The following is a 57,671-nucleotide window of genomic DNA, read 5'->3' on the forward strand; positions in this document are numbered from 1 at the left end:
CGCCTCGTCCGCGTCGATGGCGCCGGTGACCAGCACGGCCGCCACCGCGATCACCGCAAGCGCCAGGATCGGCGCCACCCCCAGCCCCGCCAGCACCACCAGCCCGACCAGCGCGCCGATGGCGATGGGCGCATGGCTGCGCCGGAACGCCCGGCCAGAGGGCTTGGCGACATCGACCAGGTTCATGTCGTTGGCCAGCCGCTGGATATCCTCGGGCGCACCTTCCAGAAGCAGCGTGTCGCCCACCCGCACCACCACGTGATCGAGCTGCGGCCCGATGTTCTGGTTGCGTCGGTGCACCGCCAGCGGATAGACGCCGTAGCGCCGGCGCAGCCGCATCTGCCCCAGCGACCGCCCAGCCATCTTGCAGCCCGGCGAAATCAGCGCCTCGACCGTGGTGGTCTCGACCGCCGAGACCTGATCGACCCGCTTGAGGCTCTTGTCGCGTTGCAAGGACAGCAGTTCCGTCATCGGCGTGCGCAGCACCACCCGGTCGCCGACCTCCAGCGTCACGCCCTCGAGGTTGCGCCTGAGCGACGTGTCGCCGCGCACCACGTCGATGAGCCGCACGCCCTCGCGCTGGAACAGCTGCACCCCCAGCACCTCGCGGCCGATCAGGTTGGACTCGGGCGGGATCACCGCCTCGGTAAAGAATTTCTTGCGCGACCGGTCCGTCAGCAGGCTGGCCATCGAGGCGCGTTCGGGCAGCAGCCTGCGTCCGAACAGCGCCAGGTAGATCATGCCCCAGGCCACCACGACGATGCCCACCGGCATGATCTCGAAAATCGTGAACGGCGCCAGCCCGTTGGCCCGCGCCACCCCGTCGACAAGAAGATTGGTCGAGGTGCCGATCAGCGTCAGCGTGCCGCCCAGGATCGCGCTGTAGCTGAGCGGGATCAGAAGTTTTGATGGTGCCAGCCCCATCCGCTTGGCCAGTTGCGTGAACACCGGGATCATCACCACCACCACCGGCGTGTTGGACACCACCGCCGAGGCGACGACGACGAACCCCAGCATCACCGCCAGCGCCACCAGCGGGCGTTTCGCGGCCTGCCCGTCCGCCAGCCCGGTGAACCAGTCCAGCGCCCCGGTGCGCACCAGGGCCCCCATCACGATGAACATCGCCGCGATGGTCCAGGGCGCGGGGTTGGACAACACGTCCAGCGCCGCGTCATAGGGCAGGATGCCGCTGATCAGCATCACCGCGACGCCCGAGATCGCGACAACCTCGGTCGGCATGGTCTCACGCAGGAAGGCGACGAACATCAGCCCGACCACGACCAGCGCCACAAGTGCCTGTTGCGATTGGCTGAATTCAAATAACTGCATGGGTCATGCTCCCGGCGCCAGGGTATCTTGGACAAGCGGATGAGGTGCGGCAAGCGCCGATTTGGTCAGGGGCCGGAGGGCACCAGCCGCCCGCCGTCGCGCACCATCAGCGTGCGCGTGGCCTTGCCGGTGGCATCGTCGGTCTCGACATAGAGCCCCGACAGCGTGACCTCGCCCATCGCCGGGGTAAAGCGGGTCTTGGCCATCCCGGTGACAAAGCGGCCAAGCGGCTCGGCCTTTTCCATGCCGATCACCGAATCGTAATCGCCGCACATCCCCGCATCGGTCAGATAGGCGGTGCCGCGCGGCAGGATCTGGGCATCCGCCGTGGGCACATGGGTATGGGTGCCCACCACCACCGAGGCGCGGCCATCGCAGAAATGACCCATCGCCATCTTCTCGGAGGTCGCCTCGCAATGCACGTCGACGATCACCGCCTGCGCCTGCCCGCCCAGGGGGTAGGGTTTCAGGGCCGCGTCGATGGCCGAGAACGGATCGTCGAAGGCGCGTTTCATGAACACGTTGCCCAGCACCTGCGCCACCAGCACCTTGCGCCCGCGCGCGTCCGAAAACAGCCGCGCGCCCTGCCCCGGCGCACCCTTGGCGTAGTTCAGAGGCCGGATGATGCGCGGCTCGGTCTGGCAAAAGCCCATCATGTCCTTCTGGTCGAAAGCATGATCGCCCAACGTGACCACATCGGCCCCGGCCTCGAACAGCGCCTTGGCGTGATCGCCCGACAGGCCCATGCCGCCGGTCGCGTTCTCGCCGTTGACCACCACGAAATCGAGCTTCCAGGCCGCGCGCAGCCCGGGCAGCCGTTCGGTGATCGCGCGGCGTCCGGCACGGCCGACCACATCCCCAAGGAACAAGAGTTTCATGCGCCACGGATTAGGGGCAAAGACGGCCGGGCGCAAGCGGGGCCGGCGCGCTTTTCAATGCGCCCGGCGTAGCGGTTCGACCGCCCGCCCGGCTCAGAACGTCAGCACGCCCGCCTCGGTCACGATGGCGTCGAGCGGCTCGTCGGTCGGCTCCAGCGGCAACGCCTCGGCCTCCTGTGCGCCATAGGCGAAACCGATCGCCACGGTCGGGCGGGCGGCGCGCAGTTTTGCCAGCGTGCGGTCATAGAAACCGCCGCCATAGCCCAGCCGGTTGCCCGCCCGGTCGAACGCCACCAGCGGCACGATCAGCACCTCCGGCACCAGCTCGTCGCCCGCCTCGGGGATCATCGCGCCGAACGGGCCGGACACCATTTTCGCCCCCGGATGCCAGCGCCGGAACGAAAGCGGCTGCCCCGCCGCCACGATGACCGGCACCGCCACCGGCGCTTTGCGCGCGGCCTCGGCCATCACCGGCAGCGGGTCGATCTCGGTGCGGATCGGCATGTAGCCCGCCAGCGGCCTGCCCGCATGATCCGCCAGCACCTCGCCCAGCCGCGCCTGTGCCGCACGCTCCAGCCCCCGGCCCTGCGCCGCCTTGCGCCGGGCAAACGCCGCCCGCCGCGCCTCGGCCTTGATCGCCTCAAGCGTCACAGCAGCATCGCCCCGGCCAGCCCGAGGAACGCATAAAAGCCCACCACGTCGGTGATCGTGGTCACGAACACCCCCGAGGCCAGCGCCGGGTCGACCCCCAGCTTTTCCAGTGCCACCGGCACCAGCATGCCGCCCGCCGCCGCCACCAGGAGGTTGATCACCAGCGCCGCGCCGATCACCGCCCCCAGCATCGGCGCGCCGAAGATCAGCGCCACCAGCAGCCCCAGCGGCAGGGCCAGCACGATGCCATTGTGCAACCCCACCAGCACCTCGCGCCGGATCACCCGCCACAGGTTGGCCGAGGTCAGGTCCTTGGTGGCAATGGCGCGCACCGTCACGGTCATCGACTGGGTGCCGGCATTGCCGCCCATCGAGGCCACGATCGGCATCAGCACCGCCAGCGCCACCAGGGCCGCGATGGTCTCTTCGAACTGCGAGATCACCAGCGCCGACAGCCCCGCCGTCACCAGGTTCACCGCCAGCCACGGCACCCGGCGCAGCGTGGTCGCAAAGACGCCGTCCGACAGGCTGCCCTCGCCGACCCCGGCCAGGCGCAGGATGTCCTCCTCGTGTTCCTCGTCGAGGATCGCCATGGCGTCGTCGATGGTGATCACCCCGACCAGCCGGTCGTCGGCATCCACCACCGGGGCCGAAATCAGGTGATACTGGTTGAAGGCATAGGCCACCTCGCCCTCGTCCTGCATGACCGGGATGGTGCGGAAACTCTCCTCGGCCAGGTCGGCCAGCCGCGTGGCGCGCGGCGCCGACAACAGCCGCCCCAGCGTGACGTATCCGGTCGGGCGCATCCGCGGATCGACCAGGATCATGTGATAGAACTGCTCGGGCAGGTCTTCCTGGGCGCGCAGGTGGTCGATGGCCTGGCCCACGTCCCAGTGTTCCGGCGCCACCACCAGCTCGCGCTGCATCAGGCGGCCGGCGGAATACTCCGGGTAGGACAGCGATTGCTCGACTGCCACCCGGTCGCTGGCCTCGAGCGCGTCGAGGATGGTGTCCTGCTGGGCCTCGTCGAGGTCCTCGATCAGATCGACGACATCGTCGGTTTCCAGCTCGCGCACCGCATCGGCCAGAACCTGCGGCTCCAGCGCGGCGATCACGTCCTCGCGGATCGAATCCTTGAGTTCCGACAGGATCTCGCCGTCGATCTCGCGCCCGTACAGGCGCACCAGCGCATGCCGGGTCTCGTCGTCGACCTGTTCCAGAAGGTCCGCGATATCGGCGGCGTGCAGCGGCTCGAACGCCGCCGTCAGCGCCGCGGCATCCCCGGCGGCAAGCGCGGCCAGAACCGGGCGCATGACCTCGCGGTCAAGCTCGTAGTCGCCCTCTTCGGGCAGCATCGTGTCTGTGCTCTGATCGTCGGCCATGCCCGGGTTCGCGCCCCCTTTTTCCGCTCGGACATTATGCCAAGGCCCGTCGCAGGAACAGAGGGGAATAGGAATGGACGCGGCAAAAGCGCACGCCTATTCTCGGCCGTTGCAACAGCGAGGAAGCCGATGCGGATACTTCTGGGCCAGACCCTGCACTATGTCGCCAACCCGTTCGAGGGCCCGCCCGAAGAGGCCGTGCGCCACGAGCGGCGCGGCGCGGTGGCGATCGCGGACGGCAAGATCGCGGCGGTCGGCCCGGCCGACGACATCCGCGCCGCCCACCCCGGGGCCGAGGTCACCGATTACGGCGACGCGCTGATCTCGCCCGGCTTCATCGACGCGCATGCGCATTATCCGCAGACCGCGATCATCGCCAGTTGGGGCAAGCGGCTGATCGACTGGCTGAACGCCTTCACCTTCCCCGAGGAAATGCGCTTCGGCGATGCCGCCTATGCCCACGAGATCGCGGCGCGCTATTTCGATCTGACGCTGGCCGCCGGCACCACCACCACGGTCAGCTATTGCACGATCCACCCCGAAAGCGTCGACGCCTATTTCACCGAAGCCCGGCGCCGCGGCCTGCGCGCGCTGGGCGGCAAGACCTGCATGGACCGCAACGCCCCCGACGGGCTGCGCGACACCGCAGAGACGGCGCATGACCAGTCCAGGGCGCTCTTGGAAAAATGGCACGGGGTCGACCGGCTGGGCTATGTCATCACGCCGCGTTTCGCGCCCACCTCGACGCCTGAACAGCTCGAGGCGCTGGGGGCGCTCTGGGCCGACCACCCCGAGGTTCTGATGCAGACGCACCTCTCTGAGCAGACCGAGGAAATCGCCTGGGTGGCCGAGTTGTTTCCCGAGGCGCGCGACTATCTCGATGTCTACGACCGCTTCGGGCTGGTCGGCAAAGGCGCGCTGATGGGCCATTCCATCCACCTCGGCCCACGCGAACGCGCCCGGCTGAAAGAGGCCGGCGCCAGCCTGATCCACTGCCCGACCTCCAACACCTTCATCGGCTCGGGCCTGTTTGACATGGCCGGGCTGATGGCCGAGGGGCAGACCGTGGGGCTGGCCACCGACACCGGCGGCGGCTCGTCCTTCTCGATGCTGCGCACCATGGCGGCGGCCTACGAGGTCGGGCAATTGCGCGGCACGGCGCTGCACCCGGCGCAACTGTGGTGGCTGGCCACCCAGGGCTCGGCGCGCGCCCTGCATCTCGACGACCGCATCGGCACGCTGGCCCCGGGGATGGAGGCCGACCTTGCGGTGGTCGATCTCGCCTCGACCCCCGCCATCGCCCAGCGCGCGGCCCGCGCCGACGACCTGTGGCAGGCGGTGTTCCCCACCATCATGATGGGCGACGACAGAGCCGTCGTAGCAGTTTACGTCGGTGGGGCCCTGGTTAACATCTAAAGGGCTCCAAAGCCATGTTTTGGCGTAATTTTCGCATCCTCGTCGATCCTTGGATGTTAACCTGGCGCAAATCCATGCAAGCCTGGGGTCTAGTGAAAATGGACCTCAGATTAGACTTTGTCTTGCGCACCCACTCCGCTGAGTGTACTTTGTGACCGTATCCAGAGTGCAGCCGGTAGAGAGACCGGCCGCCACCAACCCGCTCCTGAGGGTGGTTCGCCAGACGGCAGATGCGGGGCCACACGGCCCAAGAGGAGAAACCAAATGACTAGCCCAACCTACACCCGCCAGCAGGCCCGCGCCGAGAAGCGGGCGATCTTCAAGGCGCTGCGCGCCCTGCGCAAGGAAAACGAGATGCTCACCCGCAAGCCGGGTGGCGCCGACCCCGCCGGTGTCGCTCGGCATCGTCGACACTGTCCACCGCCCGGTGCCTGGTGGCGGTATCCCTGGCGTCGACGGCTGGGGCGGCCACTACGGCCCCCCGCAGTTCTTCCGCCATCGCGGCGACGGGAACCACATCCCGGTGCGGGGCGACTTTCACGTGAAAAGGGAGGCCTGAGATGGCAAAGGTCAATTTCACCCGCGACAACCTCCCTGCGCTGAAGCCGGGTAAAACCCTCACCGACGCAGGCTTCGGCGGCTACGGCGAAGGCACGCTCCAGGCGAAGGCCTCGAAGAGCGGAGGCGTCACCGTCTCCGTCAAGTTCATGCTCAACGGCAAACAGGTGCGCAGGACAGTGCGCCAGGACGTAGGCTACTGGATAGTGGAAGAGAACGGCACGCCCGCCAAGCTCCGCGGCGAGGCAAGGGAGGTGGTACAGCAGGCCCGCCTCGAGTCAGCACGCCCAGCGCGGGGGCAGGTCCTATCCAGCGAGGCGGGCGCCAAGATGCGCTTTGTCGAGCTCGCGGAGCGGTACCTGGAGTGGCGCGCGACGAACGAGCCCTTCCGTGGCGCCAGCACGGTGCGTGCGGTCAGGAAGGCAGCCGAGCGCGCAGATGCGTTCTTCTACGCGCCGGTGGTCGACCTGGAGCCGTCCGACGGCACCCAGTTCCTGGCGCATGTCGTCGCCGATGCCGTCGCCGCATCGAAGGCGCGCGCCAAGGCGAAGGGTGACGGCGCCGTCGGCGGTCGCGTGTCAGGCGACAACCCGGGCTACCAGGCCGCTATCTCGACGCGGGGGCTCCTGCGCCCGATGCTCCGGGATTTCGCCCTGGGCATCCTGGGTCTGAAGGTGCGCGTCGATCTCTTCGACGGCTGGAAGGCGAAGACGAACGAGCCCAAGAAAGGCGCGATGACCAAAGAGGAGCGCGCCAAATTCTTCAAGGCCCTGGACGAGTGGCAGAAACCCCAGTCGAACCGTACGGGCAGGCGCCACCAGGGCTCGATCGAGACCGCAGACATGTTGCGCCTGGCATACATGGCGGGCGGCCGTGGCGGCGAATGGAAGGAAGCCCGCTGGGGCCAGATCAAAAACCTCGACGGCGCCTGTGAGCCCGGCAAGCCCGGGACCTGGCCCACTTGGACGTTCGAGCCTGGGGAGCGCAAGCAAGGCACGACGCACACCCAAGTCCTCGACCCCTGGGCCGTCGCGATCCTTCGCCAGGTCCGCGAGCGCCGCCTGGCGCGCTGGGGCGCGATCAGGCCCGGCGACTACGTCTTCCCCAGCGCTACCGCCAGGAAGCCGGACGAGCGCCCCCGCTCGTCGTATGGCACCGCCTTCAACGCCGTGATCGAGCTGTCAGGGATTAACGAGGGCAAAGGCTACAGAGACAAGCTCACACCCCACCGCGTCCTGCGGGCAAGCCGGATCACCGAGCTCCTGACCGAGAAAGGCTGGACAGCGAAAGAGGTCGCCGATCACCTGGGTATGACCGTGGACGTCATCGAGCGGGTCTACCTTGTCGAGCATGAGAAGCTCAACCATCTGACGATGAAGGTTGCCGAGCTGACCGACCCCACAGCGGGCTAGCCGCCTTCCCGGCGGCGCAGCACTCCCTGGAACCGCGAAGCTGGGCGCAGCATCCATGAGATCGCGTACGACATCGGATCGAGCCCAGATGTCCTGCCGAAGGTCTACGGGCGCGAGCCTGACACCGCCAAGCAGCGGCGGCGGCGCATGGTCATGGACGGCGACGCCGATCTGATCTAGTCCAAGTGGGAGAGGTACTCCGGTCAATAGCTTGATGCAGCGCAGGAAGGTGGCCAGGTTGTGTGGCAGCGCGTGCAGCTGCAGCCGGACCGCGTTGTCGCGGAGCCGCCCGCACGACAGACGCGTCCAGCGGAAGGGGTGCTTGCCTGCCTTGATGTGCTGCTCGGCGGTGCCGCGCTAGTTGTAGAAGCGCACCACCCATGAGCTTTGCATCGCGGTGGTCGAGTTTATTTGGTGGCGACAGTTCAGCGGAGCCGAAGACCGGGAAGAACTTCTAGACCGCGACGTTTAGAGCCAACGCGATTTCCCACAATCTTGAGCCAGAAATACGGGCTTTGAAATACGGAGTCGGCTAGCCACCGCATTCTGCCAACGTCAGGGCTCGAAAACTGCGAAGCCTAGACTGCGCTATTTGAACTACCAGCCCAAAACTGCCGTCTGACCGACCAGTAGGTTGCCGCGGCGCAGCAGGGCAAGCAGACCCAAATCTTCTGCCCCGCATCGCGTTCTTAGCGGATCAATCCTTTCACCGCTACTTTTAGCTGCTAGAATACGCTGATAGAATCCTAGCTGCGTCTTGAGCAAATGCCGACTTTTGTTCCCAATGGAATATTCGTGCCTGATCGTCTCGTCCAGGAATTAGAAGACGATCGCGTTGTGATATTTTGCGGAGCGGGAATCTCTATGGGTGCGGGCCTGCCAAGCTACACCGGCCTGGTCGAGCACTGCTACAACGAACTTGGGGTGCCGCTCCCCAAAAAGCGAAGCATTGAATGGCAGTGGCCGGATCGCATGCTCGGAGCGCTTGAAAGCAGGTTTCCCGTTGAAATGCGCCGTGTGGTTGCCGAACGGCTTGATCGCGATCCAACAGACCTTGAGATGCACCGCGCGATTTTAGATCTCGCTGGCCTACGGGGTGGCAATGGAATGCGTTTGGTCACTACTAACTACGACACCTTTTTTGAGCATGCCCAGAGCGGGCTGTTACTGGGTCGAGACTATCATTCCGGTCCAGTGCTGCCAATTCCACGCAATGATCGGATAGTCAGTTGGAAGAGCATAGCCTACTTGCATGGCCGACTAGCGCCGGTAAATGAAGCCAACGATCACCTCGTCCTTACCAGCGCTGATTTTGGGCGTGCCTATCTCACGGACGCTTGGGCCGCACGCTTTATCGCGCGCCTATTCTCTGAATTCACAGTGCTCTTCGTCGGATACAGCCTGAACGATCCCGTGCTACGGTATATGACAGACGCGTTTGCGGCTGAGGAAGTCTCCTCGCGGGTACGTGCGCCGCGAGGCCCCGCCTACATTTTCGTCCCCTATCGTGGTCGGGAAGCACAAGACCCCCAACCGTGGAGAGAGCGAAATATCGAGCCAATCTTCTACAACCAAATGCGGAATCACGTGCACTTGAAACGCACGCTGATTGGATGGGCCAAGGCCCGCCATGATTACCTTTCGCGAACCCGAGTGATGATCAGTCGGACTGCGCCTCATCCGCCTGAGAGCCAGCACCCAAGCGATGTTGCGAACCTTGTTTGGGCCATCGCTGGTCGACCGGACGACGAAGGCTACGGTGCTCGCATATTTGCATCGCTCGATCCGCCCCCGCCAATTGAATGGCTCAGTGTGCTGTCTCGGCACGAGGAGCGGCTTTTAAAAAAATACCGCGAGGCCGTTGATGTCGCTCGCCGGGAAGGTGCCGAAAATCCGACTGTGCCCACTTTGCATTTGGACGAGCTATTCCCAATGGCGAACGGAGATTTCGCCCAGATCGGACAGACAGCGCGCGGTTTGGTTCCTTGGATTACAGCCCAACTCAATTCGTTCCAGTTGGCGGAATGGGTAATAGAAAGACTTCGGGACGGACGGCGTGCAAACTGGATTCTGAGGCAGGCTATACGCAGCCGCTTGGCCGGGGAAAGCGCCCTTGGTGCTGGTTTCGTCCAATTTTGGCGGATCGTATCGGCGGAAGGCGAATGGGCGCACATGCGTCCCAACAGCTTTCTGCACTATGGGCTTGAAGCGATGCTTCAAGATGAACCGGACACTCCGTGGGCGACCCAAGAACTGGCCACTGTGTTCCGTCCGGTCCTGACCCTAAAGCGTTCCTTCTACCGCCGTTTGTACGACGATAACGAGGCCGACGGAGAGCAACTTGCGCACATTGCAGATGCTGAGGTCAAGCTGCGTGGAGAAAATTACATAGACTCCTTCACTAGTGTTCTTGCCAAACAACCTCACGCCGATGACTTTCTGGCAGCACGAATTGATGTGCTCACAGAACTGCTTCGGGAGGCATTGACCCTTTATGCAATAGCGGGCGAAGCGAGCTCAGAATATGATCCTACAATCATTCAGCGCCCGTCGATCGAACCGCACTCTCAGAACCGCAATTACGAGCGCTGGACCGTTTTGTTTGACTTGATTTGGCAGGGGTGGCGTCACATTGATTTGGCAGACGGCACGCACAGTCGAGAATGCGTCGCACGCTGGCGCCGTATCCCATACCTCGGATTTAGACGGCTCTCGATTGCGGCGGTCAATGCGAGCGGGCACTTCACGCCAGAAGAAAAATTAGAGGTGCTACTCAATGCCTAAGACCGCCGCCCTTTGGCACTCTGGATCCCGGAAGGAGGCGATGGATCTGCTTCAATCTACTTGGCCGTTGCTTGACGAAGCTGGTCAGGAACATCTCACTAGGACAATTCTGGCAGGCCCACCGGACAAACTACTTGAAAATGTGGATGAAGATGAACGGACACGCTCGCGCGATCGACGGGTATTCGATCGAATAACAGCAATTGAACGTCTCTCGAACCCTCCGTTGACGCAAGGACTGGCCAATGAGCTTGCCCGTATTCGTAGGGAGTATCCGGAGTGGGAAGCGCCGCCAGGCGAGCAAGCCCACTTCGTGAGCTGGTCGGAGACGAGCTTCGGACCCGACACCAAATACGGGGCTGACGATCTCGCCTCGCTTCCCGAAGACGAACTCATCACGGTATTGGAAACCGATGACGACCGACGAGAAGGCCTGCTCGACGCTTGGCGCCAGTTCGCGGCGGCGGACAGTGAACGCGCCATCAAAACCCTAGAACGGATCGCAGCGGTCAAGGAGCCAGTTCGTGTGGACATCTGGCGCTATGCGCTGTGGGGTCTTCGGGACACGGCCGCAAGTGGTTCCCTGGACCGTCTTCTCAGATTGCTCCTTAAAGCACCGGAGACACTGTTCAACCAACCCGATTTCTCGCAAGCAGTTGCTGAAATCCTGGAAGCTACTGGTGGCGCGATCGGGACTGACAATCTTGCGCAAAGCTACTGGAGACTCTTTGACAAGGCCCTTCTGGCCGCATCAGTGGATCCATCCAATACAGCAGAGGAGGATTGTGACGATTGGGTCCACTTCGCAATCAACTGCTCGATGGGCCACTTAGCAAAGGGCTTTTTCGCCGCACTATTTTCGCGCGAATTGAAAGTCGGAGATGGCATCCCGCATGACCTAGTAGAACGACTTGATCACCTCATGGAGCCTACTTTAATCGCACATCGACCAGCACGCGTTATCGCGGCATCTCGTCTGTCTTACCTGTACGCCGTCGACCCCGGCTGGGTGAAGCGCGTGTTGCTTTCAGGGTTCGACTGGTCAGATGAGACAGAATCCTTCGCTCTATGGCAGGGGTATGGTTGGAACGCTCGAATTGATCCGCAACTCTGGGCAGCAATAAAGCCGAGCTTCCTTGACCTGTTCACACCTGAACGGCTTGAAAGGTTTGGTAGTTTCCGGCGCAACATGGCTCAACTCCTAATGTTGGTAGGCATCGAATTCGGAATTCAGGAGCTACCCAGGGATCGAGTACGCGACGCAATCCGGTCAATGTCCGCAGGAATGCGCAGTGACGCTGTAGCTTGGATAGCCGATTATCTGAAACAATCAGGAGAACCTGTCGAGGGGGAGGATCGCATAGGCGCCGGCCCGCGTAGCGACGCTCTGTGGCGCGATCGGGTGGGACCGTGGCTCAAGCGAGTTTGGCCGGCCGATCCAGAGATTTGTAGCGGGGACCTATCGGAACAATTTGCCGTTGCGGCAACTGCCACAGACGCTGAATTTTCCGAGGCAGTAAAACAGATTAGCCCATATCTTGTCCGGTCAAATGCGTTCCTTCTCCTCCATGAATTAGCTGCATCGGATCATCCCGACCAGCACCCCAAGTCTACAATGGTTCTAATAGACAGATTGATGGCCCCAGAGTTTCATTGGGGGGGCGAACCATTCAGAGAAATACTGGAACGCGTCGTCGCAAGCGAACCGGCGCTTGAGGAAGATGTCGTGTACAGGCGCTGGGACGAGCGGCTGCGACTTCAAGGGCAGTAGTGACGGAATAATCCTGTGCCGGTCGAAAAAATGTGGTGACGTTTTTCCGATTCATGTCCGCTATCGGGGCCTCAACCAAAACCTTGGCTTCTGCAGCGAATGCCTGCTTCCCGCCCTTCCGAGGGTGACAACCAGGTAGACAAGGTCGGCCCTAAACCGACCTTGCGCGCTCGACTTGGATGCCGCGCTTGCAGCCCGCTTTCCGGGCATTCGCTGCATCAGCATCACCCTGAATCGCAGAAATTCACGCTCAGTCGACAAAACCATCGATGCAGTGGTTTCCGCTAGGGTGGGCTGATCTTTAGAGACGTGTGGGTATCGCGAAAACTTACAACGTTCAAATTTCTCATTGAGAAAGCTGAAAGCGTCAACACTACCTAAAGGCGTAATCGCCCCTTTCGGTAACAAGGTGTTGATGCTATGTTCTCCTTTGCCACAACAAGTTGAGCCAGAGATTGAATCAGTGCCTAGTTCTAGAACCTTCACAAAGCTGATCTCCCATTTCTTCGGGAGATCAAAAGAACAAGTAGATGTAACGTCACGTTATGTCGACCTTGCACCCACAAGCAACGCTGATCCGAAGGGCATTTATTCGACCGCGCTGGCTTTCGCTACGACCAACGACAATGTCTATAATATCGCCCTCACCGGTCCATACGGATCCGGAAAGAGCAGTATCATCAACACATTTTTGAAGCGGTACAAAGGCAATTACCTTCGAATCTCCTTGGCTTCTTTCCTGCCAGATTCCGAGGGTAAGCAACTAGCAATTGATCCGCAAGAGATCGAGCGCAGCATCCTTCAACAGATGCTCTACGGACAAGATGCCGACAAGCTTCCATTGTCGCGTTTCAAGAGAATTCAGAGACCGAGCAAGTACGTGCCCTTAATGTCGTTGCTCGTCCTTCTAGGGTGTTTTTCGGCTTGGCATCTGTTCCAAAGCCGAAGCGACATTGTATCTGGGGAGTTTTTCACGCCATTCGAGCTAGGTAATTGGCTAAACTATGCGACCTTTGGGATTGGCTTTGCATTCCTGTGGCGCTTGTTGCACCAACTCTACGTCAAGAGCCTTGGTATATCGGTAAAGAGCATCTCACTAAGAGATGTCGAGATGTCAACCGATGCGCTGGATAAGGAATCCATCCTCAATAGGCACTTGGACGAGATCATTTATTTTTTCCAGTCTACCAGCTATGAACTCGTCATCATCGAGGACCTGGACCGATTTGATCGGCCGGAAATCTTTGTCACACTTCGCGAAATCAACGGCTTGATCAACGCCAACAACGGCGTGAACCAGAGAGTGCGGTTTCTGTACGCCCTGCGCGACGACATGTTCGCAAACAAGGACCGCACCAAGTTCTTCGAGTTCATCGTTCCGGTGATACCGATCATCAACTCTTCGAACTCAATCGATAAAGTTCTCGAAGAAGGCCAACGTTTGCAGTTGGAAAAGAGGTTGAATCCGCGGTTCTTGCGTGAGGTTTCTCGGTATCTTGACGATCTCAGGTTGATCAAAAATATCTTCAACGAGTACGCCACTTACATCGACAACCTTGAGCAAGATGAACAGGGCGATCTTGATCCGAGCAAGCTCCTAGCAATCCTCATCTATAAGAACATTATGCCCGATGATTTTGAGCTGCTTCATCAACAGAAGGGCAAGATCGCCACAATCCTTCAGCGCTATGACGAGTGCGTTGCCGTTGTTGAAGCAGACAAACAGGCCGCCATCCAGAAAATCAATGAAGGTGCCGCTGAGGCGGAGGCACAGCACCCGCGCAACCTCAAGGAACTGCGGCGGATTTATGCGATGGCAATTGCGGACCGACTGAACGACCAGTGTTCAGGCGTTCGGATAAGAAACGTCTCTGTCCATGTGAGCCAACTAACTGACCACAAGCTATTTGAGGAAATCCTATCCTCCGAAAATATTCAACAATATGGACCACAAGCTGGGGTCCGCTCCTTGAATCTGTCCGGCGTCCAGTCAGATGTTGACACGAAACTGAGCTATGCAGAGCGAAAAGAACTCATCGAGCGACGTTCATCAGAGAGCAAGGCCGAAGCAGCCAAGAAAGTACAAGACCTAAGAGATCAAATTGTTTCGCTGCGGCGCTTGAGATTCAGCGACGTATTGCAAGCCAATGCGGCAACGCTGGACGGCGATCTCGCGGAGCTAGGCGAGAACAGAAACTTGATGGAGTACCTGCTCTTCGAAGGGTTCCTCGACGATACCTACTATCAGTACATTTCTCTTTTTCATTCTGGGCGACTTTCCCCGGCCGACAATAACTTCCTCAAGAAAATTCGAGGCTTTAAGAACCCTGATCCCGATTTTCAGATCGACAACCCTGCAGAGGTGATCGTTGAGATGCGGGACGAGGACTTTCAAAGAAGCTATGTGCTTAACCGTCACCTGATGGATCACATGCTGGAAAACCCCGCGAAGCATAAGGCGCGTATTGATCATGCCATGAAGTACATCGCAGACAATTTTGCGAATGCTCAGGACTTTTTGGAGAGCTACTACACGAGCGGCAAGCGCGTTCATGAGTTTGTGGAGACCCTGTCTGGTGGGTGGGCTGGTTTCGCGGAAGCTGCTGTGGAAACGAGAAATGCCCCCAACCACGTGGCTGTTATCATGAAGTCCCTCCCTGTAAGTTCGTTCACCGCGAAAAGCGGTCAAAACAGCGCCTTGCGAGACTATTTGAGTGACCATCTAGTCGACGTTCTGAATACAGGCATCGACTTTGAGCTGGGAAGATTGAAAACCCTTGGCATTGTAGTTCTGAGCCTCGCCGAGATTGCTGAACATGCAAGTGCCTCGAAATATGTGGTCGAGAACTCTCTGTACCGCGTCACATATGACAATATCCATCGAGTCATGCAGGCGAATGTGCAGGTACAAGCTCTGAAGGCCCTCCAAACGCAGAATTTCTCAACAATCCTCTCATACGCGCCGGAGTATCTGCGTCAGCATATCCGAGGCAACTTTCAAACCTACCTAGACGACGTGCTGTTGCCGCTTGAAGACAACACAGAAGAAAACCTTGACGCGATTCGAGCCGCCCTTAATTACAGCGACGTTACGGACGAAAGCTTGACCGCCTTCATTACCAAGCAAGATGCAGTGTTCGAAAATCTAGATGACGTGCCCGAAAGGTTCTTTTCATCCCTATTTGAGCACAACTTGGTAAAACCAAAGTGGAGCAACGTAATCCACTATATGGGCGTCGAAGAGTTCAATGGCGAGGTGCTAACTGCGTTCTTACGGGATAATGACAACAGCAAACCGCTCCTTGCTGAGAAATACTTGCACAACGATGAGACTATAGCCGTTAGCCGCTTCATCCTAAAGAACGAAGACCTTTCTGATGCTGAATTGAAAGAGTACCTCGCGATACTACCTACCAGTTTCAAAGACTTCCCAGATGATGCAAACTTGGGACGCCGTCAGATATTGGCAGCGTCGGGCGTGATCGCGCTCAACACCAACAGCTTTAGCACGGCCGCAGAAGATGATAAGATTATAGCGGCCCTGCTCGTTAGGCGGATCACCGACTATCTCAAAGACAAGGTTAACTTCGCAGTCGAAGAGCGCATCCTAAAGCTTCTTCTTAGCGCGAACCTGACCGATGCTCAAAAGCTTTCAATTATACTTGATCTCAGCAGCTCTAGCGTCGCCGCGGACGCTGAATTGGCAGCCTTGGCAGGTCCGATACTGGATCGATCCGATGTTGTTCTCACTGATTTCGACTTTAGCTACCTTAGTGCAATTGTCCGTAACACCAGACCCATTGATCGGCAGATTTCTCTTTTGAACAGATGCCATGAGAAAATGAGTGAAGATCAGGTAAGACAGGTCTTGTCCGAACTACCAAGTCCGTACTCAACAATTGCAGAATATTGGGTGTATCCGAGGATAAAGAACACTGAGCAAAATAGAATCCTTGCTGATTGGCTGCAAAACCGAGGGATCATATCCTCGTGGAGCATTACATTTTTAGGTGAGATTCGCGTCAACACCTTCAGACGCCCGCGCGAAGGTGCTTAACGTCCGGTCTTCAGCCGCTTGCTCTCATAGCTCGCACAAGCAGCAAACGTCCGTTTCCCGCCCTCCTTGTCGGTGACCCAATGCATGCTGCACCCTGCATGGCGGTCCGCTGTGGGCCGAACACGTTGCTGAACCTGCAAACGGATGTAAGCGTTGTCCTGCCCCCACCTTCCTTTTGAGCGACTGGTCTACGTGTCCCTGCGTGATGTAGTTTGGCAGGGATATTCTCCATGGAGCGCTCAACGGAGTTTCTCACGGATATTGACGTAGTCGTTGGCCCTCGGGGTCACCGGCGTTGGCCGGATGCGTTGAAGGCGCGGATCGTGGCGGAGACGCTGGTCGAGGGAGCGACGGTTCGGGGCGTGGCAGCGCGGTATGATCTGCGGCCCAATCATCTGTCGGAATGGCGGCGGCGGGCGCGGGAGGGGAAGCTGGTTTTGCCGGCGCTGCCAGAGCCGGAGCCTACGTTCGCGCCGATGGTTATCGAAGGGTTAACCGACCGTACGGTGGGGGGCGGGGACGCAACGCTTGAGATCATCTGCGGCGAGGTGGTGATCCGGCTGGATGGGGCGACCCCGGCGGAGCGGATTGCCGGGATTGTCCATGCCCTGAGCGAGGCACCATGATCTTCCCGTCGAGCCGGGTGCGGATCGTCGTGGCGACGAAGCCGGTGGACTTCCGCAAGGGCCATGACGGGCTGGCGGCGCTGGTGATGAATGAGCTGCGCAAGGAGCCCTTCACCGGGACGGTGTTCGTGTTCCGCGCCAAGCGGGTGGATCGGCTGAAGATGCTCTATTGGGACGGCACGGGTCTGGTGACGACCTATAAACGTCTGGAGGAGACGACCTTCACCTGGCCCGCGATCCGCGATGGCCTGATGGCGCTGAACCATGCCCAGTTCGAGGCGCTTTTTGCCGGTCTCGACTGGCGGAAAGTGAAGGCGCTGGCGGCGCGTCCGCCGACTGCGGCAGAGTGACTCGGAGGGGCGTTTTGGCGCGTGTTCCCCGCGTGATCTTGATAGATCAGCCGCATGAACGCGGCGGCAAATCTTCCTGATGACATCGAGGCTCTGAAGGCCATCATTCTGGCCCAGCAGGAGCAGAATGCGCGGCTGGAAGCGCTGGTCGCGGCCTTCCGGCAGGCCATGTTCGGACGCAAATCCGAGAAGATCGACCCAGATCAGTTCGAGCTGGCGCTGGAGGATATCGAAACCGCGATTGCCCGGGTCGAGGCCGAAGGCGAAGCCAACCCGCTGGTCACGCCGACGCAGACATCGACGCTCCGCAAGGCCAACCGGGGGGCGCTGCCCAAACAGCTGCCGCGCATTGAGGAGGTGATCGAACCCGAGAGCACGCTTTGCGACTGCGGTTGCGAGCGGCACGTGATCGGCGAGGATACCAGCGAACGGCTGGATATCGTGCCTGCGCAGTTCCGGGTGATCGTCACCCGCCGTCCGAAGTATGCCTGCCGGTCCTGCGAGGGTGGTATTGTCCAGGCTCCGGCCCCGGCGCACTTGATCCCGGGCGGCATGCCGACCGAGGCCACGGTGGCGCATGTGATTGTGAGCAAGTACGCCGACCACCTTCCCCTGTATCGACAGGCGCAGATTTACGCTCGGCAAGGCATCGATCTGGACCGCTCGACGCTGGCCGCCTGGGTGGGTCGGGCGGCGTTCGAGCTCAAACCCGTCTACGATGCGTTGCTGGCCAACCTGAAGCGGTCGGGCAAACTGTTCATGGACGAGACCAGGGCCCCGGTACTCGACCCGGGGCGGCGTAAGACCAGGACGGGATACTTCTGGGCGCTGGCCCGCGACGACCGCCCCTGGGGTGGGGACGACCCGCCCGGCGTGGCCTTCACCTATGCGCCGGGACGCTCCGGTCAATATGCCGAGGACATCCTGAAAGGCTTCTCCGGCACCCTGCAGGTCGACGGCTACGCGGGCTATGACCGGCTGCTCCGGCGGCCCGCGCAAGATGTCCGGCTGGCCTACTGCTGGGCGCATGCCCGGCGCAAACTCCACGAGGTCGCCCGGACCGGCACCACGCCGATTGCCGACGAGGGCCTGAAACAGATCGCCCCCCTCTACCGGATCGAGAAGGATATCCGCGGCCAGAGCCCCGAAGCCCGCCGCTCCGCCAGACAAGCACGTTCAAGGCAGCTCATCGATGACTTCGAGACCTGCTGGCTCACAACCCACCGCGCCCGCGTCTCGGCCAAATCCCCGCTCGGCGAGGCCCTCAGATACATCGCCAAGTACTGGGACGGGTTGACCCTGTTCCTCGACGATGGCCACATCGAAATCGACTCCAACGCTGTCGAACGCACCATCCGCCCCATAGCCCTCAACCGGAAGAACGCCCTCTTCGCAGGTCACGATGCCGGGGCGCAGAATTGGGCGATCCTGGCCTCGCTGGTCGAAACCTGCAAACTCAACGCCATCGACCCCTATGCCTGGCTGTCCCGCACCCTCACCGCCATCGCGGGCGGCCACAAACAAGCCCGCATCGACGACCTCATGCCCTGGAATTACGCCCAGACCGTGTGATCGGCGCACCGCTTACAAACGGATTCGCCTCGCTGTGGGATGCATGAATGTCACTGATGGGCTCGAAGCCGTCATCGGGTATCTTGCGTCAGGTTGCGAACACTAGGTGATGCGACAACGCTGGGATTCATCCCCCCACGGACCGAGGCTCGACACCTACGCCCACGGCGAGGATCCTGTGAACGCTCATTTCAGTATCGACCAGGTCGCGGAGTGAAGTGGCTGCTGACCGCCGCCAAGCACGTCGCGAGGCTTGACCCGGCATGTTCGATTGGATCGCAAGGGAGACCGGCATGTCGACTCGCACCGTGATGAGCCCCTTCATCCGGACTGTGACGAGCTCCGATTTGATCGCCCTCTTTTGTGGATCATTGTAAACCTTCCTTGGCACATTGGTGCCGACGACCAGGAGCGGTCACATCATCAGAGCCACAAATTGACCACAAGTTCCGAATTCTGTTTTATCCCGTGATGCAGTTATTGGCGGCAAAGATCAGAGCTGTTCGACTTTGAATAAGCCGCGTCCGAACGACGATTGGCTCGTAGGGTTCCTTGAGATTAATTGCAAAGATCAGCTCGTCTGCTTCTGTGAGAAAAGGAAGCGTGCTGTCTTGACCTAGAGGCACAGTGACCCGCGTGAGCGGTCCGTTTAGGTCCGTAACATAGAATGGCGCAGATGTTAGCCAGACCGGTCTTGCCCCAATAAATGCTTCGATGATTGCTTCTTTTATAGTTTGGGTGGGGCCATGAATGTCCATAGATGGGAACAATTCACCAGGTTTTGTTTCGTCACAGAAAAGACTGACTTCGAGTTCTCTGAAGTGATCATAAACCGGACGTAGAAATGCTCGATAGCCGTCGTCGAGAAAATCTACCCGCCAGGCGCTTTGAGCCTGCGGGTACTCCCCCGCCAATATCTTTGTAATACATGGCTCACTTTTTTCAAACCCGCTCTCACGTTCAAATGGATAGCGGAGAATACCGTAGCAGTCCAAGTCGATTTGTGAGAACCAAAGGATGTCTTCGGGAGGAACGTATGTGACGAATGCAGCGACGGATCCGTGAGATACCCCATGTTCAACAGCGTGAGTGGCGAGCATTTCATTGCATTCTTGATCCTGAACACCATTGCTTGCGCACGAGTGCTGTCCAACGCGCCCTCCGGGTTCAACCGTTCGATAGTCGCCAGAAATCAATAAAAGCGATGCGCAGGCAGAGGCGCATGTTGCGAAATCAGGAACCACTGTGTGTATAGGAGTCTCTGATCGATCGAACATCTCAGATATGGCCAGACCGCCCAAAACCGAGCCGCCTGGGCTGTCAAGAAGAATAACCTTTGCTCCGTGAGGCAGAGCGTCAATGCGACCTAGAGCTTCCTCGAGTCGGTCTGCATCTTGCATTTGGATCGGTCCAATCGCCCTAACAACTTGGTGACCTCGCCACATATCAACGGTCACCTCCATGGAGGATGATGCAGTCGGGGAAAACAAAGCGAGGCTGACAAGTCCTACTTCAACCAAACGAAGAGTTGGCAAGAAGTAAAGTATCCATCTACGGGCCAGTATCGGAATGGGCGCCATCTATACTTCTTTCTCAGTAGGTGCGCACAACAACTTGCTTAGAGCGGTCATCGGGTTTGTATCTGATGTCATCAGGATCTGTCGCGCGTTTGGCATATTTACTTGGCAACGATTTGAGAGCAAGAAGAGTTACTCACTACCATGTCGAAAGGTCGAAACTGATCGGAGCGTTCGGCTGGGCCAAGGATTGGAAACTGTCATAGTTGTGATTTTTTCAGCTTGAGGCTTTCATCCCAGCCTGAAACGCCAGGGTAGCCCTCGTTCTTCGGCAATGCGATTGGCTTCATCGACCGGCCCTTCCATTTCGGGAGCGTAGTAGGAACTGCCGGGGTGTTCACCCTCAACAACCGAAATCTGCAACGCGTCGAGGATTTCGGGGTCGTAGTTCCAGAACAGCTCGAATGCGAACTGTCGTCCGTCCATCGGGCGCACAATGTCGTTGCTATCACGCTCTTCGAAGTCCGGCTCGCATTCAAACCAACGTTGGAGTTGTCGGCTCAGCTCCGTGCGTTTTTGGTCGGGCAGGGCGTCGATGAGTTCAGCGATCATACCCGTTTCGTAATCCTCAAGCTCGTCGTCCCCGTCGGGCTCCACGGCACGCCAATATATTTCACTTCGCAATTCCTCAATGCGGTCGAGCAGATCGTAGAACCCCTCGCCGAACTGCAGCTCGTCGGGCGATACATCATAGGCGGTGTAGCGATCGGTATTGGGTTCGTAGTCAGAGAGCACGATCTCACCGGAATCTGGCATCACGTCGAAGATCATCAGTTCAGCCGGATGCGCACCATCAGTCTTGGTTGTGGCATTGATCTGGGCCTCTGTACCCAAATCTCCTGCGCCCGAAGATTGGCTCTGCGTCGCTTGGTTTTCGGTGGTTTGTGGGACTGTTTTCTTGGACATTTGGCGGTTTCCTTTCGACATGGTGTTCGAGCTTTCTCGGTATCAGCATCTGTTGCGCCCCCAGCGCGCGTCAGCTTGCGAGCGGCGTATCGATTGCGGATGCAAGGAACGGCGCCTCCCATGCCAAGGTCGGGCGCCCAAAATGCCCCCGTGCCGCCGTATCCCGGAACACCGGGCGTCGCAGATCGAGGCGCGCGATGAGCGCGCTTGGTCGCAAGGCATCTGCGAGATCGACACCAAGTGAGGCATAGCGCTCAGCCGGACTTGCACCGGTCTCGGTTCCGAAGGTCTCGAAGTCAACGGCGACAGGCCGCGCCTGGCCGATCGCATAGGCCAGGCGCAGCTCGCAGACGTCCGCCCATCCACGCGCCACGACCTCACGCGCAATTTGTCGTGCAGCATAGGCCGCGGAGCGATCTACCTTGGTGGCATCCTTGCCCGAGAACGCCCCACCGCCATGGCGCGCCATGCCACCATAGGCATCGACGATAATCTTGCGGCCAGTCAGACCGGCATCGGCCACCGGTCCGCCCATGTGGAAACTGCCAGCCGGGTTGAGATGGATCGCTGTCTCCGAACTCAGGAGATCGCCCAGAACTGGCGCCAATACCTCACCTCGAAGCAACTCGCGCAAATCGCTGAGGGTCAGGGTCGGCGCGTGCTGGCAGGACAGGACAACAGTGCTCAGTCCAACCGGTCGCCCATCGGCGTAACGCACCGTCGTCTGTGCCTTGGCATCCGGCCCCAGAACGCTGCTCAGGCCCTCCGCACGCAAGGTCTGGAGCTTGGCGATGAGAGCCCGCGCGAGAGCCCAGGGCAGCGGGATCAAGCTCTCGGTTTCCCTGGTCGCGTAGCCAAAGCTCAATCCCTGGTCGCCCGCACCCAGATCATCCCCGTCGACGCCGAACGCGATCTCCGGGGCCTGCTGTGTGAGCGCCTCGACAACGCGGACGCGATCCGGTTGGAGCCCCCAGGCGCCATCCTCATGCCCGAGATCGCCAAGAACCTCCCGTGCAATTGCGGCGGGCTCGATCTGAGCCATGGTCGTGATCTCGCCCAGAAGGCAGATCAGCTCGCCCTTGATCGCCGTCTCCACCGCGACCCTCGCATATGGGTCCTGTGCGAGGCAGGCATCAAGAATGGCGTCGCTGACCTGATCACAAATCTTGTCTGGATGTCCTGCGGACACAGCCTCGGAGCTGAAAAGCCCGGTCTTGATCGTCATGGTCGTTCCTTCTCTCTTTAGTGCTTTTGGCAGAACGCCGCGGTGCACAATCTGAGGGTCAAATACCGCTGGGTGGTTGATGCTAATCCGCCGGTGCGAAGAACTTGCCGCGCAGGGAGGCTCGGCGCCGCGCATCCGCAACGACGGGCCTCCGGCACAGCGGCGCACACAACAGCGGTTCGCCGCGATGCAGGGGCAGGGCATCGTGTGCGGCGACAGTCACTGCAGGACTGACCTGACGAGGTGCGCTTGGCGCCGGTGGTCCGGGAGCGGGTTCTGGCACGTGTACCTCCTGTTGTTCAAAGGAGGACTGACGTACCTACGACCCTTTGGTTGCCACCACTGGCCGCATCCCCTTTTCAGGGAACCACCTTGCCGGGTCACGGCAGGTTGGCGAGGGCGTCAGCCCCACTCAAGATGCTGGGGACAACCTCGATCAATCGGTCGGTGCCGTCAAGAGCTCATCTCTTGAAGATGGTGACGCCATGCCACGCAGCTATCCTTGTCGATGGGCATCAGATGCTCCTCTCTCCACCTATGCCTGCAACAATAGGCGCGGTTTGGTGGGAAGGCAGTTCATCCCATTAGGTCAACGGCAATATCTTGATGCATGGGGTAGCTCCTTAGACCTGGCTTAACGGCCATATCATCGCACACTATGCGTTCGCGCGCGGCAGGTAGGGATATATGTCGAGGTCCAACTTCGTCGGCCGCTTCTCGACGTGGCAGAGGACGAGGTGCTTGACGGCATCGCACGCCGTCGGGCCAGCGCACCTGGACCAGACGTACTTCACGGCTTCGGGTATTGGGGAACTCCACTCTCACGCCGCCCGTGGGCAACATGAGAAACGTCTCCATAAACCGAATACGCGCTGACTTATTCCCTCTTTTTTCAGAACCCATTTCGGGTTCGACCTTCTGCTCTGCCCCCTGAAAACTGGATCGTTTGAGGCTGGAGTTTTCCTCTAAGTTTTCCTGGCTGGGAAAGGAGCGGAATCGCATGAAAGCATCGAAGTTCACAGAGGCGCAAAAGGCGTTCATTTTGAAGCAGGGCGAACAAGGAACGCCGGTCGCAGAGATCTGTCGCAAGGCTGGGATTAGCCAGGCGACCTACTTCAATTGGAAGAAGAAGTATGGGGGCCTGCTGCCGGACGAGATGCGCCGGCTGAAGGCGCTCGAAGACGAGAACACCCGGCTGAAGAAGATTGTGGCGGATCTGACGCTGGACCGCGAGATGCTTCAGGACGTTATTCGGCGAAAGCTCTGAAGCCTGGCCGTTTGCGCGAGATTGTCACTGGGATGTGCGTCGATTGGGGCGTGTCAATCCGGAGAGCCTGTGGGGCGATCTGCTTCGACACCTCCACCTACCACTATAAGTCCCGGCGCACGGACCAGGCTGCCGTCGAGCGGCGGATTAAGGAGATTGCGGAGACGCGTGTGCGCTATGGCTATCGCCGTGTTCACGTGCTGCTGAGACGAGAGGGCTGGGTCATCAACATGAAGAAAACCCGCAGGATTTACAACGAATTGGGTCTTCAGCTGAGGAACAAGCATCCAAAGCGCCGGGTGAAGGCAAAGCTTCGCGAAGATCGCCAGGAGGCCGTCGAACCCAACGATATGTGGGCGATGGATTTCGTCCACGACCAGCTCGCCTTGGGTAAGAAGCTGCGTATCCTGACCATCGTGGATACCCATTCCCGGTTCTGCCCGGCGACCGATCCCAGGTTTTCCTACCGGGGCGAAGACGTCGTGCAGACGCTCGAGCGGGTCTGTGGGCAGATCGGCTACCCGAAGACGATACGTGTCGACAACGGCAGCGAGTTCATCTCGCGCGACCTCGACCTTTGGGCCTATGCCAACGAGGTGACACTCGACTTCTCTCGGCCAGGAAAACCGACTGACAACGGGTTCATCGAGGCATTCAACAGCAAGCTCAGGGCGGAATGCCTGAACGCCCACTGGTTCATGAGCCTTGCGGATGCCCGCGAAAAGCTGGAGGATTGGCGTAGACACTACAACGAGGACAGACCCCACAGCGCGATCGGATACAACGTCCCGATTGCCATGCATTATCCCGGTGGCGCGACCAGCCCGTCATCGTGAAAGAGCCGGAAAAATCCAACCTCCGGCGGTCCAAACTTGGGGAGCAGCGCACTTCTGGTCATTTCTGGGGGCTGTCGCCAAACAGACCTGTGGGTGCACCGGACCAGGAAACTCGGAGGGCCTTTTTTGCACGGGTCGCAGCGACGTGAAGCAGGGACCGGTACTGGGTGATGATATCTTCTCGGTCCGCCGCATCAACCGCTGATTTCAGAGCTCCGGGCGGCGGGAAGGCCCCATCCGAGAGGAATGGAATCGCGACAGCGAAGAATTCGAGCCCCTTCGCCCGGTGCATCGTCGCAATCCGGACCCCTGGAACGGATCGGTCGTCGGCACCGGACTGAAGAACCACAGTTTCAAGCTCAGCGGCTCGAAGCGCTTCCCGCACCCGTTCAACATCCTTACGTCGCGCGCATAGGACCCCGATATCTGCGAGTTGGATCTGGTCTGCCGGGAGCGCCCGGACCCAGGCCACCAGCCCCTCAAGCTCGTCCGCCTCCGAGGCGCAAGCGACCAGCTCCGGCGCGGCACCATGCAGCAGGCTCACATAACCACGCAGCGTGTCGGTCCCCTCGTCAAGATCGTCCACGCTCACCCCTTCAAGGATGGAGACGGCCCATGCCCGGATTTCTTGCGTGGTTCGGTAGTTCAGACGCAGACGTCTTGAGCGGCCGCGCACCTCGATCCCGCAGGATGACATGCTCGCCCGACGTCCGTAGATGCGCTGATGCGCGTCGCCGACGATGAAGATAGAATTCTGATCCCCAGCCGGGGTTTCCGGAACAATTGCCCGGATCAGCCGGAACGCCTGCTCCCCCATATCCTGCGCTTCATCGACGATCACAGTGGCGTAAGGAAGGTTGGGCGCCTCTGAGGAAAGGATCTCTGTCGCCTCTCGATAAGCATCATCCGGTTCCGCAAGTCCCTCGCTGATCATTCGAGCACGGTAATCCTCAAACAGGTCCCACAGTGTAGCTCGCTTGCGCCGGTCCAGCGGGGTTCCGCGGCCGGAACGGGATGCCTTAAGGTAGGCCCGTTTGTCGGTGAGCCCCTTCGCCTGCACAATCTGGGACCACTCTGCTTTGACGAAAGGTTCCGACAGTCCATCAGGGAGCTCGTGGTCATCGAAGACCTCCTGCCAGATCTGATCCAGCCGGTCCCGCGCCTCCCCGAAAAACGCCACCTCGCGGGCGAAGTTCTTACGCTTGAGGAACTGCGAGACCCAACGGTCGAGGTTGATCACCTCGATCCGCGGTGGACGCGCGTCCAGATGATCAGGGCACAGGGTCCGTAGGTTCGCCTCGATGTCATAGGCGAGACTGGTGGTGAAGGTGGTCAGCAGGACACGCTGGCCTGCCCGGGCCGGATCTTCCTTGATCGCGTCCGCGAGGTGCTTGGCCCGGTGCATCGCCACCACGGTCTTCCCGGTCCCGGCTCCCCCGCGAACCATGGCGGGACCGTTATAGTCCCGATAGGCCAGCTTGCGTTGGTCAGGGTGCAAGAACACCCGCCATCCCTCCAAACCCTCTTCGAAGACGCGGCGCAGCTCCTCCTGGCTCTCGGGGATGAAGATGGTCTGCCGGCTCTCCTCCGTCTCGATAAGTTGGTCGAAGGTACGATCATCATCGACCGCCATAGGAGCCACTTGCGGCTCTTCCGCAACCCCGGTCAGGGCGTAAACCTCTTCATCCGAATATCCGGCCGCCAGCGCGTAGAGAACCTGGTAGGTGAGCGGATCGAAATCCTCCTCCGCCGCGTCCAGAGCCTCGATCGTCGTTAGGGCCCGGATCGCGGGAAGCTCCTCGTCCGGAACGCCAAGTGCGCGCAAGCGCTTGTCCGCAACCTCCGCGAACAGACGGGGCTCCGATGGGGCGGGCGCTTCTGCTTCGACCTTCGTTGCGTCAAGCTCCTCGATCACCCGTATACGGTTCGTGCTTGGGTCCAGCTTGACCCGCCGCCCTACCGCCCAGCGATAGGCCTTGTCGTGTTCGTTGACGTGCACAAACATAATGTCCCGGCCCACCTCGAAGGCGATGGCGCGGTATCCCTGATCCACCCGGAGGGACTTGATCGAACTGTCCTTGGCTCCCTCGACAGTTTCCAGATTCAACCCGTTCGCGGACGGATCAGACATGTACCGGGTCATCAGGTCCATGAACTTGAGCGAAACCCGGTCCGGGAGTTTCCGAAGGCTCTTCATGCAGCCGATGTCGTAGGAGACCCGTTTGTTGATCGCATCCATCATGATTTCGTCTCCTGAATTGCCTGAAGTATCCTGGTCACCGTTTCACCGATCTGGTCCGTGTCGGGATCGAACGGGACAAGCTTCCAGTCCGATCCTTCGCAGGCCTGCTCAATCACGCCCACCCAAGTTTCCGACCAGCCGAACTCCATCGTGCCGACAACCCGGCCCTCAGCGACAACATCATCTCCGATATGATCCGGACCGGGCAGTTCCGCCGCGACCAGTGCGTCAATCAGCGGGTGGAACACGTCATCACACAAGGCCCGTGCTTCCGTCCAAGCCGCACTGTCTGCGTCAGTTGGGCCGCCCCCCGTGGTCATGTCTGGGGGCGAAAGCGTGTCGAGACCGCTCAGCTCAACATGGAGGCCACGAATGCCCTGGAGCAGGTTGACGAGCCGCCAGAGCCCGCGCCACGCCTCCGTGTAGAGCGCCTTCGCCGCCGGGTCTTCCCCCGGGGAAGGCAACTCGGCGCGCAAAAGAAGCCGGATATCCTCGTCGGATCCAGCCCACTCAGCCGGGGATATTTTCGTACAGGCCATGTAAAGATCTACCGGCCCGGCCCCGACATGCTCAGCGAGACCCGGTGTCAACAGGAACTCGCGACCCTCATCGGTGAGGGACGCCTCACGCGGGAGTTGGTCGAGCGGGCGGCCCATCGCGACGAAAGCGCGGATCAGGATGGAGCGCGTCGTGACGTCGCCTTCCATATCACTGTCAAGCAGGCGCCTCAGGGCCTGGAAAGAGCTTTCAGCCTGAACACCGCGGACACGGTCGGCATGTGCGGCGAAAGCAGGCGCAGCGAGGACCCGACCGAGGGGTCCGATTTTCGCAGGGCTGAGGGCTGGCTCCGCCAATGGGTTGAGGTAGGCCCGGTCCACGGGGTCCAAGTCACGCCAGGAGAGGGTCCAGACCTGAACTAGTCCGGACCGGATCATCAGCATTCGATCGAGGAGGTCCTGAGCGACCGTTTCCGCATGATATTCAATCCCGTCCATTTCCAGCACCACGGGGATGGCGCCGGGCCGGCCGATGGGGGTGAAGAGAAAGTCTACCCGTTTGCGCGGCAGGCCCTTGAAGCGGGCGTCGATCTGAACCTGAGGCTCTATTGTCCAAAGGTGCGGTGATGTCTCCGTGCCCGCCCGCAGAACGAAGCCCCGCCGCCCGCCAGACAGAACTTGAGGGGTCAGAGCATCCTCTCCATATTCCCGGGCAAGGACCTGCAGCAGACGGCGCTCCAGCGCGCTCTCCACGAGCGCACCGCGGATCGATTCATCGATGCCAGTCTCGGTGCGGCTCAGGCTGTCCCACTTCTGGAGGATCGTCTCCATCATCTGGCGTGCCCGGTCACGGTCCGGCTCACCTGGCCCGAATTGCAACCGGTACGGCTTCACGCAGCGGAAACATCCGTTTCGGTCCGGTTCCTGGTTGCACGGGCAGTCGCGGAGCGCCTCAACCGCGCGGCTGATCACCTTTCGCATCGTGTCTGGGTGCTGCCCGATCTGACGAAGATATCCGGAACCACCCGGCACGGAATCATAGAGGTAGAGGCTGCGCACCGTTGTCATGCCGTCGAGCCGAGCGGCGAAGATCGTTGAGCGGAGATGGTCGACCTTACCCGCAAAATGCCGCCGCATCCCAAGGTTGATCGCGGCGACAAAGCTTTTCAGATCATCGTCATCCGCCTCTCCGACCACGGGGATCACGATCCGGATCGCCTCCGTGTCGAACTTGCGCATCAGGAAGACACCGGTCTCCCACCGTTCGCGCGCAAGGTCCGGCTCACGCATCACCTTGCAGGTCGGCGGATGTGTTCCGCGATCATCCTCGCCCCGGGGCGGTTTCTGCAAGGTCCCACAGTGTCGGCAGATCTTGAACGGCTGCGCCGGCCGGTTCTCTCCCGCGATCTTCGGTCCGGGCAGAGCGGACTTGGATCCAAAATTGAAATCCCGGAAGGTGCAGGACGGAAGAAACTCGAAGCCGAACGGGGCACCGCTCTCTCTGCTCGTAAACCAGGACGAAACGATATCCTCCGGCCCGTGGAACGGCATCAGCACACGGTCGAACTGACGCTGATCGCGTTGATCACCGTCCCGGATCGCGGCCTTCTCCTCGTTGTCTACGGAAACCACGGATTTCAGTTGCACCACATCGTGATGCGACCCGGTATCCGACCACATGTCCGTTCCGCAGCTTGGACAGCTGCTCGTATCCGCTCCTTCGACCCGGCTGGCGACATGCGAACAGGCGGGACAGAAGGTCCAAGGCGTCAGGTCCTCCTTCCCGAGCTCGATCCGCTCAATCTCCACTTGTCGGCCGTTGGCATAGAAAAACTGACCCGGTGCGAACTCCGAAAGCGCCGAACTTGCCGGGCGCGAATACTCGACATGGATCAGCCCGTCCTCGTCCCCGGCTGCGTTGGTGCGACCCGTGTCATTCCGACGAGATAGGATCGAGGTCAGCTTCACCCCCTCTTCAGGGAAGGCGTAATTCGGCAGGACCCCTTTGTCCGTGAGGAATTTGATCACGGCCACCTCATCAATCCCATTCCGGATCAGCCGATTGACCTCGGCCCGGTCCCGGGCGATTTCCCCCTCGCGGCGCTCGAATTCCTCTTCTGTCAGCTCAATTCGGCGAGCGCGGAGGCGCTTGAGTTCCCGCGTCGCCTCCTCTCGCTTTTCCACCAAGCGTGCCCGCTCCTCTGCGGCCGCGTCAAACGCGGCTCCGATCCGCCACCCGATGGATTTGGAATCCGTCGACGTCAGGTAGCTGAGGACCCGTTTCGCAAGGTCTGTTCTTGCCTGCACCTCCTGCGGAAGACCGGACAGGAATTCGGTCGCAAGCTCTTCGCCCCGGTCCTTGATCAGCTCCAGCCATTCGATCGGAAACCCAGTCAGCGCGCCAGCCGCCCGGCGTTTCAGGACATCCCTCACCTTGCCGTAGTCCCCCGCCTCGGTCGAGCTGGAGACATAGGCGTCCAGTGTAAAGGCGGTAACCTGGCGGAGAAGCACCTCCTCCGCGGCCAAGAACACGCCCGGCGGGCGCACCTGACCTGCGAGCATGGGGGTCGGGTCCTCCCAGAACTGCAGATCGTGAGCCTTGGAATTCGCGAGCACCATGTTCAGCGCGTTGCCGTCGCGCCGGCCACTGCGGCCCATCCTCTGGACGTAATTCGCCTCTTCAGGCGGGACAGAACCCAGAAGCAGGGTCGACAGGTCCCCGATATCGATCCCCATTTCCAGCGTCGGGGTGGCCGAGATCAGGTTCGGCGCCCATTTCGTCTCCCCCTTGATGAATCCGCTCTCGATACTCAGCCGCTCGTTCGTCTCCAGGATGCCGGTATGCTCTCGTGCGACGACCCGGTGATTTCGATCCGAAAGGAGAGACCGCCGCAGCGCTGGACGGGATGGAGGCATGACCTCCTTCAGATGCCCGTCACACCCGATCCGGGTGCATGAGGACCCAATCGCGATCCCCGAATTTTCCATGGGTGCAGTCTCACGTCGACTACATCGGCTGCAGACAAGCCCAATCGTGTCAGTGGTCACGGTGACCAGCTCCGGCTCGATGAGCCACGCGTGCCGACTTCCGTCTGGCCCGTCGACTCGCCGCACTAGCCCGTCGGCCTCAAGCCGCCGCATAACGATCGGATATATCGTGTCCGGGTCGGTCCCGTACCGGATATCCGCCTGACCCAAAGTTCGGAAGAGCCAGTCCCGGTACCAGCTCGACACATGCGCCTTGGTGATACGCTCGAACCCGATCGGCGGGTTGTGCAGAGTGACAGGGATCGGAGCGAGCCCGCGACGACTGTCCGGCGCCGGGAGCGCCCCGGTTCGTCTCACCCCGACCTGCTGTTGCGCCGCGAACCAGTTCAGCCCGTAGCGACCACTTGCGGTGGCGATTGCGCTGACAAGATACGGGTGAGCGACAGACCCTTGTCGCCGCATCCGCTGGACCACCCCGGACAAGAAGCCCGCAAGCAGGTCCGGGTCCAAATCGGGTGCACCCGGAAGCTCGTTGCGAAGTTCGCTCGCAAGCCGCTCGGCTGAAGAGCGCAAGAGATCTGCGGAAATGTCCGCGACGGCGACCCCATTGACCTCAAGCGTATGGCTGAAATGGGCCCGGTAGCTCAGGTCGACGAAATATTCCCAGCCGAGCCGCTGCTTCATATGGTCCAAGAAAATAGGGTCCGTGATCGTAATCTCGTTCCGGATCAGGTCTTGGTAGAGGCGCCGCCAGGTCTGTTCCTTCGGGATAAACAGTGCGGTGAACGCGTCCCCACCCAGCGTGTCGAGCAGGTCGCTTGGAAGGGTTTCAATCACCTCTTTGAAGGTCATCCCGCCCGTTTTCGTCTCTCGAAGAACCGTATAGAGGGATTTCTGGTAGACCGAGAGGGCATTGCGGGTCTCCGCTACCGCGGCCCGATGCGCAGCGTCCTGAACAGAATCTGAAAACACAAGGAAACGCGGTTTTGCGTCCGGGAACTCCTCGTTCTGGGCGGAGGTGTAAAGCGTGCCGGTTATTCCGGTCGTAAGTCTGGCCGCCCGCATCCCGAAGAGGAGCAGGCCACGCGCCTGACCACACGCGGGGCACGACCGGTCGATCCGACCATTCGTGTCGGACGGATCATACATCCAGACCGGGGTAGCCGGACCGGTTTCCAGGTTGTCGTGATCGCATGGAGTGAAGGCGATCGAATCCGAGTCGAGCACCCCCTTCACGATCTTTCCACCGCCGCCGGTCGCTGGAACCATCCGGTCAATCGACTCATGGTAAAAGAGCCGAATGCGCTCACCGCCGTTCTCGTCGAAGAACTCCTCATACAGCTGCTCGAGTGGTGCCCAGCAGGTGGTTGAGCTGGAGTTCAGGCGACCCACATGGGCGGTCGCACCACACCGGTTACAGTTCACAACCGGAAGCTTTTCACGCAGCGACTGACGGTCGAGGTCGAGAGCGTGGAACAGGTCCATCTCCGAGCGGACCCCACCCGCCTCCAACCTGGGCAGGTTCGTGACCATCCGGGACATTTCACGGATCCAGAGCTGGAGCCGGACGTTGAACAGCGGACGCAGGCTTTCAGCGGAGCCGGACCGGGCCCAGGCCACCAGCGCCACCACCAATTCGGCGAGCGCGCGATGGTCCGCCTCAGCCCAATCCCGAATGATCTTGACCTGCGCCAGTCCCGCGGCAATCGCTTCGAGCGAGGCCGGACCTTTGTGCTCAGCGATGATCTTGAGGGTCCGCTGGCACAAGACGTGATCCTTCAGCTGCTCGCCAAGCGAGATCCGCCATGCCGGATCTGATGGGTCCTCTTCCTCGATGAAGGTAAGGTCAGGGTCTGTTCGATCCGGGAAGATACAGGTGGCGAGCCGCCGCGCCGCGCCTGCCTGATCCAGCTCCTCTGCCTCGCGCAGGGCCACGTGAATATCGGTCGGATCAGGCAGTTCGAAATATTCCGGATCGTCGAACACCTCGTTCGGGGTCTTTCGGGTCTCTGTGACCACCGCCCCCTCATCGAAGGTCTCTCCGAAGATCGTTTCCGCATAGCGTCTGAGTTCGGTTTTCGCATCGTTTCCGGACCCGAGCGTCGCGGAGGAACCAACACAGATCAGGTGCTCTTTCGGGGTCTTGAGCCGGTATTTCAGACGTCGCAGCAGAAGAGCCAGGTCAGCCCCCTGCGCACCGTCAAACGTGTGCATCTCGTCGACCACGAGGAACCGGAGCGTCTCAGGGTCATTCTGCTCCCACAGCGGCTTGTCCCGGCCGCGCAGCAGCAGGTAGTCGAGCATCTTGTAGTTCGTCAGCAGGATGTCCGGCGGGTTCTTCCGCATCGTCTCGCGATGGGTGATGACGCTGTCTGCCGTCACCTCATAGGCCGGGTTCTGCGGCTCAGCATCCGCGTAGATCCCTGCGCGCACCCCGTCCAGCGACCCAATATCCGTGATGGCCGCCGCGAGCCGGCGCGCCTGGTCGGTCGCCAGCGCGTTCATCGGATAGATCAGGATCGCCTTGATTCCGGGCTTGCCCTTGTTCCGCCGACAGTGGTCCAGGATCGGCCAGAGGTAGGATTCCGTCTTTCCCGAGCCGGTCCCGGTCGCGACGAGCGTCGAGCGCATCGCCGCCCCGCTCAGCCGGGCGAAGGCGTCCGTCTGGTGCTGATAGGGCGCGAACCGTAGCGGCACCTCCGGGAAGGGCTGTGCCCATGTCCCGTCCGCCGCCCCGTCGATCTGCCGGAACGGCATGTCGACCGATATCCACGGCCCCTTCAGGAAGTTTCCAGGCTCGGCGATGAACCGGTCCACCATCCCCTCAAAGGCCGGGCTGGTGCTGTTCAGCGTCGTGTGGACCAGTTCGCGCAGGCTGTCCTGCACATGACGGGCAAGGAGGATCGGGTTCATCTCACGCGGCCTCTTCGGATCTCAGCCGCTCGAAATGGGCCCAGGCGCGGCGGTAGTCTTCGATCCGGTCGCATTGGGTGAAGTGGCCGACGAAGTGGCGGGTGACGGTGCGGGGGCCGCCGGGCATCGTGTCGTCGATGGCGGTGCAGGTCAGTTCCGCCGGGTTGTCGGCGAGGATCCTCTCCCAGGCGGCGCGGCCGGGGCTTTTGCCGCGGTCGTCGAGCCAGCCGACGCCGGGCAAGCCCTTGGAGCAGGTCCAGACGATCCGGCCGTTCTGGTCGTACCAGGTGCCCGCCTCGTTCTCCTGAAGGACCGGGAAGTAGATCCGGTAGATTTCGATCAACTGGTCGAGGGTCAGGCCAAGCGCCTGCGCAACCAGCACGTCGATCTCGACCAGCGCCATGCGGCGGGCGAATTCGGTCCGGAGGCCGGCAGTTAGATCCCACTGCATTGGGAAAGCAGAAAGGTCTGCCATTATTGGCAGTGACCAGTTTGGCGTTGGCAACTGTTGTCTATGGGAGTTCCAAATATCCTCGAAGTCTAAGGTGAGACATGTCAGATGAAGTACTCTGGAATGGCTTTCTGAGCCAAGCTTTGCGAATGGGAGTACCGAAAAGGCCCCTTGCCGAAGCGTAGTCTGTCCAACCGAACGCGTAACGAAGTCAGCTACAAGCGAGAAGCCTATCGCTGCAGCAGACAATAGTTCTTCTTCGTTTTCTAGATAAACACTTGATATAGTTTCTATATGGGCCCAACCGCGTGGAATGATCGCGCATGAGAATGAGCGCGCTCCAGTCATGTCCACACGACGGCGAAAACCCAAACGGAAATTCGACGCATAAGTCGAAAACTCGGCTTTCGCCTCATCCATCCGCCAAGCATACTTAGTTCGCGGCAAATAGTTTTGCGGCGCTCCATTCAAATCTATGACATCATAATCTCCGTGTGTCTGCGCTCTGCTGTTCGAGCATTGGAAAAGCACGGACGCGTCACCAATGTGGGGAGAAGCGATGACAACTTCAGTCGAATTATTCGGAAAGCCAGGAGCCTTTTTGATCAGTGACGAATTCGATTTCGTGCTCTCTGGGACCATGTTGCTGAAACTGAAGTTTGGTTTAGACAACGAAGAGTCCGCTTGCTTTCTCAATGCAGACTGAAAATTTGAGCCGAGAACACGAACTAATGGAGGCGCAGAAGTGTTCCTGCCGTCTAATGAAGCGAACACACCATCATCCTCGTTAAAGTCTTCTTCTGTAACTCTGACAATTCTATGTAGATGACCTTGAGTCGATCTATTTCCATTTGGGTCTTTTTCGAGTGGGAGCGGACCTATCCCATCATGCACATAACACTCATCTATTTGCGACGGCAGCACTGCTCCATAAATATACTCAAATGATACATCTTTCGGCGATGCTTGATACAAGTTGCATGAGTACTCGCGCTTATGTCCAATTTCAGAAAACATCTTGCTTTTCATGATGTTTCTAAAATGGAAATGCTTAATGATGCGTGGGTAAACGGCTTTCCTGAGAGCGCTCTCTCCTCTTTCAACGAGGTGACCATCCTCATGGATCAGAGCAATGATGCCCTGAGGTGAAGCAGACTTGATGCTCAAGTCGATGAAACACCTGTATGAGTTGTTCGCCCCGGATCCCGCGAAGGGGAAGAAGCTTGCGTTGGACGTGACCGCCATAAAGCCTTTTTTTGCGACGAACTCTTCCAGAAATCTGCTCTTGCTTTGATTTTTTTTGAGCACCTCGTCAGCACGAAGATCCCGAAACAAGGCGGCCGGATCGATTTCTCCGAGCATCTCCTGCTCGTTCCACGACGGCTTGGCCCAGGGCGGGTTACCGACGATCACGTCAAACCCGCCCCGCGCTTTCATCACGTCGGCGAAGATCAGGTCGAAATGCACGAAGCGCTCGCGCTCGGCCACCGCGACCGCCACCCCCAGCCAGTCGAAGGTCTCAACGAGCGCCTCCACATTCGTTTCCCGGAACAACCCGTCCTGCCGCTTGGCGGCCGCCTTGAACAGATCCCGCGCGGGCGCGTCCGGCTCCATCAGATCAAGGAAATCCGGCGACGGATCGGCGAATTCGTCCATGCTGGGCGCGGCCAACGACCCGTCGGGCGTGAACCCACCTTCGAGGATCATCGCCATGCCTTGAAGGAACTCTGCCCGGTTGGGCAGCAGGTCCGCCTTGTCGAGCGGCCAGAGCCAAAGCGCGCACCAGGCGTCCATCGCCGTCTTGAGCCGCTTGTAGGGCAGCGTGTTCGTCGCGTGGTCAGCCCCGATCAAGTGGGCGTTCAGCTTTTCCTTGGCGTGGAAATCCAGGCCCTTGTTTCCGGGGATGACCTTGTCCGGCCATAGGGTGATTTCGTCATTCGCCGCCGCGCGGGTCTTGGCAAGGTCCTCGGCCACCTGATCGAACAGGGCCTCGGCGACGCGGCTGAGCTTCTGGACCAGCTTTACCTCGTGGGGTTCGAGCTTCTTGAAGAACCCTCCCTTGCGCCAGTCCTTGATCTGTTCTTGCGCGTCACCCGCGAAGGGCTTGATCGACTTGTCCTTGTCGAAATTCGCCATGTCCTTGGCGGGGAGAAGGAACTGCCAGACATGGTTTTCGGGCAGGCGATTGCGCCAACCGATCTCGTCCGGTTTGGCGTTGAGCCAGAGGTCCTTCTGAGAGCTGGCGTTGAGAAGGACCGGTTTGTAGGCGGCCCGCCGAGCGCCGATCAGGGAGTTCCCGGCATGAAGCTGGTCCCCGAACCACGGTGAGAAGTCGCTCGCATGAAGACTGTTCAGCCAGAGCGAGATCGCGCCCAGCTCGACCGCGATCGGATTGAGGTCGACCCCGAAGCAGTTCCGGTCGGCGATATAGGCCCGGACCTTCTGCTTCTCGACCACGATCCGGTCCTGCGGGATAGTCTTGCCGGTCTCCTTCTGCTTGCGCTCCAGGTAGAGGTCGGCGAGCTGGTTCGTGGTTTCGACAAGGAAGGCCGCAGACCCCATGGCCGGCTCAAGGATTTTCAGGTCCAGAAGGTCGTCCGCGGTCAGGTCCCGGCACCGCTCCATGAGCGCGTGCTTGACCAGCAACCGGGCGAGCGGTTCCGGCGTGTAATAGGAGGCGGATTTCTCCCGGTCCCGGCCGGCGAGGCGGTAGATAAAGGTTCCCTTGGGATAGACGAGGGCCTCTGACCCTTTGAAGACGATCTCATCCTGCTCGAATTCCCCGATCCGGCTGCGCGGAACGAACCAGCTTGGGGCGAGCGGGTCCACTTTGTCGCGGCGGAAAACCTCCTCTTCGGCCTCATCACCGTCCTCAAGGATTTCCTCTTCAAGGTCCTCGTCCGTCTCGACCGAGTCTTCCTCGTCGTCCGCCCCGGCGGACCGCCCCTTGCGCGGTTTCAGCTCGATCAGGTCCGTCTTGGCGACGACCCCTGTGAAGGAGATCAGGGTCTCATAGACCGCGCCGAGCTGGCCGATCCCGAGCTTGGCATAGGAGATCCGGCCGGTGCTCTTACCGGTGGACCGGAGCGACAGCAGCCGGATCACCTTTTGGATTGCCTCATTCCTGAGCGGGAGGGCGTTCAGAATAGGGGTGCTTTTCGGGTCCAGTAGAGAGACCTTCACCGCCGGCAGGCGCAACCCGGTCCCCTTCTCCGCATCTGCGAGATCCAGCCCGGTGTATAGTAGGTTCAGGGTCTGCTGGAGGCTTTCCCACAAGAAAGTGCCGTCGCGATCCACAGTGGTCCTGAGCGGCACGGATTCGAGGTCGCGCAACGTTTCAAGCGAATACCCGGTCGCATAGATCGGGTTTTTCAAATCCAGCAGGTTCAGACGCGGGTTCGCCTCCGCGTAGAACAGGAACAGGAGCCGGTACATGTAGCGCAGACCCTCGCGCGACAGTTCCGGCCCGTCGATCCAGACCCCCTTATGCATTCCGCCGGTGACGTCGAGAACCTCCTGACCCAGAAGCTCGATCGCGTCCCGAACTGTCCGTTTAAGGGATGTGGTGACCGCGTTGGCGTTCCGCTGCGCTTCCTCTTCCAACCGGTCCGAGATCGGCGCGCCCTGGTCCGGAACGCGCGCCTCGCGAGAGATCAGGCAGGCCATGACGGTCAGCGTGTCCCGCTCGGCCCGGGCGAATATCTCCTGTAGATCGAACCGGAGGACGGACCGGGCCGGCCATTTCCGTTTGTCGATCAGAACGATCTGGGAGAGGCCCATCACGAGAACATGGCGCGGTCCGTCGGGCAGTTCGAATACCCCCTCAGCAAGGAGGGACTCGATGCTCCGGTCCAAGAGGGCCGCCTCATCGGTCTCTGGCGGGAACTGATCAGCGGTAAAACTCGCTCCTAGCGGGTCCGTCGCCTCATCTTCCGCGTCCGGGAGCGGCGCCTCGATAACCCACAGCGCGTTTCGGCCTGTTGCGTCCGCGGCTTTTGCCACAATCGGGATGACCGGGGCGCCTTCAAGTGCGGTGATCCCCGCCTCTCGCTTCCAAGAATAGCCGAGAGCGCCCAAGAGCGCGTGCTGGGCATCCCGGACAAGTTCGCGCCGACGGTTCTGATCCGAGGTGTTCCGGACCTGCCGCAGCGTTTCGACCGCGGGGGACGCTACCCGCGTCAGCCGCTCCACAGGATGGGAATTCTTTTCGAGCCCGGACCAGCGTGCAGTGATGTCCTGAAGTTCCTCCTTCAACACATCTGATAGGGTTCCCGACGGGAAGAATTCTGCTTCGTTCTCAATTCCGATCAGATCCATCCGGTCACCCCACAAACACCGCTTTGACGTCCACATAGGGATTCGGATCATCCACCATATGTCGTGTCCGCTCGAACCATTCCGTCCAGTCTTGAAACATGCGCTCGATCCTCTGTTCCCTCGAACGCCTGATCGTAAGGCGACGCTTTTCCGCCGGAGACAGCTCAGCGTCGCCGTCAGCCACATCGCCGAGATCCAGTGCGAGCTGCGTCCGGAACCGTCCTTCAAGCTTCGCCAGGCGGTCAAGGACCCCGTCGAGGTCCTGCTGGATCCGCGCCCCTTGCTCCCGCCGGAGTCCGACGAGATGGGTCTGAAACCGGTCAACCGCCACCGAGATCGCGGACTGTGCCAGCCCGAGGTCTTCGACCGCCCGTCCCGGAGTGTCCTCCGCCAGCCGCATCCGCGTTATAAAGTCCGGGACTTCTTCGATCCGGACCGTACCGTCTGACCCTCGGATGACGACCGCCCATCGGTCGACAACTGGGGCTCCGTTCGCGTTCGGTATAGCCCCGTGCATGACCACAGCCACCTCGCCCGCAGCGAGACGACTCAGCGGCGCGACCGGGGCAGAATGTTCAGGAAAAAAGGTGCTGGCCCGGTCCGCAAACCACTCGAGGATCGGGTGTACGTCCCAGAGATACTGAACGGTCGGCCAAGACCGCTCCTGCATCTTCGCTTGATCGATCGCCTGGTTGATGACTTGGGCTTGGTCAGTCAGCTCGATCCGGTCCCCGGAACCAACCGCCTCTTCCGGCATGTACCGGCCGTCCACGGCCCCCTCACTGGCGTACCCAAACCCATCGCGAGCTCGCATGTCGTCCGGAATGCCCATCCTGATTGTGCGATCTTCCCGAGAGATCGCCGGAAGAGAAGCAAACACTCGCTCCTCAGGGCGGGACAGCCTTTCCACCATCTTGGATGCATAGGTAAAGGTATCTGGAAAAAGACGCGGCGGGGCCTGCTTCGTATTAGTTTCGGCGTCAGTCTCTGGCGCAGCCGGTGTCGCATAATCTCCAAAAAGAGCAGCGAACTCGTCATCGAGCGACATGTGAGCCTCGGCTTCCGCGGCGCGGACATTCATCTCCGCATCAAAAGCCTCGGCGCCGATCCCCGATGCGATCGCCTCTGCGACAACCGCCTCCTCTTCTTCCGCGTCTCCTTTTCCGAGAAAGACCGCCGGATCACCCACGCCGGACTGTGCAGCCTCGTCCTTCTCGACGAGCTTCTCAAGCACCCACATCTGGCGCACTTTCGGGTGCGAGCTCTCCCCAACGAAATAGGTGATCAGCGGGGCGCGGTCCTGCCCATACCGGTCGATACGACCGTTCCGTTGCTGGAACCGCAGAAGGGACCAGGGGAGGTCAAAATGGATCAGCCTGTGACACTGAAAATGCAGGTTCAGCCCTTCGGAGGCCATGTCGGAGGCGATCAGAATACGAATAGGGGATTTCTCCTGTCCGAACGCTTCGATCACCTCCTGGGTCCGGACATCCGCTTCGACGCTGCCTCCGTCCACTCGGGCCACCTGCTCCTCTGACAGGTCCATGTCCTCCCGTAGCCGCTCGGCGAGCCAAGAAACGGTGGCGATACGCTCTGTAAAGATGACGATGCGGTCTCGGGCAGCTTTCCCGGTCCATCGAATCTCGCGCAGCATTCGCAGGAGATCCTGATACTTTCTGAACGCGTCCGTTTCGATCGCGGAGACCTGATCGGCAAGCTCTCGGAGCCGAACCCGATCTTCCTCGGTGCCTCGGGCGGTCCCATTCTCGATACCCCGTATGCGTCGTTCAAGCGTCTCGAAACAGGCCGCCGGGCTTGAGAAGATCGCCTTGGCGAGCGTGGTACGAAACAGGTCGATCGCTCTGCCCCGGGTCGATTGCTCATCGAGATCAAGATGAAGATCGGCGATTGATTGATAGGCCACCTCCTCCTCTGAGCTCAGCGGAAAGTTCCGGCGGATCAGTTTGCGTTCGGGCACTTGCTGGCCGATATCCGCAGCCACCTTTCTGTCCGACCGGAACCGACGCACCACGAGATCTTCGATATCGGTCCGGTGCAGCCGGGTGGGGTCAGGCACCCGCGTCGGGTCAAGCATTTCGATCAGACTCGCGAAACTTTCCTGCGACCCGTCATGCGGGGTTGCGGTGAGCAGGAGCAGAGAGTCAGTCCGCCGGGACAGGAGTTGGGCCAGTTCCGCCCGTTGCGCGATCGTTCCGGCGGTGTTTTTACGGGCCGCCGCGTTATGCGCCTCATCAATGATAATCAGGTCCCAGTAAGAGTGCTTGATCGCGTCCCGGATCTGCGCATCCCGTTTGAGCGTGTCGATCGAAACGATGGACCGGTCGAACTGATCGAACACGTTGTAATGGGCCGGGATCCGGTTCCGCATCCGCCGGATCGCGGCGCTGTCGAGCCGGGATAGCGGGATCGAAAACCGGGTCCAGAACTCCTTTTGGAACTGGGTCAACATGGCCCGGGTCGTGACCACCAGAATCCGGTCTGCCCGGCCGCGCAGGGCGAGCTCGGAGGCGATCAGGCCCGCCTCCAGTGTCTTCCCAAGGCCCACATCATCCGCGATGAGGAGGCGAACCCGGTCCTGTGCGAGGGCACGTTCGACCGGCAGGTGCTGGAACGACAGATCATCGATCGCCGCACGCCCCAAGGTGAGAGGACGCCGGGTCGTCGTCGGTGTGTTCCGAAACGACGCCTCCAAGTGTAACTTTGTGTCAATCAGGCCGGGGGAAGCGTCGGGCAACAGTTGGACCGCGCCGGGGTCGAGGACCCGCGCGCCTTTTTCCAAGTCCCAGACAAAGCGGCTCTCCTTATCCCGCACTAGGCCAGAAAGGCCGCGGCAGTGGACCTCACGAAACCCACGTTTGAGGGTCGAAGTGCTCAGCACCTTCCATGTGGCGGAGCGTAGACTGATGACGGCACCAGGCGTGGGGTATACTGAGATCATTCTCGGTCCTAATGTTTTCGGTAGGCAGCGCCGCTTTTCACTGATCGATCATCAGCATACCGCGTGTCCGGACAGCCTAGCTCGCTCAAGCTTTGAAACGGAAAGTCTGTGACCATAAACGCCCCCCCGTCATCCAAAGGGATTTCCTTCAATCATTCAACCCAATTAAGCACTTACAGGACAATCAGCATTGAACCTTCGCTGTAATGCTGAGAGCCTGTCGGCGTGATCCGTACCCGAAGCAGGTGGACGCCAGTTCCTACACCACGTCCCGGGGCACTACCGCTCACGGAATCAACTACTACCGAACGATTTCTGTTTTCCCCGTTTTTCACATCGCCCCCTTCGTGCGGACGGGCAAAGGCCGCTCAACCCGCGAGATGATCGAGGCCTCCAATTTGTCTTCAGCGGGGTTCGAGCCACAGCCGTCCGGCAGTCCTGCATAGGCGACTGTCATACCTACTCGACCGGGATGCTGTTCTTGAGCAGCTCGGCGAACAGCAGGCGGCGCGCCTGGTTGATGGCTTGCACATCGTTGCGGCGTAGCGTGCCACGCAGCGGCTCCAGGCAGCCGCCGAAGTGGCGGCCCGGAGCGCATCGACGACAGGATTGGATGGGGAGTGGTAGCAAGCCCCCGTCGAGATCAACCAGGAGCCGCGCGTGACGCGCCCCATCATCGGAGCGGGGGCGTGTTTCGTTTCAGGCCGGGATTGGGAACGCCAGGACCTGGGCCAGGGGCGGTCTGCCCATGCCTGCGCCGGTGCCGGTGGCCAGCTGATCCGCCTGCTCGTGCTTCAGGATCTCATATATGTCCCGGCGGGCGATGCGGACGTTCGCCTTTTCCTCGGGAAACTTAACCAGCATCTTGCGCAGCCAGCCGGTGGCGCAGCCGACGTTGTCATCTCGCCTAGGGGTGTAGATCATCAACGCGATGGTCGAAACCAGGTGGACGGCGTGTTCGAAAATCTGAGCCGCCTGCTGGTCGTCGATCGGATCGTCGGAGCTGACTTGGGCGCGATACTCGCACCATATCGCGTTGTCGACGGCGGCCTGGATCAGGTCGGAAGCCCAGATGTCCGCGCGGGGTGGCGGGTTGAGGTGGTTGCTGCTCATTGGTCTGTCCCTTTCTCGGTGTTGGGTGACCGGCGGGGGCGGAGGAGAGGACAACCCTCGCCGGTCTGGCTCCTGATCTGCCTTGCCGGTGCCCAGCCGAGAGGGCACGCGACGGTGTGTCTTCGAGGAGCTATAGGATTTCTCGGTCGGTCGGCGTCGTGGCGGAGAATGTTTCCAGGCGATCCGCCTGCTCTTTGGGCGTCAGGCTGCTGCTGCCCGGCTCTGCATAGAAGGCTTCGGCCTGCTCGTCCTGCTGCTCGATCGGGTGGAGCTTCGCAGGCTTCTGGTCGAGGCGCTTGCCGGCGGGCTTGAACACGTCCCATTTGTTGAAACTTATCTCTTTTTCCTTTCTCACCAGTTGGTGTTGTGGGGCTCGAAGACCTCGTCGAGGACGACGAAACCGTCCCGGTGATGCTTCAGGCCCTCGAAATCGGTCTGGTATCTGCTTCCGTCAGGTGACCGCGGTCGAACGGTGTAGACGGCTTCCTCACGGTCGAGGAGCGCCGACGTGGCCATCGTGCAGGCCAGGGCGTCGAGGAAATCGGTGCTCATGCCGATCCGCTTTCTGATAGCTTTCTTGCTCTCGACTTGGAGCCGGTTCTGAGAATTGATCTCGTACCGTGGCGCGCTCATCTCTCGTAGGATGTCTTCGCCCGGCGGGATCGAGCAGTCGGAGCGTTCCGTCCAGGTCTTCACCGCGCTGATCAGTTCGGCCCGGCGGTTGGCATAGGCGTAGGCGTCGCTCTCTGTCGTCGGGCGCCCGCCGAAGTCCACGCCCACGGGGTTGAGGCCGATCGAGCGGCAGATGTCCATCACGGCAGGCCCCTGACCTCCGGCACCGTTGTCGATGAAGAGTGCGTCGGCATCGTACTCGCGCACCGTCGCGAGAAGTTTGTGGGCGATTTCCTGAACCGTGGGCGCTTGCATCACGACGTGGCGCAGGATCGCCGGCCCGGCGCGGACGACGATGATCGTGCGGTCGGATGTCGGTGCGGGATCGCATCCCACGACGACGGGATAGGCCTGGACGAGCTGACGGATCATGGCCTCGGAGTGTCGTCTCTCCTGGGCGGCACGCACGAGCGCCTGGTCGATAATCGCCTCCTCGTCGGTGACGAACCTGTTCGCCTCGTACTCGCGCTGGAAGGCAGGCTTGCCCCAGCCACCCATCTTGTCGGCGACAGCGAGGAGCTCCTGCAGCGTGAAAACGCCAGCCTCGACGCCGGCGGTCGACGCTGGGAGGGTGATGGTGTGCTCACCCTGGGCGAGGTCAATATCTTCGTGGAGCTGGTACATCAGATCGACCGACCGGAAGGTCCCGATCGTGATCAGCTGGGCGTTGGGGCGGCCCGACATGGTCGGCAGGATCGCGTTCAGGTACACGTCGCTGCCCACTTGGGCCACCTCGTCGATGATTACCAGGTCGAAGCCGTAACCACGCACACCGCCGGCGCCACCGTCGTCGACGCCAGCGAAGAACCGGATCGTGGAGGTGCCGCCATCGGCTGCCGGTACCTCAATCAGCGCCTCGCCTTTCTTGACGACGAGCCCTGGCACATCACGCAGACGATCGAGCACGTTGCGCCATCCGACGTTCAGCGCTTGGGTGAGCGTAGGGGCGATGAACGCGATGTCCGAGGTGCTCACGAGGGCGCGCATCGCGGCGATCGCAGAGACGAACACCGTCTTGCCCAGGCGGCGCGACGCGCCGATGTGGAGCGCGGTCGTGCTCTTCAGCGCGATGAGCCGGTGCGCCTCGAGGAAGCACGAGCGCGGTTTGTAATTTAGGGTGAGCGGCGTGGTCATTCTGCACGTCTCCTGCGGCGCCTGGAGCGCATCGGGGAGGCCTCAGCGGCGTCCTCGGGTGTAGGCGCAGCCGCGGAGGCCGTCTCGGCCGTCCCGGGCTCGCTCTGCGGTGGGTTGAGCGTCTCCAGGGGCTCCTGGTACTCGATCTCAGCGGGTTTGCTCACTGCGTCGCTCGCCTGGCCATCAATCACGTCACGGGCGTCGACCGATGCCGGGGGCACAACACCAGGAGCGAGGAGGATTTGAAGGGTGCCTTCGGTTGTGGACTTGAAATCAATTTGCTGGGCAGCGAGATCGGGCAGGATTTTCTTCACCAGGGACTGGGCAGTGGAGACCCGTAGGCTGAGCTCGGGGGCGTCGGTCCAGTCGATAATTCTTCCCGCGGCGTCGCGAACGGGCGCGGGCTTCCCTGCCACGACGTCGAGCAGGAACTGCAGCGAGCCCGAGCGGCGGATGGCCTCACGGTCTGCTTGGTTCTGTGCGTTCCTACTCGGCTTCCTGTCGGTCATGGTCAGGCGACCTCCTCGACAGCGGCACGCTCGAGCTCGAGGCTGTTGGCCTCCATCAAGGTGTTGACGCGGCGCCAATCGCGGGGGCTAACGTGGCGGGTGTTGAGCCCTCGGGCTGCAGCGGCACCGAAAGTCAGCGCCTCGCGCACATCGACTGCGTCGTGCACGTAGAAACCCAGGACCACCAGGGGCTGCCGGATCATGTTGTGGGGCACGGTCGTCGGTCGCTGGGTGGCTGTCCAGATCGGGTTGCCTTCCTCGTTCAGGCGGATGAGATGCCGGAGCAGGCGCAAGTTCGGGAGGCCCGGCGCACGCGGGATGATGGCGATGGCGTTGGTTTCGGTCATCGTTGGTTCTCCTCTTCGATGGCGGGTGCGGGGTCGATGTCGGGGTAGGCATTGGCGGTGTAGGCGACGCGTAAGAGCGTCGATCGATGGATGCCGGTGGCCGCACTGATCTTATGCAGCGCACCAGGCTCGAGCACCTCAATGCGGGGCGCATCCGTCAGCAGGCGCTTGGCCAGGGCGATCTGGTCCGGCGTGTAGATCCGACGGCGGCCTCGTTTTGTGGTTGCGGTGGTCATCGGTTGCTCCTCGTCGATGAGCTGATCTTGCGAACATCGTACCAGGAGGGCAGAGCACACCACAACGGCTACCGTCGCACAATATGAACTACTTGAACACGTATTGTTAAAGAATGTTAATGACTTATCTGCGCTCAATGCCATGGGGTCTAATATCAGGTCTAGTCTAAGCCCGTTTTCAGGCCGAGGGCGGTCAGATCGACGCCTGGAGCGGTCACCAGGGTGATCGCGCGGCCGGAGGGCAGCAGCGCCCTGATCGGCAGGGTCGGGCCGTCCAGGAGATCAAGCGCGAGCTCCAGGTCGTCGATGATGCCGGCATAAAGCGCGGCGTCGACGGTTCCGTTGGCCGGGAACAGGTCCGGCAGGAGCAGCTCGGCGATCTCGGTGCGGGCATCGATCGGGCCGTCGTAGGGCACCAGGCGGTGGCGGTCGGCCAGATGTAGCATCCAGCCCTGGCGGCGGTTGTGGGCGAGGATTCTGGGGATGGCGAGTTGGCGCCGCTCCATGCGGCTGACGGGGCGGTAATTTGCCGGGGGCTTGGGCCGGGGAGTCATTGGCTGTATACCTCGCACGGGGCTCCGGGGTCCGCCCCCCTTCCAACAAATATGTAGAGGGGGTGATATAGGTAAGTAGTGTTTACATACTTTTTGAAAGACCTTTTCTTAGGATACCCCCGGACCCCAGTACCCTCTGGAATGGAATCCACGGCCAACCTCCTGGTTTTTATGGACCGCCGACCGGGGTCCACCCCCGGCCCGTTTTCGCCCCCCGCCGGACCCCGAAAACTGGTACTTTTTATGTCTACACCGGGTACCAACCCAGCCATCGCTCGTGGCACCCGGATGTTACCCGGCGTAGAGGCCAAAAAGTACCTGTTTGGGGTCCGGGATAGCAATACTCCCGCCCCCCGGTCGGACCCTGTTGTCGACGCCCTAGCGAGCCTCATTCCAGGCCCTCCTCAGACACCCGCCGGCGCTCCGTGATCACCTTTGCCGCCGACGCCAATCTCGTGATCTTCTCGTCGCCTTCCGGCGCGTAAGCCAGGACCTCAGACCGCTCTTTCACGGACATCTCCAGGAGAGTATTTGCGGCATCCGGACCACGCGCCAGGATGCGCTTCTTGAGCCCCCCGGCTATCTTGATACGGTCGCTCCCTTCATCGGTGATCACCCTCGTCCATCCGCGGAAACCACCTCCGCCCGAGGTCTGAGTCTTCAGCTCGTTCGGGATGGCGTTAATGGCGTCTTTCGAAGCGCCGCCGGCCTTTGCCAAGCGCTGCGCTTCCTTCAGGACCGCACCCACCTCGAGATACAGCCGATCCTCGCTCTCGAACTCCTCGAACGCCTCTTCGATGAACTCGTCCGACTGCTTCATGCTCATTTCGACCATACGACGCTTCGCAGGCGTATCCTGGGCGACCATGAACACCTCCTGGCGAGGGGCATGCCCCAAACGGGCCGGCACGACCTCGAGGAAGTAGTTCCGCACCGTCGCGGCCATATCGTGCGTCACATCTGTCCCGTGCCCGACGCGCACCGCATTGACCCGGCGGAACAACTCGGCGTTGTCATGCAGCGCACCTTTGGCGCCAGAGGAGTAGACGTTGAACCGGCGGTTGGCGGATTTGAGGCTGAGCGGGACCGATCCCGGCTCGTTCGTCGCCATGCACATCGTGCCGAAGACATCGCCATAGAGGTCCTTTCCGCCTTTCTCGGTGCCGTGCGATTTGCCGGAGCTGACCTCCATCAGCTCTTTCGCGACCTCGACCGCGGCTCTGGTCATGCCCTTCATCTCTGGCACGAACCACATGAGCTTGTCGTATTGCCAGGAGGTATAGGCAGCTTGGCTGCCGCCCCCGAGTTTGCTCGAGGCCAGCTTCATGCAGTTGTCCGCGCCCAGGGCATTGAAGATGAACCCCTCGAACAGGGTATTCCGGCCGGTGCCCTCGACGCCGTCGGCGACGAAGATATGCGTCACACCGCGCGCTCCCGGATTGGCGAATTTGTAGGCCATCACCTCTTCGAAGATCGCCCGCTCCTCGGGGCGGTCGAACAGGTGCTCCAGGAAATCGTCGAACAGCTCGACAAGCGCTTTCCGGGGCTCGCCCAGGACCGGCGGGGTGTAGCTGTTCACCTTCGTCACCTGGTCGTTCTCTTTCGCCCGCACGATCGCTGTGTCGGACCAATAGGCAAACTGATCGCCGTGGGTCCTGATCTGCAGCGGGTTGTGGCTCAGGAACACGTTGACGACCGGCAGCCACTGCGTCGTCGGCCTGTTGTCGGCGTCCACCTTCGTGCCGACCTTGACCTGGACGAGGTCGTCGAACAGCGCCTTGAACTCCGCCGTCGGCAAATCAGCGTGGCCAGGGGCCATCGGGTGCCACCGCGCGTCGCTCTTCGCCGCCAGGTTCCGCACGAACATCCAGCGCAGCGCCAAGAGCAGCGCCCTGGCCTCGACCTGGTAGCCGTTGTCGCCCTCGTCGTACCAGTCGCGCGTCGCGCGGCGATACTCTTCGAGCACCGCCTCGAGGTCTTCCCCCTCGACGGACGGCACCACACCTGCCTCGTGCAGGATTTCAGTCGCGCGCACCAGCACCTCAGCATCCGGATCGGCGTCCAGGCCGTCGTCGGGCGTCATGTTTTCTCCGGGAGGGACATCCTCGGGCGGGGTGTGCCCGAGCGAGCCTAGGAGCTTGCCCAGCCGCTCGGCACGGGCCGGCTCGAGGTCGGGGTTGGCGCTCGGCGGGTAGTACGTCACTGCGTCTTGGCTGTCGTGTATGCCCAGCACACCGTCGTGGCGCTCGGTCACGAAACCGCGCTCGGGGTTCGACCCGTCAACGTTGGGATCGAGGCCCAGGACCTCCGCCATGCGGATCGGCATCCCCTTCGAAAGCCCGTGGTAGCTCACCTGCTCGGGGAGGCTACCCTTGGTGCCCGTGTAGAAGAGCTTCGACGTGTCCAGGGTGTAGGACTTCACGCCGTCACTAGGGACGCTCACCGGGCTCGGCACCCAGCCCATTTCTTTGAGCCTGGCGCTGTGGTGCGACATGAACTCATAGAGCCGGGCGTGAGTCACCTCGGGGAGCTCCCAGCGCGGCACGGTGGCCGGCGAGCGGTTGTCTTCCCACTCGTATTCGATGCCCTCGATGCATTCATCCGGGTCCGGCACCGTGTGCCAGCCCAGGGCGCCAATCTGACAGTCACCACCACGGAACACCTCGATCATGTGAGACTTCGCCCCAGCGACTGCCCTGGTCCAGCCGGCGACCGTCTCCAAACCCTCGACCTGGTCGATCTCGGGGTCGAAGCCAGGCTCGAAGAACGACGGCCCCGCGAACTTGCCTTTCGCGCGGAACTCGACGTCGCCAGGGCGCGGCTTACTAACCCGGAACAGCCAAGCTTCTTTGGCGCTGCCGGCGCGGTAACGCACCGGGACGCTGTCATGCCACTCCTGGCCAAAGATCGAAGCGGCCAGCTCGAACATGGCGGCCACCGCAGCGGGGTCGTCGATGTCCACGTCGAGGGCCACCAGGTCGCCCTCGATAACCACGCCGGTGGTCAGGTTGGGCAGGTCCAGGACCTCGCCGGTGTTGCTGTCGTGGGGATCGTCCCACCAGGTGACCGCATTTGTGCTGTCCGGAGCCTCGAGCCGGTCAATCGCGGCCTGGGACCATTTGCGGCCGCGGGATCGCTTGCCGTTGTTCGGCACCCAGGCGTAGCCGTTCTGCTGCACCTGCCAGCGGAGCGGCGTCTGCGGGTTGTTGTGATTCCCCGGCTGTGTGATCGCCGGCGTGCCGATGTTCTTTCTGCTCATGTCTTTGCCTTCTCGTCGAGACGTTTCTCGAACAGCGCCTTCCGGTGCTCGAGCTCGAACGGGGTCTTTTTCTTGTCAGCCATGCGCGGCCTCACCTTCTTTCAGGGGGTTGACGCCCGACGCTTTGGCATGCTGGGCGCGAGCCCAGCGGATCAGGTCGAGGCGGCTGCGATACCGCCAGCCCAGCCCGGGGATGCGTGCCCAGCCAGGAGGGGCGGTGTTGCCGCCTTTGGAGCGCAGGACCCGGAGCGATGCTTCGGGAATGCCAAGCACGTCTGCTGCTTCATGGCTGGTGCAGGGTTTCAGCAAATGCTCGACGCTCGTGTGGTCACCGATCGCTCGGAGCACGTCGGTGATGTCGCCATCGACCGCAGACAGTTTCTCTGTAGAGTTCATTGCCATAGGGCAGCCTTTCTCAGCACCCCCTCGCTCACCGAGGCCCACAGAGTGGGCAGCAGACACGCGCGAGGGGGAGCCCACGGGCCGTGCAAAAGTTCGATGTACTGGTTATGTGCAGGGACGCTGGCCGCCAGGGCATAGGCGTGTCGCACCGCGTCGGGGCCGCCACCAATGCGGCCTACGCGTTCTCATCGCGTCTGTGCCGCTAAATCCTGCGGCTACGCGTTTCACGGGGGCCTATGGCTCCTCCCGTCAATTTTGAGAATACCCTACCTGCCGACCACGGCGCAACTCGACCTGGCGATATTTTTTCCGGCGCGCTCCGGGTTCGCCCCGCCGGCTTGTGGCGAAGGGGGGGCGTGTTGGCAAAGTGCTTCGTGTTTCGTTGCCGGCTCGGGCCCCGTTGCTTCCCTAAGATCGGTTTCGAAACCCCGATGGTCGCACCAACCGTCGGGGTTTCACATTTCTGGAATTAGACCCTAGTTGTACTTTTTGCCCCGCACCAAGGACCAGGACACCCATATTTTACAAGGTTTTCCAGCCATTTGACTAATTCAAATAGATCATGATGGGCGACGACCGCGCGATCAGGGCCACCTGGGTGCGTGGCAAGAAAGTCTGATCGCCGGACAAAACGCGGATCAAAGAATCGAAACGCCTGAATCCGTGTCCTTTTTCTGCCCAGATGTTGAAAAAACATAATTGGGCAGTTGAGGCAAACATGCACCGGGAAACCAAGAAATACATGCGCGGGGCGTATCGCCGCCACGCGTCCACGCGCACGCCGGGCAAGGTTCTGGACGTGGGCGCTTCGGGCAAACGCGGCTGGTTCCGCGAGATCTGGGGCAAACGGCGGCTGGGTCTACGAAGGCATGGATATGGTCGAGGGGCCGCACATCAAGCACGTGCTGGGCGATCCGTGGAAATTCGACCTTCCCAGCGACAGCTACGACGCGGTGATTTCCGGCAACATGTTGGAGCACAACGAGTTTTTCTGGCTCACCTTCCTCGAGATGTCGCGGGTTCTCAAACTTGGCGGTCTGATGGTGCACATCATGCCGTCGCGCGGGATCGAGCATCGCGATCCGCAGGATTGCTGGCGTTTCTACCGCGACGGCATGACGGCGATGGGCAAATGGGCCGGGCTGGACTGCATCGAGGCCACGACCGACTGGGCGCCGGAGCATTTCGACTACATCGACCGCAACCGCAAACACGCGCGCCGCGTGCCGGAGCTTAAAAAGACCATGCGCACCGCGGGCACCGACTGGGGCGACACGGTCGGCGTGTTCATCAAGACCGAGGAAACCGCGGCATCGCTGGGGATGGACTACATCCGCCATTTCGCCCGGCTGCATGAGGACGTGCCGGCAGCCCTGGCGGCGGAATAGGCCTCAGCGCGTTTTCGACAGGATCGCCAGCGCGGCGGCGTGCACCTCGGCATTGGCCGCCGCGATCACCCGCCCGCCCAGGTGCGCCGGGCCGCCCTGCCAGTCGGTGACAACGCCGCCGGCGGCCTCGATCACCGCCATCGGCCCCTGAATGTCATAGGATTGCAGGCCCGCCTCGACCACCAGGTCGATCTGCCCCGCCGCGACCAGACCGTAGGCATAGCAATCCATGCCGTAGCGCGTCAGCCGCACCTGGCCCGACAGCGCCTCGAAGCCGGCGCGCTCGGCCGGGCTTCCGACCTCGGGAAAGGTGGTGAACAGGATCGCCTCGGACAGCGGCCGGGGCGCGCGCGTGGCAAGCTGCTGCCGGCCCAGCGGCCCGGTCAGCGTGGCCGCGCCGAAGCCGCCGAAAAACCGCTCTCCGATATAGGGCTGGTCGATCACGCCCAGCAACGGCCCGGCATCGTTTCCGACCGCGATCAGCACGCCCCAGGTCGGGGTGCCGGACAGGAACGCGCGGGTGCCGTCGACCGGGTCGAGCACCCAGGTCAGCCCGCTGGTGCCCGGCTCGGCGTCGAATTCCTCGCCGACGATCCCGTCATCGGGCCGCATCCGCGCCAGCACATCGCGCATGGCCTGTTCGGCCTCGCGGTCGGCTGCCGTAACCGGGTCGAAACCGCCCGCCGACTTGTTGTCGGCCAGCAGCCCGTCGGCCCGGAAATGGCGCAAGGTGGCGATGCGGGCGACATCAGCCAGGGCGTTGGCCGTGTCGGCCAGCGCCGCGCGGGTTTTGTCGTCGATCAAGGTCATGGTGTCACCGGGGCAGAACACCCCGGCGGTAGCGGCCGGATGTCAGCGCGTCAAGCGGCGTCCGACAGAACCCGGGCCAGTTCGAACAGGCGCCGACGCTGGTTCTCGGGGATCGCGTAGTAGCTGCGCACCAGTTCCAGCGCTTCCTTGTCGGCCAGGATATCGCCCGGCACGGCCGCGCCGGACGCCTCTTCGGTCGCGCCTTCGATCCCCGCGAAGAAAAAGCTGACCGGCACCGACAGCGCCTCGGAGATGTCCCAGAGCCGCGAGGCGCTGACCCGATTCATCCCGGTTTCGTACTTCTGGATCTGCTGAAACTTGATCCCGACCTTCTCGGCCAGTTGTTGCTGGGTCATGCCCACCATCCAGCGGCGATGGCGAATGCGCTTTCCAACGTGGACATCAACAGGGTGCTTCATACAACTTCTCCTCACCAACCCGGCAATGATCTCAAAGACCACGAGCCGGCCTTCAACCACAACCTGTCTTTTTGGTCAGTTTTCGCGTCATTGGAATGTGTTTGTTTTCAGGTTTTTACGGGGATTACCCCAAATACATGACCAAAAGGTCGGAAAATCCAGACCTCGCCAAAAACGCGCTATGCGTGTTTCGCATTTTTCTTTGCATTTTGCAAATACCCGACGCCGATTCGCCGTGATTCCCGTCATGCGGGTATCCGCAGGGCTCCGCCCACCGCAACGTCGTCGCAACGTCACCGCATTCGGGCCTCGCGCCGGGCGCGCGTGCTGCTAATCTTGCGCCAAAGGAGGACCGGATGAAAGCCTATCGTGTAGAAAGCTACGACCAACCGCCGCGCATCGCCGAGGTCGACACCCCCGCGCCCGGCACGGGCGAGGTTCTGATCGACATCGCCGCCTGCGGCCTGAATTTCGCCGATCTTCTGATGATGAAGGGCCAGTACCAGGAAAAGCCGCCGCTGCCCTTCACGCTGGGGATGGAGGTGGCCGGCACCGTGCGCGCGCTCGGCCCCGAAACCGACGGCCCGGCGCCCGGCACACGGGTGGCGCTGTCGGGCGGGGCTGGCGGGCTGGCCGAGGCCGGCGTCTTCGCCGCCGCGCGCTGCGTGCCGCTGCCCGACGAGATGCCGTTCACCGACGCCGCCGCCTTCCAGGTCGCCTATGGCACCAGCCACGTCGGGCTGGCGCACCGCGCCCGACTGCAGCCGGGCGAGACCCTGCTGGTGCTGGGCGCCGCTGGCGGCGTCGGGCTGACCGCCGTCGAGATCGGCAAGCTGATGGGCGCGACCGTGATCGCCTGCGCGCGGGGGGCCGACAAGCTGGCGGTGTGCAAATCCGCCGGCGCCGATCACCTGATCGACAGCGACACCGACGACATCCGCGCCGCGGTCAAGGCGCTGGGGGGCGCGGACGTGGTCTATGATCCGGTCGGCGGCGATCAGTTCAACGCCGCCCTGCGCGCCGCCAACCCCGAGGCGCGCATTCTCGTGGTCGGCTTTGCCTCGGGCGAGGTGCCGCAGGTGCCCGCCAACATCCTTTTGGTCAAGAACCTCGACGTGATGGGCTATTACTGGGGCGGCTATGCCAGCTTCAGGCCCGGGGTGCTGGCCGACAGCCTGACCACCCTGCTGGGCTGGTATCGCGACGGGCGGATCAAGCCGCATGTCAGCCACATCCTGCCGCTCGAGAGGGCGCATGAGGCCTATGACCTGCTCAGGTCGCGGAAATCGACCGGCAAGGTGGTGGTGACCACCGACGCGGGGGCATAGGCCGCCGACGCTATCGCCGCCCGGCGCCCCGTTTCGGGCCATCGACACGCCGGGCGGCCGCCGAGCGGAAAAACCGGCGCGAATGCTGCGCGGAACATCTTGAAAAGGCCACTGGTCTACCCGATATTCCTCTGGAACCGGCGCCGTGCGGGCGTCGGACAGGGATTGGTATATCTGGAGGCTGAACATGGCTGACTACAACTCGATCCGGGCCGGCGCAGGCACCCGCTCGGCCGAGATCGACCAGGGCCTTCGCGCCCATATGAACAAGGTCTACGGCACGATGTCCGTGGGCCTTCTGCTGACCGCGCTGGTATCCTGGGCCGTCGGCTCGAGCCCGGCGTTGTTGTCGTTCCTCTACAACCTCGAGACCGGCAGCCCGAACATCCTCGGCTGGATCGTGATGTTCCTGCCGCTGATCATGGTGTTCGCCTTCGGTGCGGCCATCAACCGGCTGTCGGCAGCGGGCGCGCAGCTCTATTTCTACATCTATGCCGCCATCATGGGCCTGTCGCTGTCGTGGATCTTCATGGCGTTCACCGGCATCTCGATCGCCCAGACCTTCCTGGTCACCTCGATCTCGTTCGCCGGTCTCAGCCTCTACGGCTACACCACGAAGCGCGACATCTCGGGCTGGGGTGCGTTCCTGATCATGGGCCTGATCGGCCTGATCGTCGCCTCGATCGTGAACATCTTCCTGGGCAGCCCGGCGCTGCACTTCGCGATCTCGGTGATCGGTGTGCTGATCTTCGCGGGTCTCACCGCCTACGACACCCAGCGGCTCAAGAACGAATACATCCAGCACGCCCATGCGATGGACGCGGAATGGCTGGCGAAATCGGCGATCATGGGGGCGCTGCACCTCTATCTCGACTTCATTAACCTGTTCATGTTCCTGCTGCAGTTCATGGGCAACCGCGAATAGGCGCAACGCCAGCGCGAACACGCCAAAGGCCGGTCCCCGTGACCGGCCTTTTCATTGCCGCAAACCATGTCAAGTTTTCAACATTCCGGCGCCGGGTTCCCGCCGTATTCTCCCGCTAACCTGTCTGCGCAATAACGAGAGGTTAGGAAACCCATGCAAAACGTGATCGATTCCCTGATCGCACGACCGGGCATCACGCTCAGCGTCGGCGCGTTCCTGTCGGCGGTCGCGCTGTTCTACCTTGTGATGCAGCGCACCCGCAAACGGCGCCTGGACAAGTCCGACCAGAACGCCTGATCGCCACCCCGCAACGAAAAAGGCCGCGCCCCGAGGGCGCGGCCTTTTTTCTGTCCGAGACGCAAGATTACTTGATCTTGCCTTCCTTGTACTCGACGTGCTTGCGCACGACCGGGTCGTATTTCTTCACGACCATCTTTTCGGTCATGGTGCGCGCATTCTTCTTGGTCACGTAGAAATGCCCGGTGTCCGCGGTCGAGTTCAGGCGGATCTTGATGGTGGTCGGTTTCGCCATGTCGTTCGCTCCTCATCGGGCGGCCTGCGCCCGGTCAAATCCTAGAAGCCCGCCTTTTACCTGCCCGCGCGCCCGAGTCAACCGCATTCGGCGCAGAATCGCGCTATGATGCCCCGGCGGACGAACAGAAAGGACAGCCCATGCAACTCGGCGCATTTTCGGTCAGCCTCGCGGTCAAGGACATAACGGCCTCGCGGGCCTTCTACGAGAAACTCGGTTTCACCGGGGCCGGCGGCGATGCCGCTCAGGGCTGGCTGATCCTGCGGAACGGCACGACCACGATCGGCCTGTTCCAGGGCATGTTCGAGGACAACATCCTGACCTTCAACCCCGGCTGGGACGACGCGGCCAACCCGCTTGCGCAGTTCGAGGACGTGCGCGACATCCAGGCCCATCTGACCAAGGCCGGTGTCGAGGTGATCGAACGCGCCGACCCCGACAGCACCGGCCCCGCCCATATCACCCTGCGCGATCCCGACGGCAACGCCATCCTGATCGACCAGCACGTCTGAGACCGCGACCGCCCGCAGACCCGCCGGGTATCCGGACCGGGATGAAGCGGGAAAGGTAAAGGCGCGCGGATAGCCTGTAAGCCGGATTCTGTCACCCCGGGCATGCCCGGGGCCGATGACCATTCCTCTGGGCGCATGGTTGCCCATACGCTCTAGCTGCCAACCCGGACCTCCGGGCCAAGACGGCCCTGCGGCGAACCGCGCGAGATCCCTATTCGGCATTGCTCCCGGTGGGGCTTGCCGTGCCGGTCCTGTTGCCAGGCCCGCGGTGGGCTCTTACCCCACCGTTTCACCCTGACCTCTGCGTGCCGCGCGAGCGGCGCACGAAGGCGGACTGTTCTCTGTGGCGCTTTCCCTCGGGTTACCCCGGCCGGGCGTTACCCGGCACCGTTGCCTTGTGGAGTCCGGACTTTCCTCGCAGGTGTCGCCACCCACGCGGCCATCCGGCCATCCGCGCCCTGTTGATCTAGGTATCCGCCCCGCCCCGGTCAACGCCAAAGCGCGCGGCAAGGTCGCTGATCGCCGCCATGTCGCCCGGCGCAAGCGGCCCCGTGGCCCCGGGGCGAAAGCGCAGGCGGAAGGCGGTGAGCACCGGCGCCGCACCCGCCTCGACCGGGTAGCCAAAGCGCCCCGCCGCCTCGAGGAACCCGTCCTCGCTGACCGGTGGCGCCCCAGCGTCGCCTTCGGGCCAGACCGACATGCCACGGCGCGACAGCCTTAGCCAGTCGAACCGCGGGCCGGGGTCGGCCTTGCGGGTGGGGGCGAGGTCTGAATGCCCGATCACGCCCTGGGGCGGGATCTGCCAGCGCGCCATGATCCCCGGCAACAACGCCTCGAGCCGGTCGATCTGGGCCGCCGCGAACGGGTGATCGCCGGCACAGTCCAGTTCCACCCCGATCGAGCGGGAGTTGACATCGCCGCTGCCGCCCCAGGCCCCGTGCCCGGCGTGCCAGGCGCGCGCATCCTCGTTGACCAGCGCGTATAGCCGCCCGTCGCGCCCGATCAGGTAATGCGCCGAGACCTCATGTTCCGGCGCGCAAAGCCGCGCCAGCGCAGCCTCGAGGCGCGGCATGCCGGTGAAATGCAGGACGATGAGTTCGGGCCGCAGCCCATTGCGGCGCGGCCCGAAGTTGGGCGACGGATGGGCGATTGCGCCCGGGTGCATCTCAGCTCTCGCCGGGGGTCTCGACCACGTCGTATTCGGTTTCGACCTCGGGCGCGCCGTCACGGGCAACGCGGAACGGGCGCGGGTCCCAGTAGCAGGCAAAGCCGTCGCCGTCCGGGTCGATGCCGAAGCGGTCACGCTCGGGCCCGCCGGCATCGAGGAACGCCTGCTGCGCCGCGTCGTCGCTGACATACTTGGCGCAGTTGCGGGCAAAGCGCGCCTCGCTCGAAAACAGCGACGAGCGGTCATAGAGCGTCTGCCCCGGCGCGTTGTTGGTGGCCAGCGCGAAGGCCACGGTCGACGGCCCCTGCCCGTCCGGGCGCGGCGGCAGGTCGGTCGGCTGGATCACCACGTATTGCGCGCGGTTCTCGGCGATCCGCGCGGCGTCGGATTCGGGAGTTTCGCGCGCCGTCACGGCGGCAAAGCTCTGCTCGTCGGAGATCGCCGCCGGGGTCACCGGCGTGCCTTCGGGCAATGCGGCAACGGGGGCGGCGGCGGGCGTTCCGCCCAGCGCGCGCGTCGTCGCGGCGGCCAGCGCCTCGGGGCTGTCGCCTGCGTCCAGCGGCGCGGTCGCCACAGGCGCCGCGCGCGGCAGGGTTTCCGGCGTCGCGGCCTCGCGGCTGTCGGGTATCTGCGGGCTGCACGATGCCAGAACCAGGATCGAAAGGCCGATGATCGGGTTGCGCATGTCTGAGCTACCTACCCCATGGATGGTTTGATCGCGGCACTTACCACCATTTCGCCGGTTTGGAAACAAACCCGGCGGCGGCCTCGAGCGCATAGGCGGTATTCAGCATATCGGCTTCTTCCCAGGGCCGCCCGATCAGTTGCAGCCCAAGCGGCAGCCCCTTGGCGTCCAGCCCCGCCGGCACCGAGATGCCGGGCAGCCCGGCCAGGTTCACGGTGACGGTGAAGACATCGTTGAGATACATGCGCACCGGGTCGGCCTCGGCCATCTCGCCCAGCCCGAAGGCGGCGGACGGGGTGGCGGGCGTCAGGATCGCATCGACGCCCTGGTCAAACACCTCGTCGAAGTCGCGCTTGATCAGGGCGCGGACCTTGCGCGCGCGGTTGTAATAGGCGTCGTAGAACCCCGCCGACAGCACATAGGTGCCGATCATCACCCGGCGCTGAACCTCGGGGCCGAAGCCCTCGGCGCGGGTCTTTTCATACATCTCGGTGATGCCGTCACCGGCGGCCAGCTTGGCGCGGTGGCCATAGCGCACCCCGTCATAGCGCGCGAGGTTCGAGGACGCCTCGGCAGGCGCGATCACGTAATAGGCGGGCAGCGCGTATTTGGTGTGCGGCAGGCTGATGTCGATGATCCGCGCGCCGGCATCCTCCAGCATCCTGCGGCCCTCGGCCCACAGCGCCTCGATCTCGTCGGGCATCCCGTCCATGC

At 61.8% G+C, this 57,671-nt stretch carries 40 protein-coding genes, 1 other RNA gene, 1 pseudogene and 1 riboswitch (2 of these 43 only partly in view); of the genes and pseudogenes, 14 read left to right on the plus strand and 28 right to left on the minus strand.

The window, feature by feature from the left end:
- The 4 genes from FVF75_RS02645 to mgtE form a co-directional block, all read right to left on the minus strand.
- Window positions 1–1,329: the 5' portion of an SLC13 family permease gene (locus tag FVF75_RS02645; RefSeq protein WP_148376189.1), read on the minus strand. The gene continues 450 nt to the left of window position 1, outside the view; the window shows 1,329 of its 1,779 coding nt (coding positions 1–1,329); its start codon is at window positions 1,327–1,329; its stop codon lies off the left edge, out of view.
- A 65-nt stretch (window positions 1,330–1,394) separates the two neighbouring features.
- On the minus strand, window positions 1,395–2,207 hold the full coding sequence (locus tag FVF75_RS02650; protein WP_148376190.1) for a TIGR00282 family metallophosphoesterase: 813 nt from the start codon (window positions 2,205–2,207) through the stop codon (window positions 1,395–1,397).
- Window positions 2,208–2,300: 93 nt separating this feature from the next.
- Window positions 2,301–2,858, minus strand: a complete 558-nt coding sequence (locus FVF75_RS02655) for a 5-formyltetrahydrofolate cyclo-ligase (RefSeq protein WP_148376191.1) — start codon at window positions 2,856–2,858, stop codon at window positions 2,301–2,303.
- Window positions 2,855–4,240 (minus strand): magnesium transporter, encoded by a 1,386-nt coding sequence (gene mgtE, locus FVF75_RS02660; RefSeq protein ID WP_148376192.1) that lies wholly within the window; start codon window positions 4,238–4,240, stop codon window positions 2,855–2,857. Before mgtE ends, FVF75_RS02655 begins: the two co-directional genes overlap by 4 nt.
- A gap of 129 nt (window positions 4,241–4,369) precedes the next feature.
- Between mgtE and guaD the strand changes: the two genes are divergently transcribed.
- Together guaD and FVF75_RS02670 are read left to right on the plus strand one after the other, a co-directional pair.
- The gene (gene guaD, locus FVF75_RS02665) at window positions 4,370–5,656 is read left to right on the plus strand and encodes a guanine deaminase (RefSeq protein ID WP_148376193.1); all 1,287 of its coding nucleotides are present in this window, start codon (window positions 4,370–4,372) and stop codon (window positions 5,654–5,656) included.
- A 560-nt stretch (window positions 5,657–6,216) separates the two neighbouring features.
- On the plus strand, window positions 6,217–7,626 hold the full coding sequence (locus tag FVF75_RS02670; RefSeq protein WP_148376194.1) for a site-specific integrase: 1,410 nt from the start codon (window positions 6,217–6,219) through the stop codon (window positions 7,624–7,626).
- A gap of 144 nt (window positions 7,627–7,770) precedes the next feature.
- Here FVF75_RS02670 and FVF75_RS02675 read toward each other — a convergent pair.
- A pseudogene (locus tag FVF75_RS02675) lies at window positions 7,771–8,019 on the minus strand (transposase); the annotation flags it as partial.
- 402 nt (window positions 8,020–8,421) lie between these two features.
- Here FVF75_RS02675 and FVF75_RS02680 point away from each other — a divergent pair.
- From FVF75_RS02680 to tnpC, 6 genes are all read left to right on the plus strand, one after another.
- A complete protein-coding gene (locus tag FVF75_RS02680; protein ID WP_187392949.1) occupies window positions 8,422–10,410 on the plus strand; it encodes an SIR2 family protein in 1,989 nt (662 codons plus the stop codon).
- 40 nt (window positions 10,411–10,450) lie between these two features.
- Window positions 10,451–12,181, plus strand: a complete 1,731-nt coding sequence (locus FVF75_RS02685; protein WP_148376196.1) for a hypothetical protein — start codon at window positions 10,451–10,453, stop codon at window positions 12,179–12,181.
- A 349-nt stretch (window positions 12,182–12,530) separates the two neighbouring features.
- Window positions 12,531–16,238, plus strand: coding sequence for a YobI family P-loop NTPase (locus tag FVF75_RS02690; protein ID WP_148376197.1), 3,708 nt, complete (start codon window positions 12,531–12,533; stop codon window positions 16,236–16,238).
- Window positions 16,239–16,561: 323 nt separating this feature from the next.
- Window positions 16,562–16,864 carry a transposase gene (locus FVF75_RS02695; protein ID WP_246137975.1) on the plus strand — a complete coding sequence of 101 codons (303 nt, stop codon included), beginning with the start codon at window positions 16,562–16,564 and terminating at the stop codon, window positions 16,862–16,864.
- On the plus strand, window positions 16,861–17,214 hold the full coding sequence (gene tnpB, locus FVF75_RS02700; protein ID WP_148376199.1) for an IS66 family insertion sequence element accessory protein TnpB: 354 nt from the start codon (window positions 16,861–16,863) through the stop codon (window positions 17,212–17,214). The genes FVF75_RS02695 and tnpB overlap by 4 nt, the downstream gene beginning before the upstream one ends.
- Window positions 17,215–17,268: 54 nt before the next feature.
- Window positions 17,269–18,786: an IS66 family transposase gene (tnpC, locus tag FVF75_RS02705; RefSeq protein WP_148376200.1), complete on the plus strand. Its 1,518-nt coding sequence runs from the start codon at window positions 17,269–17,271 to the stop codon at window positions 18,784–18,786.
- Window positions 18,787–19,247: 461 nt separating this feature from the next.
- On the opposite strand, the gene FVF75_RS02710 is transcribed toward tnpC, so the two are convergent.
- The 3 genes from FVF75_RS02710 to metK all read right to left on the minus strand — a co-directional run bounded on the left by FVF75_RS02710 (window position 19,248) and on the right by metK (window position 22,494).
- Window positions 19,248–20,249, minus strand: coding sequence for an ATP-dependent Clp protease proteolytic subunit (locus FVF75_RS02710; protein ID WP_187392950.1), 1,002 nt, complete (start codon window positions 20,247–20,249; stop codon window positions 19,248–19,250).
- A 345-nt stretch (window positions 20,250–20,594) separates the two neighbouring features.
- Complete coding sequence (locus FVF75_RS02715) at window positions 20,595–21,269, minus strand: hypothetical protein (RefSeq protein ID WP_148376201.1); 675 nt, start codon at window positions 21,267–21,269, stop codon at window positions 20,595–20,597.
- A gap of 70 nt (window positions 21,270–21,339) precedes the next feature.
- Window positions 21,340–22,494, minus strand: coding sequence for a methionine adenosyltransferase (metK, locus tag FVF75_RS02720; protein WP_148376202.1), 1,155 nt, complete (start codon window positions 22,492–22,494; stop codon window positions 21,340–21,342).
- 319 nt (window positions 22,495–22,813) lie between these two features.
- A riboswitch (SAM-I-IV-variant riboswitch) is annotated at window positions 22,814–22,920 on the minus strand.
- 574 nt (window positions 22,921–23,494) lie between these two features.
- Here metK and FVF75_RS02730 point away from each other — a divergent pair.
- A protein-coding gene (locus FVF75_RS02730; RefSeq protein ID WP_425463220.1) for an IS3 family transposase occupies window positions 23,495–24,597 on the plus strand; the annotation gives its coding sequence in 2 pieces (ribosomal slippage) (window positions 23,495–23,750 and window positions 23,750–24,597; 1,104 coding nt in all).
- Window positions 24,598–24,655: 58 nt separating this feature from the next.
- Here the strand turns inward: FVF75_RS02730 and FVF75_RS02735 are convergent.
- The 13 genes from FVF75_RS02735 to FVF75_RS02795 form a co-directional block, all read right to left on the minus strand.
- Entirely contained in the window at window positions 24,656–26,839 is a 2,184-nt protein-coding gene (locus FVF75_RS02735) for a UvrD-helicase domain-containing protein (RefSeq protein WP_148376205.1), read from the minus strand.
- Complete coding sequence (locus FVF75_RS02740) at window positions 26,836–33,237, minus strand: DEAD/DEAH box helicase (RefSeq protein ID WP_148376206.1); 6,402 nt, start codon at window positions 33,235–33,237, stop codon at window positions 26,836–26,838. Before FVF75_RS02740 ends, FVF75_RS02735 begins: the two co-directional genes overlap by 4 nt.
- 1 nt (window position 33,238) lies before the next feature.
- Window positions 33,239–38,005 carry an N-6 DNA methylase gene (locus FVF75_RS02745; protein ID WP_187392951.1) on the minus strand — a complete coding sequence of 1,589 codons (4,767 nt, stop codon included), beginning with the start codon at window positions 38,003–38,005 and terminating at the stop codon, window positions 33,239–33,241.
- A gap of 4 nt (window positions 38,006–38,009) precedes the next feature.
- Window positions 38,010–40,964, minus strand: coding sequence for a DEAD/DEAH box helicase (locus FVF75_RS02750; RefSeq protein WP_148376208.1), 2,955 nt, complete (start codon window positions 40,962–40,964; stop codon window positions 38,010–38,012).
- Window positions 40,965–41,663: 699 nt separating this feature from the next.
- Window positions 41,664–42,077 (minus strand): hypothetical protein, encoded by a 414-nt coding sequence (locus FVF75_RS02755; protein WP_148376209.1) that lies wholly within the window; start codon window positions 42,075–42,077, stop codon window positions 41,664–41,666.
- Window positions 42,078–42,207: 130 nt separating this feature from the next.
- Window positions 42,208–42,432: a hypothetical protein gene (locus FVF75_RS02760; RefSeq protein WP_148376210.1), complete on the minus strand. Its 225-nt coding sequence runs from the start codon at window positions 42,430–42,432 to the stop codon at window positions 42,208–42,210.
- Window positions 42,429–43,883, minus strand: coding sequence for a terminase large subunit domain-containing protein (locus FVF75_RS02765; protein WP_148376211.1), 1,455 nt, complete (start codon window positions 43,881–43,883; stop codon window positions 42,429–42,431). The genes FVF75_RS02760 and FVF75_RS02765 overlap by 4 nt, the downstream gene beginning before the upstream one ends.
- The gene (locus FVF75_RS02770) at window positions 43,880–44,392 is read right to left on the minus strand and encodes a hypothetical protein (RefSeq protein WP_148376212.1); all 513 of its coding nucleotides are present in this window, start codon (window positions 44,390–44,392) and stop codon (window positions 43,880–43,882) included. The genes FVF75_RS02765 and FVF75_RS02770 overlap by 4 nt, the downstream gene beginning before the upstream one ends.
- A gap of 2 nt (window positions 44,393–44,394) precedes the next feature.
- A complete protein-coding gene (locus tag FVF75_RS02775) occupies window positions 44,395–44,739 on the minus strand; it encodes a hypothetical protein (RefSeq protein ID WP_148376213.1) in 345 nt (114 codons plus the stop codon).
- Window positions 44,736–44,975 carry a hypothetical protein gene (locus tag FVF75_RS02780; RefSeq protein WP_148376214.1) on the minus strand — a complete coding sequence of 80 codons (240 nt, stop codon included), beginning with the start codon at window positions 44,973–44,975 and terminating at the stop codon, window positions 44,736–44,738. The genes FVF75_RS02775 and FVF75_RS02780 overlap by 4 nt, the downstream gene beginning before the upstream one ends.
- Window positions 44,976–45,136: 161 nt before the next feature.
- Window positions 45,137–45,421, minus strand: a complete 285-nt coding sequence (locus FVF75_RS02785; protein ID WP_148376215.1) for a hypothetical protein — start codon at window positions 45,419–45,421, stop codon at window positions 45,137–45,139.
- Window positions 45,422–45,917: 496 nt separating this feature from the next.
- Entirely contained in the window at window positions 45,918–48,788 is a 2,871-nt protein-coding gene (locus FVF75_RS02790) for a hypothetical protein (RefSeq protein ID WP_148376216.1), read from the minus strand.
- Window positions 48,789–48,863: 75 nt separating this feature from the next.
- The gene (locus FVF75_RS02795; protein WP_148376217.1) at window positions 48,864–49,190 is read right to left on the minus strand and encodes a helix-turn-helix domain-containing protein; all 327 of its coding nucleotides are present in this window, start codon (window positions 49,188–49,190) and stop codon (window positions 48,864–48,866) included.
- An 869-nt stretch (window positions 49,191–50,059) separates the two neighbouring features.
- Between FVF75_RS02795 and FVF75_RS02800 the strand changes: the two genes are divergently transcribed.
- Window positions 50,060–50,578 (plus strand): methyltransferase domain-containing protein, encoded by a 519-nt coding sequence (locus FVF75_RS02800; RefSeq protein WP_148376218.1) that lies wholly within the window; start codon window positions 50,060–50,062, stop codon window positions 50,576–50,578.
- A gap of 3 nt (window positions 50,579–50,581) precedes the next feature.
- Here FVF75_RS02800 and FVF75_RS02805 read toward each other — a convergent pair whose 3' ends face one another.
- Together FVF75_RS02805 and FVF75_RS02810 are read right to left on the minus strand one after the other, a co-directional pair.
- Window positions 50,582–51,388 carry an inositol monophosphatase family protein gene (locus FVF75_RS02805; RefSeq protein WP_148376219.1) on the minus strand — a complete coding sequence of 269 codons (807 nt, stop codon included), beginning with the start codon at window positions 51,386–51,388 and terminating at the stop codon, window positions 50,582–50,584.
- A gap of 50 nt (window positions 51,389–51,438) precedes the next feature.
- The gene (locus FVF75_RS02810) at window positions 51,439–51,807 is read right to left on the minus strand and encodes a helix-turn-helix domain-containing protein (RefSeq protein WP_148376220.1); all 369 of its coding nucleotides are present in this window, start codon (window positions 51,805–51,807) and stop codon (window positions 51,439–51,441) included.
- A gap of 356 nt (window positions 51,808–52,163) precedes the next feature.
- Between FVF75_RS02810 and FVF75_RS02815 the strand changes: the two genes are divergently transcribed.
- The 3 genes from FVF75_RS02815 to FVF75_RS17475 all read left to right on the plus strand — a co-directional run bounded on the left by FVF75_RS02815 (window position 52,164) and on the right by FVF75_RS17475 (window position 54,357).
- Complete coding sequence (locus tag FVF75_RS02815; protein WP_148376221.1) at window positions 52,164–53,135, plus strand: NADPH:quinone oxidoreductase family protein; 972 nt, start codon at window positions 52,164–52,166, stop codon at window positions 53,133–53,135.
- Between the two features lie 187 nt (window positions 53,136–53,322).
- Window positions 53,323–54,060: a Bax inhibitor-1/YccA family protein gene (locus tag FVF75_RS02820; RefSeq protein ID WP_148376222.1), complete on the plus strand. Its 738-nt coding sequence runs from the start codon at window positions 53,323–53,325 to the stop codon at window positions 54,058–54,060.
- Between the two features lie 153 nt (window positions 54,061–54,213).
- Window positions 54,214–54,357 (plus strand): hypothetical protein, encoded by a 144-nt coding sequence (locus tag FVF75_RS17475; protein WP_166126269.1) that lies wholly within the window; start codon window positions 54,214–54,216, stop codon window positions 54,355–54,357.
- Window positions 54,358–54,424: 67 nt separating this feature from the next.
- Here FVF75_RS17475 and rpmG read toward each other — a convergent pair whose 3' ends face one another.
- Complete coding sequence (gene rpmG, locus FVF75_RS02825) at window positions 54,425–54,592, minus strand: 50S ribosomal protein L33 (protein ID WP_008034579.1); 168 nt, start codon at window positions 54,590–54,592, stop codon at window positions 54,425–54,427.
- A gap of 140 nt (window positions 54,593–54,732) precedes the next feature.
- On the opposite strand from rpmG, the gene FVF75_RS02830 reads away from it, so the two are divergent.
- Window positions 54,733–55,104, plus strand: a complete 372-nt coding sequence (locus FVF75_RS02830) for a VOC family protein (RefSeq protein ID WP_148376223.1) — start codon at window positions 54,733–54,735, stop codon at window positions 55,102–55,104.
- Between the two features lie 61 nt (window positions 55,105–55,165).
- On the opposite strand, the gene rnpB is transcribed toward FVF75_RS02830, so the two are convergent.
- The 4 genes from rnpB to gatA form a co-directional block, all read right to left on the minus strand.
- Window positions 55,166–55,559, minus strand: an RNA gene (gene rnpB / locus FVF75_RS02835) — RNase P RNA component class A.
- 11 nt (window positions 55,560–55,570) lie between these two features.
- A complete protein-coding gene (locus FVF75_RS02840; RefSeq protein ID WP_246137976.1) occupies window positions 55,571–56,269 on the minus strand; it encodes an N-acetylmuramoyl-L-alanine amidase in 699 nt (232 codons plus the stop codon).
- Window position 56,270: 1 nt separating this feature from the next.
- The gene (locus FVF75_RS17695; protein ID WP_246137977.1) at window positions 56,271–56,957 is read right to left on the minus strand and encodes a hypothetical protein; all 687 of its coding nucleotides are present in this window, start codon (window positions 56,955–56,957) and stop codon (window positions 56,271–56,273) included.
- A gap of 40 nt (window positions 56,958–56,997) precedes the next feature.
- Window positions 56,998–57,671, minus strand: the 3' end of a protein-coding gene (gene gatA / locus FVF75_RS02850) for an Asp-tRNA(Asn)/Glu-tRNA(Gln) amidotransferase subunit GatA (protein WP_148376225.1). 808 nt of this gene lie beyond the right edge of the window; the window shows 674 of its 1,482 coding nt (coding positions 809–1,482); its start codon lies beyond the right edge, outside the window; it ends in the stop codon at window positions 56,998–57,000.

It is taken from the genome of Maritimibacter fusiformis (genome assembly GCF_008086115.1).
GTDB lineage: Bacteria > Pseudomonadota > Alphaproteobacteria > Rhodobacterales > Rhodobacteraceae > Muriiphilus > Muriiphilus fusiformis.

Bases quoted from the DNA above. Each gene is read 5' to 3' on its own strand.
- FVF75_RS02780 (WP_148376214.1), bottom strand. From the start codon at position 44,975: ATGACCACCGCAACCACAAAACGAGGCCGCCGTCGGATCTACACGCCG.
- guaD (WP_148376193.1), top strand. From the start codon at position 4,370: ATGCGGATACTTCTGGGCCAGACCCTGCACTATGTCGCCAACCCGTTC.
- FVF75_RS02770 (WP_148376212.1), bottom strand. From the start codon at position 44,392: ATGACCGACAGGAAGCCGAGTAGGAACGCACAGAACCAAGCAGACCGT.
- FVF75_RS02810 (WP_148376220.1), bottom strand. From the start codon at position 51,807: ATGAAGCACCCTGTTGATGTCCACGTTGGAAAGCGCATTCGCCATCGC.
- tnpB (WP_148376199.1), top strand. From the start codon at position 16,861: ATGATCTTCCCGTCGAGCCGGGTGCGGATCGTCGTGGCGACGAAGCCG.
- FVF75_RS02755 (WP_148376209.1), bottom strand. From the start codon at position 42,077: ATGAGCAGCAACCACCTCAACCCGCCACCCCGCGCGGACATCTGGGCT.
- FVF75_RS02710 (WP_187392950.1), bottom strand. From the start codon at position 20,249: ATGGAGGTGACCGTTGATATGTGGCGAGGTCACCAAGTTGTTAGGGCG.
- FVF75_RS02815 (WP_148376221.1), top strand. From the start codon at position 52,164: ATGAAAGCCTATCGTGTAGAAAGCTACGACCAACCGCCGCGCATCGCC.
- FVF75_RS02670 (WP_148376194.1), top strand. From the start codon at position 6,217: ATGGCAAAGGTCAATTTCACCCGCGACAACCTCCCTGCGCTGAAGCCG.
- mgtE (WP_148376192.1), bottom strand. From the start codon at position 4,240: ATGGCCGACGATCAGAGCACAGACACGATGCTGCCCGAAGAGGGCGAC.
- FVF75_RS02800 (WP_148376218.1), top strand. From the start codon at position 50,060: ATGGATATGGTCGAGGGGCCGCACATCAAGCACGTGCTGGGCGATCCG.
- FVF75_RS02650 (WP_148376190.1), bottom strand. From the start codon at position 2,207: ATGAAACTCTTGTTCCTTGGGGATGTGGTCGGCCGTGCCGGACGCCGC.
- FVF75_RS02795 (WP_148376217.1), bottom strand. From the start codon at position 49,190: ATGGCAATGAACTCTACAGAGAAACTGTCTGCGGTCGATGGCGACATC.
- FVF75_RS02840 (WP_246137976.1), bottom strand. From the start codon at position 56,269: ATGCACCCGGGCGCAATCGCCCATCCGTCGCCCAACTTCGGGCCGCGC.
- FVF75_RS02820 (WP_148376222.1), top strand. From the start codon at position 53,323: ATGGCTGACTACAACTCGATCCGGGCCGGCGCAGGCACCCGCTCGGCC.
- FVF75_RS02715 (WP_148376201.1), bottom strand. From the start codon at position 21,269: ATGTCCAAGAAAACAGTCCCACAAACCACCGAAAACCAAGCGACGCAG.
- FVF75_RS02785 (WP_148376215.1), bottom strand. From the start codon at position 45,421: ATGCTACATCTGGCCGACCGCCACCGCCTGGTGCCCTACGACGGCCCG.
- FVF75_RS02685 (WP_148376196.1), top strand. From the start codon at position 10,451: ATGGATCTGCTTCAATCTACTTGGCCGTTGCTTGACGAAGCTGGTCAG.
- FVF75_RS17695 (WP_246137977.1), bottom strand. From the start codon at position 56,957: ATGCGCAACCCGATCATCGGCCTTTCGATCCTGGTTCTGGCATCGTGC.
- FVF75_RS02750 (WP_148376208.1), bottom strand. From the start codon at position 40,964: ATGATCTCAGTATACCCCACGCCTGGTGCCGTCATCAGTCTACGCTCC.
- FVF75_RS02735 (WP_148376205.1), bottom strand. From the start codon at position 26,839: ATGATGGATGCGATCAACAAACGGGTCTCCTACGACATCGGCTGCATG.
- FVF75_RS02805 (WP_148376219.1), bottom strand. From the start codon at position 51,388: ATGACCTTGATCGACGACAAAACCCGCGCGGCGCTGGCCGACACGGCC.
- FVF75_RS02765 (WP_148376211.1), bottom strand. From the start codon at position 43,883: ATGACCACGCCGCTCACCCTAAATTACAAACCGCGCTCGTGCTTCCTC.
- FVF75_RS02740 (WP_148376206.1), bottom strand. From the start codon at position 33,237: ATGAACCCGATCCTCCTTGCCCGTCATGTGCAGGACAGCCTGCGCGAA.
- FVF75_RS02745 (WP_187392951.1), bottom strand. From the start codon at position 38,005: ATGGATCTGATCGGAATTGAGAACGAAGCAGAATTCTTCCCGTCGGGA.
- metK (WP_148376202.1), bottom strand. From the start codon at position 22,494: ATGACGATCAAGACCGGGCTTTTCAGCTCCGAGGCTGTGTCCGCAGGA.
- FVF75_RS02790 (WP_148376216.1), bottom strand. From the start codon at position 48,788: ATGAGCAGAAAGAACATCGGCACGCCGGCGATCACACAGCCGGGGAAT.
- rpmG (WP_008034579.1), bottom strand. From the start codon at position 54,592: ATGGCGAAACCGACCACCATCAAGATCCGCCTGAACTCGACCGCGGAC.
- tnpC (WP_148376200.1), top strand. From the start codon at position 17,269: ATGAACGCGGCGGCAAATCTTCCTGATGACATCGAGGCTCTGAAGGCC.
- FVF75_RS02830 (WP_148376223.1), top strand. From the start codon at position 54,733: ATGCAACTCGGCGCATTTTCGGTCAGCCTCGCGGTCAAGGACATAACG.
- FVF75_RS17475 (WP_166126269.1), top strand. From the start codon at position 54,214: ATGCAAAACGTGATCGATTCCCTGATCGCACGACCGGGCATCACGCTC.
- FVF75_RS02775 (WP_148376213.1), bottom strand. From the start codon at position 44,739: ATGACCGAAACCAACGCCATCGCCATCATCCCGCGTGCGCCGGGCCTC.